Origin of the sequence: Winogradskyella sp., assembly GCF_028282165.1 — a bacterium.
Lineage (GTDB): Bacteria > Bacteroidota > Bacteroidia > Flavobacteriales > Flavobacteriaceae > Winogradskyella.
Map to the genome: position 1 here is coordinate 1 of NZ_JANQIM010000040.1, position 41,865 is coordinate 41,865.

A 41,865-nucleotide genomic window follows, 5' to 3' on the forward strand; every position below is an offset into this window, starting at 1 on the left:
ATAAATAATAGTTTTTATTTCAATCTTATTCTTTATATCAAGGTTTCTTCGTAAGTACAACAAAGACCATTTAAATTTTAGATTCCATGATATTATAAATCAATATGTCATAAAGTTATAATTGACTTAAAATTAAAAGTATGAGAATATTATTTGCCGTTTTCCTTTGCTTTACAATGACTTTTTGTTTTGCCCAAAAAAAGGAAGTTGAGATAACATACAAAAAAACGATTTTGATAGATTTTGATAGGGAAACAAAACCTACAAACAACTTTAGTAAGAATGAGGCTTTGAAATTATTAAAAAAGCTTAATCTAGAATTTAAAAACAAAACATTTAAACTTTGGTTTAATGATACTATATCTTGCTTTAAGGAACTAAAGCGAATGGATTTAGAAAATAAAACTGATATAATTTCTATATTGAATAATGTTGGAGGTTTGACCGAAGGTGTTTTCTTTACACATAAAAACTCAAAACAACTAATACAGCAAAAGTCTTTTGATGCTAAAAAATATCTAATTTATAGCAATACCGATAGCCTTCAATGGAACATGACTAATGAGTCTAAACAAATTGATGGTTACACAGCATATAAAGCAACGACAATAAGGCAAAGAGTTACGCGCAGTGGCTTAAATAATGAAACCATAACAGCTTGGTACACTCCAGAAATACCAACCAGTTTTGGCCCTGCTGGTTTTAATAATTTACCAGGACTAATTTTACAGCTACAAATAGGCAAGTTATCGCTTTATGCAAGTAAAATAGAGTTCAATAAAGAAATTGACATTTTTAGTCTAGAACCAAAAAAAGGGAAAAAAATATCTAAAGAAGATTTTATTAAATTAGAATTAGAGCAAATAGAGAATTAAAAAATGTTTTGTATTGCACATTAAGTCTTTATTTGTCGATATAACTACCTTACTCTTACTAATAGGGTTTTCTTCCTTATCTATGGCCCAACAAATCAAAGTCTCGGGCAAGGTAACCGATAGCTTACAAACCCCACTTCCTTATGCCAATATTTTGGCCATACCACAAGCAGACGATTCAGAGATAAAGTTTGCCATTACAGAGAAAGACGGTAGCTATAGGCTTGGCTTGGTACGGCACCAAACCTATGAGCTAACGGTGAGCTTTTTGGGCTATAGAACGCAAAAGCTTACGATAAGCACTACAGACCAGGACCTCGTAAAGAACTTTGTACTGGAAGAAGACCCAGACCGGTTGGATGAGGTACATATAGAGTATATACCACCGATAACCGTAAAAAAGGATACCATTACCTATGATGTAAGTCGTTTTGCTACAGGAGAAGAGCGCAAGTTGCGCGAGGTACTGAAAAAACTACCCGGTGTCGAAGTCGATAGGGAGGGCAACGTTAATGTCAACGGCAAAAAGGTCACCAAAGTATTGGTAGAGAACAGGCCCTTTTTTACCGGCAATAGCAAGCTGGCCGTCAACAACATCCCGGCAGATGCCGTAGACAAAGTGGAAGTACTGGACAATTATAACGAGGTGGCCATGCTCAAGGACTTGCAGGATTCCGAGGATATGGCGATGAACATCAAGCTAAAGGAGGACAAAAAAAGGTTCGTATTTGGTGATATTGAAGTGGGCGGTGGTATCGAGGAACGTTATCTGTTGCACCCCAATTTATTCTACTACAGCCCCAAGACCAACGTCAATTTTATCGGTGACCTCAACAATCAAGGCATCAAGAGCTTTAGCTTTAGGGATTACCTCGAGTTTGAAGGCGGTTTCGGCAAGCTCTTAAATGGAGCGGGCAGTTATTTCGGTCTGTTCAATAGTGACTTTGCGCAATACCTCAACAACAGGGATTTTAGGGATAATACCAATCAATTTGGAGCGCTCAATATTAGGCAATCGGTTTCCAATAGTACGGATATCAGCGGTTATGTGATTGTGTCCAACGCCAAGACCGAGACCTTGAGCAATACCCTGAATGCTTATCAGAATATTGCAGAACCTTTTACCGAAGACAGAACGGTATCCAACAATCTAAATAACTTTTTCACCATCGGCAAACTCACCATAGATTATGACCCATCCTACAAGGAAGATTTTGCCTATAATGCTTTTGTGAAAACGACCAATAATGATAGTAATGGTTTAATTTCTACCATTAATCCGACACAGAACAATACGATTAGAACCTTAACCGATGTTGTATCATTAAATCTAAAGCAGAATATTAACTATAGCCGTAAACTCTCCAGGGCACATACGGTCACCTTGGAAACGATTTATAATTTTCAAAACGATAAACCCATTACGGAATGGTTGACTAACCAAGAGATCCTAGAGGGGCTGATTCCCCTAGAAAACGAGGAGGTATTCAACATCCTTCAGACTAAAAGGTCAAGATCACATAATTTCAGTACTATTCTCAAAGACTATTGGGTAATCAATAACTTTAATCATATTTACACCAGTGTTGGCCTCAATGCCTCTTTTAACGACTTTTTCAATAAAGATGTACAGATCTTGGATGATGGTGGTATCAATAATTTTGATACTGCAGGTTTTGGTAATGATTTCAAATATAGCTTTATTGATACTTATTTGGGTCTTGAATATAAATTTCAGATGGGGATAGCGACCTTTAAGCCTGCACTTTTTTACCATGGTTATCTGTGGCGTACCCAACAGTTCGAGGATACCCGGACCTTTTCAAAGCACCTGTTGCTGCCCCAATTTACCTCTAAGGTTGAGTTTAACAACAGCGAGAAACTCAACTTTCGGTACGGGCTCAACGCACGTTTCCCAGGTATTGACCAAGTGGCCAATAACTTTATGCTTTCTGGTTTCAACAGTGTGTTTCGTGGCAATGACCGACTGGAAAACCAATTGTACCATACGGCAAGCTTAAGTTATTATAAGTTTAGCTTGTTCAGGAACCTCAATTTCAGCATTAATACAAGCTTAAATAAACGTATTGAGAACATAAAGACGACAACCGAACTGAACGGTATAGAGTCCTTTAATACCACGATCATGTTCGATCAGCCCGAACATAACTGGAACTTGAGCGGGCGTATTTCAAAAAAAATAAGGAAGGTCAGGTATAATTTGAGTACCCGTTTTGGTTATAGCGATTATTTTCAGATACTAAATGATGACGTCAGCCTCAATATCTCGAAGTCCTTGTCTTCAACAATCGGATTGGAAACGTTCTTCAAGAATTTTCCAAATTTGGAATTTAACTATACCAAGGACTTTAGCACGTACAGGGCAAACAACAACGAGAACGATTTTGAGAACGATCGTTTTGAAGTGGTCTTGGCGTACGATTTTTTAAGTGATTTTATTTTTAAGGCCGACTATACCTTTGACAATTACAACAACAAAAACCAAGGTGTCGTCAATACTTTTGATACAGCCAATGCCTCATTGTATTACCAAAAAGAAGACAGTCCCTGGGGTTTTGAGGTATCCGCAAGCAACATTTTCGATATTCGGTTTAGGCAACAAAACTCATTTAACGCTTTTATAGTTAGTGACAGCAGAACTTTTGTTCTTCCTAGAATAATTATGTTTAAGGTTAGTCATAAGTTATAGTATCTTTGTTTTTAAATATCATTTTTGCCAATATTTATAAGATTCTTTTGTATTTTTCAGAAGCTAATTATTCCACTTTATGATAAATAAAAAAGTAGCAGGTGTTACTGAAGCTTTGCAAGGCGTAAAGGACAATATGACTTTTATGCTTGGCGGATTTGGGCTGTCTGGAATTCCTGAAAATGCCATTGCTGAGTTGGTAAGGCTAAATATAAAAGGACTAACCTGTATCTCTAATAATGCGGGTGTTGATGATTTTGGTTTGGGATTGTTATTACAACAAAAACAAATTAAGAAAATGATATCATCTTATGTTGGTGAAAATGATGAATTTGAGCGCCAAATGCTTTCAGGAGAATTGGAAGTAGAGCTGATTCCCCAAGGGACACTTGCCGAACGTGCGCGCGCAGCACAAGCTGGCTTTCCCGCATTTTATACACCAGCAGGTTATGGTACTGAAGTTGCTGAGGGTAAGGAAACAAGAGACTTTAACGGTAAAATGTATGTTTTAGAACACGCTTTTAAAGCTGATTTTGGATTTATAAAAGCATGGAAAGGTGATGCTGCTGGTAATTTAGTTTTTAAAGGAACGGCAAGAAATTTTAATCCTAATATGTGCGGTGCTGCAAATATTACTGTTGCTGAGGTAGAAGAATTGGTACCTGTAGGTGAATTGGATCCCAATCAGATTCATATTCCAGGGATTTTTGTACAACGGATTTTTAAAGGCGCACATTTCGAGAAACGTATTGAGCAGAGAACGGTGCGTTCTCGACATTAATTTGAAGATTTGAAAATGATTTAATTTGAAAATGAGAGATGATAAAGAGAACATCATTATCAAGCTGACTTTTGCTTTTTCACTTGAAATTATCAAATTTTCTGAACAAATTAGAGCAATGCATCGCTATGAAATGGCATCTCAAATATTTAGAAGTGGTACATCAATTGGTGCTAATTGTAAAAGAGGCTCAAAATGCTGAAAGCAAGGCTGACTTTATCCATAAGTTTAAAATAGCTGCTAAAGAAGCTGATGAACTAGAATATTGGTTATTGCTCTGCAAAGAATCAGAGTATTATCCAAATCCAAAACAAGAATTAATAATTGATTTGAAAACAATCATTAAGATTATCAGTAAAATTATTGCTTCATCAAAGAGATAATAATTTTCAAATTTTCAAATCGAAAAATTTTCATATTAATACAATGTTAGACAAAAACGGTATAGCAAAACGAATAGCAAAAGAAGTTAAAGATGGGTATTATGTCAATCTTGGGATTGGTATACCGACGTTAGTCGCCAATTTTGTGAGAGAGGATATTGAAGTAGAGTTTCAAAGTGAAAATGGGGTACTTGGAATGGGTCCTTTTCCTTTTGAAGGCGAGGAGGATGCAGACATTATTAATGCAGGCAAACAAACTATAACAACTTTACCAGGGGCTTCTTTTTTTGATTCGGCGATGAGTTTTTCGATGATAAGAGGCCAACATGTAGATTTAACGATACTTGGCGCTATGGAAGTGGCTGAAAATGGAGACATTGCCAATTGGAAAATTCCTGGAAAGATGGTTAAGGGTATGGGAGGTGCTATGGATTTAGTAGCCAGTGCCGAAAATATCATTGTTGCCATGATGCATACCAACAGAGCAGGTGCATCCAAACTTCTAAAAAGATGCTCTTTGCCTTTAACAGGGGTTGGCTGTGTGAAGAAAATAGTAACTAATATGGCTGTAATAGAAGTAACACCTCAAGGCTTTAAATTGTTAGAGCGTGCTCCAGGTGTTTCGATTGAAACTATTAAAAATGCAACACAAGGCCGTTTAATTATAGAAGGGGATATACCGGAAATGGAATTGTAATTGATCTATATCATTTAATAAAAATAAAATGCCACATTCATAATGTGGTTTTTTTGTAAGAAAAATTGTAGAATAAGATTACAAATGTTAAAAATAAATGTATTTCATCGATTTTTAATGTATTACAACAGACAAATTGAAATTTTATCTCATATTAGCAATCCCAAATCTAAAACTAAATTAACCCAGATTTACCATAAGCTTAATGTATTAATTTTTGCCCCAAATCTACCATAAATCTTAACTTATGAAAACCAAATCAAATCTACCAGAACCTACTTTAAACGAAAGTATATTTCTTTCAAACTTAAGGGATATGGCACGTGTAGTATCAGGTGTCTTAAAGTTGACCAAGAAAATATTCATGCTTTAACCACTGAGGTTAGCATGAATATTTTTTCAAACTATTTTATTTTAGAGTAAAACTTGCCTTAAGTGTAGTATCTGAGCTACCACCAACAAACACTTCAAAATCTCCTGGCTCTATTATATATTCTCCAGAGTTGTTATAAAATCCAAGTTCTTTGCTGGTTAGTTTAAATTCGATTGTTTTAGTTGCACCTTTCTTCAAACTTACAAGTTCGAAACCTTTCAATTCTTTTACGGGTCTCACTAAGCTGCCAACTAAGTCCCTAAGATATAGCTGAACAACTTCCTTTCCATTATAAGCGCCTATATTAGAAACGGTTACGGAAATATCGATTTCATCATTTATAGCATAGCTAGAGTTAGACATTGTGAGGTCTGAATACTTAAAGTTTGTATAACTTAACCCATGACCAAATGGGTACAGCGGTGAGTTCTCTTGATCTATATAATGCGACCAAAAAACATTACCCTCTCTGTTTGTTGCTCTTCCAGTATTTTTGTGATTGTAATAAATAGGTATTTGTCCTACATTTCTTGGAAAAGTCATAGGTAGTTTTCCACTTGGGTTATAATCGCCATATAATACTTGCGCTATGGCATTACCTGTTTGGGTCCCCAAATGCCAACCGACCAAGATACTCGGGATGTGCTCTGCGGCCCATTCTAAAGCTAGTGGCCGTCCATTTTGTAATACTAAAACAATGTTCTTGTTTACTTTGTAAACGGCTTCTAACAGTTCTTGTTGTAATCCAGGTAAATCGAGTTGAGTTCTACTTCTGGCCTCACCACTTTGAAAACCATGCTCCCCTAAAACCATTACTACCACATCAGCATCCTTGGCGGCATTCACGGCAGCAACCATCCCCGTTCTATCTGTGGTGTTGATTTTTACTTCTTTAGTAAATGCTGTTTCACCTAAAAATAGGTCAACTCCCTTTTTATAGATAAGCTCATTCCCTTTATAGGCATTCATACCTTCCAATATAGAGACTGCGGTATTATCATCTGAGGCAATTCGCCAACTCCCTAAAGGGCTATTTTTATCATTCGCCAAATGCCCAATGAGTGCAATTTTTTGACCTTCTTTTTTCAGTGGTAATAATTTATTATCGTTCTTAAGCAATACCACGGATTTTTTAGCCATATCCAAAACAGCTTCATGATGTGATTCTTGACCTATTAATTTCTTTTCATTCTCCTTATTGCAGTATTTGTAAGGGTCATCAAAAAGACCTAATTCAAATTTCACCCTTAAAATTCTACCAGCAGCTTCGTCTATAATGCGTTCATCAACAATACCTTCCTTTACCAGGTTTACAAGTTCTTTGATATAAACATAGCCTTCCATATCCATATCGGAGCCTGCAGTTGCGGCAATTTTTGCAGCTTCTCTTTTGTCTTTGGCACGTCCCCAATAAATAATTTCATTAATTGAAGCCCAATCTGACACTACAAAACCGTTGAAATTCCATTTTCCTTTTAGGATATCGCGTTGTAAGTATTCGCTACCACTTACAGGGTCACCGTTGAGGTCATTAAAGGAATTCATAAATGATCTTGCGCCAGCTTCTGCGGCAGCTTTAAATGGTGGCAGAACCATATTGTGAAGTTTGGAGACACTTATGTCTACTGTATTATATTCCCTTCCGGCTTCGGCAAATCCATAACCCGCAAAATGCTTAGCTGTGGCAGCAATAGTATTGGGTTGACTTAAATCATCGCCTTGAAAACCTTTAACTCTTGCCACTGCAATTTTGCTACCCAAATAAGGATCTTCACCAGCGCCTTCCATAACACGTCCCCATCGCGGATCTCTGGATATATCGACCATGGGAGCAAAAGTCCAATTAATTCCAGCAGCTGAGGCTTCAACAGCAGCTATTCTAGCCGAATTTTCTATAGCCTCTAAATCCCAACTCGCAGATTCTGCTAATGGTATTGGACTCAATGTTTTATAGCCATGAATCACATCAAATCCAATAATAAGAGGGATACCCAACCTTGTTTCTTCAACAGCTATTTGTTGCATTTTCATTACATTGTCATAGCCTCTAACACTAAGCATACCACCTACCCATCCTTTTCTAAGATGCTCGTACTTAGTTTTTGCATTTCCTTCTTCAGGCATGGGTCCGGTAACCTCCCAAAAACCATTATAGAGATTCATCTGACCTACTTTTTCTTCGAGGGTCATTAATGCTAGAAGTGAGTCGACTTTTTGGTCTAACATGTCATCCTTTTTATTTGTTTTTGAGTTGTCTTTTGAAGTGCAAGCAGATGCCGCTATAAGTATTAGGCATAAGCAACTTAAAATTATTCGATTATTTCTTGATATCATAATTTACAGGCCTTTAGGTATTGCATGGATTAGTTTCTTCGTATATTCTTTTTGTGGTGATTTATAGATATGGTCAGCATCGCCTATTTCTTCAATTTTGCCTTTATTCATCACCAGTAATTGATCGGCCATATATTTTACAACGGCCAGGTCGTGAGAAATGAATATGTATGTAAATCCGAATTGTGATTTCAAGTCATTTAATAGGTTTAAGACTTGAGCTTGAACAGATATGTCTAGAGCAGATACAGACTCATCACAAATTATTAGCTGAGGCTCGAGAGCGATAGTTCTGGCAATGCCAATACGTTGTCGTTGTCCTCCTGAAAACTCATGTGGATATTTATTGAAGGCAGATTCCTCTAAACCTACTTTTTTTAATAAATCTAAAACTTTTTCTTTTCGTTCTGTACTGGAGTTTCCGATACCATGAACTTTCATCGGTTCTACAATGGCATTACCTACTGTTAATCTAGGGTTGAGCGAGGCGAATGGGTCTTGAAAAATAATCTGAATATCCTTACGCATTTGACGTAATTCGCTCTTGTTTAATGCGGTAATGTCTTTACCTTTAAATTTTATGATTCCAGAAGTTGCCTTGTCTAACAGTAGTATGGCATTTCCAAGAGTAGATTTTCCACATCCAGATTCACCAACAAGACCAATGGTTTCGCTAGGGTAGATTTTAAAACTCACACCATCAACAGCTTTAAAAAGGATATTTTTAGAGAAAATCCCTGTTTTTTTTAGATATGTTTTTTCGATATCGATAACCTCAAGAAGCGGTTGCTTTGAATAGAGCTTTTTATGACGTATAATACGGTCTTCCTGAGATACAATGGACCTGTCAACTGTATTCTGCATAAAATCTTTGATGGTCGGAAGTTTTTTTAACCTGAATTCAGTAGAAGGTCTTGCACCAATCAATGCTTTGGTATAGTTGTGCTTAGGGTTATTAAAAATTGTAAACGTATTGCCCTGTTCTACAATTTCCCCTTTATACATTACTAAAACCCTATTTGCAAATTCTGAAACTAAAGACAAATCGTGAGAAATAAACAAGATACTCATTTTAGTTGCTTTTTGGATATCCTTTAACAATTCTAATATGTCTTTTTGTACAGTGACATCGAGCGCTGTCGTAGGTTCGTCAGCAATAAGAAGTTTTGGTTGGCAGGCAATAGCCATGGCAATCATAACACGTTGCTTTTGTCCACCAGAAATTTCATGTGGATAGGAGGCGAAGATTCTATTGGGATCAGGAAGTTTTACCCGATCGAAAAGCGAAAGAACTTCTGTTTTAATTTGGGATTTTGATAATTGGGAATGTTGCTTTAAAATTTCTTCTACCTGCTTTCCACATCGCATAGAAGGATTTAAAGAACTCATCGGCTCTTGAAAGATCATGGCTATTTCATTTCCTCTAATAGTTTTGAAATCCTTATTTGAAAGTTGTACCAAATCTCTACCTTCTAGTACAATAGAGCCAGAAGTAATTCTAGAAATATGCTTTGGAAGTAGACCCATTAGGGCTAAAGAGGATATAGATTTACCAGAACCCGATTCACCAACGATAGCTACAATTTCATTTTTATTAAGCATATATGATATATGCTTAATGATGTGATGTTCTTCGTTCCCATTTTTGAATGAAATTGAGAGGTTGTCAACTTTGAGTAGATAGGTGTCAAGCATACGTAAAAATAATTAAAATCGATGACCCAATCGAGAATAGGATTTTTTTTGTGTTGAAGCTGATAAACTTAAAAAAATATAATTAATTGATATACAGCAAATTAATCATTTTCGCTATTTTCAAAATGTGCATTTCATCGAATTTTTATGCATTTAATCTGTGTTTTGGATTATTTTATGATATATTAGCCCACAAATAAATTCATTGAAAGTCCCAAACAAATGAAAAAAATTACCTTAACCTTAACCGCTTTGTTGTTTGTGGTATCCCAATTTATGGTATCACAAAACCAACACTCAAGAATTACAATTACTAATCCAACCCCTCAAATACAATATCTTCTCGCACAGCGAGGGATAGATTTAAGATGTGGTGTTAATCACGATCATGAACATAACAATTTAACCTTGGATGTTTCTGACAAAGATCGTAATGTTTTAGACCAGCTTGGAATCTCTTACACAATTATAGTAGAAAACTTACAAGAGTTCCAAAGTCAAAGAGCCATAAATAATTTGCCAAGAGCGATTATGGAGGCACAGTTAGAAGATGCTCGAACAATAGCAGCAAAAAGTAATGAACTACAATTACGAGGGTCTGTATCTAGCCAAATCATAGATAATTATTTACAGTATGACGAGATTGATGAAAAAGATTGGGTGAAGCCCCTAAATTTTGAGCTAGGCTCAATGGGAGGTTGCTATACACTCTCAGAAATGGAGAGCGAATTAGATGATATGAGAACATACTCCCAGACGAATGGCCTGGATATCGTTTCGGTAAAGCAAGATGCTTCTCCAACTGGTCAAACTACTTGGGGAAATCCTGCAAGTTCAATTACTAACAATGGCCTTACTTATTCTGGCCAAGGAGGCACGCGCTGGGATCCAAAAACTATCTATTACGTAAGAATAACAGGTAATGAAAGTACTACCGCTGAAGGTACAAAACCACAAATGCTATTTACTTCTATGATTCATTCTAGAGAGCTTAGTGCCCTAATGAATAATATGTATTTTATGTGGTATATTATTGAAAACTATAATACCGATCCTGCCATCAAAGAATTGGTAGATAATAATGAGTTATACTTTGTACCGGTTGTTAACCCAGACGGTTTAAGATGGAACGAACACGTGAATCCTTCTGGTGGAGCAATGCAGCGAAAAAACTTGAGACCTAATACTGGTGGTACAGGAAATACTTCTGTTAATAGAGGTGTTGATCTTAATAGGAATTTTGATTATTTCTGGGGAAATGCAGGAATAGGATCTACAGATGACCCATTTAGCGATTCCTATAGAGGACCAAGTGCTGCATCTGAACCAGAAACCCAAATTATGGTGGATTTCATTTTAGCTAGAAATTTTAAGACTGGTATTTGGAACCACTCATTTGCCAATTCAATCCCTCATCCCTATGGCGGTAATCCAACTTTTGTATCTGGTAGGGAAGACGAAATGCACGAAATGCATGCAGATATGACAAAATATAATAGATACGTATCTGGCGCTACCATATTTTCGCCTGCTAATGGTATTGCAGATGATTGGATGCTAGGGGGAAGTATAGATAACAATGGTTCCGTAGGATCAGGACAAAACATATTAGCAACAACTCCAGAGCATGGTGGTGATTGGTTTTGGCCAACCCCATCAGATATTATTCCTATTGCAAAACGTTCTATGCGTATCTCTTTAATGGGTGCTTACCATGGAGGTAAGTATGCAAAATTTCATGATCTCACACAAAGTGATATATCAAGCTTATCGCCGACCTTAGATTTTGCTATAGAAAGAGTAGGACAGACCGCAAGCGATTTTACATTGACAGTTACACCAATATCAGCTAATGTTACCAATATTGTTTCGCCAGCAACGCAATCTGGTATGACGGTTTTAGAGCAACGCAATGTTACGGCTTCAATGACTCTAGACCCAAGCATACAGCCCAATGACGTTATTGAATATAAAATACAACTTTCTAATGATGTAGGTGTATTCTATGAGGTAAATATTGAAAAATACTACCAACCTACCGTTATCTTTTCACATAATCCTGATACCGATGGATTAACAGGTTGGAACAGTAGTGGATGGAATAACACAACTGTAGATGCATACTCTGGAAGCAATTCCCTGAGAACAGGAAACTATGGCAACAATACAACCGAAACATTAACCACTACTAATAGTTATGATTTATCAAGCTCTAGTGAAGTTTTAGTTCAATTCTATGCTAAATGGGACATTGAACGAAACTTTGATTTTGTTGAACTGCAAGCTTCAACTGATGGAAGTACGTGGGTAAATTTGAACGGAAAATATACGAAACCAGAATCATCGGCTAGTACTAACGATCACGCCGCAAAGGGTACATCTGATGAAGAATTCCAAGGCAATAATGCATCGGGTCATATTTATGATGGTGACCGTATGGATAAGTGGGTGATGGAAGAAATTGTCATTGACGCAATCAATAATGCTACTTTTTTTAATGCATCTACCGTCTTTTTTAGATTTAGATTGCGATCGGATTCTGGAAATGTATTCGAAAACTATTCGGCTAATCGAGAAGGGTTCTATTTAGACGACTTCAAAGTAATTAGCATACAAATCCCATGCGCAACAACGACCCCAACAAATTTAGCAGCAAATAATATAACGTCAGCAGAAGCAGATATCACTTGGGATAATATTCCTTCTGCGACATACGATTTAAGATATCGTGAAACAGGAACATCTACATGGACCGAAGTATCAGATTTAGCAACAAATAGCTATTCAATTTCTGGTCTTAGTGAAACTACAGAATATGAAGTTCAGGTAAGAACTAGATGCACATCATCTACTTCCGCTTACACGAGTTCTACTGTATTTACAACAGCTGTATTTGTTCCTTGTACAGGGACTGTAATTAGTTCATTTCCTTATTCTGAGACCTTTGATTCTGGTATTGGTGACTGGACACAAGACTCAGGAGATGATGGTGATTGGAGCCTTGATGCCAATGGTACTGACTCTAATGAAACCGGACCGTCAGATGATATCACAGGAAATGGGAACTATTTCTACACGGAAGCGTCAACAGCTGGATTAGGGTCTAATGCTACAGTTGTTTTAACTAGTCCTTGTTATGTGCTGTCAGATCCAGCCTTTGATAATTTTTCTTTTTACTACCATATGTATGGAACTAATGTTGGTTCATTAGACTTGGAAATTTCCTCAGACAACGGAACTAATTGGACTAATGTCTTTTCACAATCTGGAAATTTAGGGAATGCATGGAATGCACAAAACATCGATTTAACCAGCTATATTGGACAAACCGTAAAATTTAGATTTATAGGAACTACAGGGAATGGTTGGAGTAGTGATATAGCCATTGATCAAATTAGTATTGGCAGTATCCCTGCACATTGCGACTCACAAGCAACTGATACAAATTTATACTTAGGAATAGCTGGGGTACAATTAAATACTATTAACAACACCTCAACGGCACAGTTATATACAGATTATACATCAGTATCTACAACACTTTCTAAAAGTACTAATTACGATATTACCATAACACCAGATTACAATGTTGCCACTACTAACGCCGTAGGTTATGGTGTTTGGATAGATTTCAATAGGGATGGTGATTTTAATGACAGTGGTGAAGAGGTCTTTACACAATCACCAGTTACAGGTGGAGGTTCCGTAACAGGTAATTTTACAATTCCGAGTAGTGTAATAACAGGAAATACAAGGATGAGAGTATCACTAGAGTTTAATGCAGTGCCAAATCCTTGCGGTGATTTCACCTATGGAGAGGTAGAAGACTATACACTGTATATATTTAATGGTCTTGTATATCAAGGGGGTAGCTGGACACCGAGTAGCCCTAGTGTTTCTACGGGAGCTGAGGATGCCTTAATTTTGGATGGTATTTTTAATGCTACCAGTGACTTTAGTATAAATAATATTACGGTTAACTCTGGTTCTACTTTAAATTTAAACAAGGCCAACGCAATTACTGTAAATGGTGATATTACCAATAATGGTGAATTTGTCTTAGATTCGGATTCGAATGAATTCTCTAGTCTTATGGTAAATGGTACAGTAACAGGTAATATTAAATATAACAGATATGCAAATTCTAATGCTGGCGGTAATGATTTAATTGCACCTCCGGTAAGTGGGCAAACGTTTGTGGATTTCCTTTCTAACAATACCAATGTATTCGCAAATGCAACTCAGACCTTATACTTATTTGGACCTTTTGAGAAGCCTACTAACGATTACATGTTGTTCGCAAATACTGAAGTAGCTACCTTAGAAGCCGGTACAGGATATAGAGTAGCATCTACAGACAATGGGACTTTCACATTTACTGGAGCCGTAAGTACAGGAAACGTTGATATTCCAATTTCAAAAGTAGGCTCTAATTATGAGAAATGGAACCTTATAGGTAATCCTTATACTACCTATATTTCATTGGCAGATTTCTTGGCTGCAAATATTACTGAATTGGATTTTTTCAGTGCAGCAGTATACGGATATGATGCTGATAATTCTAATGGAAGCAATTGGACGATTTGGAATTTGGCCTATTCTGATGCTAATCCTGGAACTTTAATAGCACCAGGACAGGGATTCTTTGTGTCCTCAAAAGATGGCGGTGCTAATATTTCGTTTACACCTTCAATGAGAGCTATTGGATCATCAGATGACTTCATTGCTGGAAGAAATTCTAGTACTATTGGTCATGCTATTTTAAGGATGACTACATCATCAAATACATTTGAAACAGAAGTCTATTTTAATGATAATGCAACACTAGGGTTAGACGTAGGATATGACGCTGAGCATTTTGGTGGAGCACCTTCTGACTTTTCGATATATTCGGAATTGGTAGAGAATAATCAAGGGCTAGACATGGCAATTCAAGCTATAAGTACTAACGAGATTGATGCTTCTACAGTGATTCCTTTAGGAGTCAATGCAGCACAGGGACAACAGATAGTCATTAGTTTAGAGAGCACCAATGTTACCCAAGACATCTACTTAGAGGATACAGAAACTAATTTATTAACACACTTAAATACTTCTGACTATAGTTTTACTCCAAGTATAGATTTAGCGGATATAGGAAGATTTTATTTAAGATTTGGACAACAATCATTGTCTACTGATGTTTCAGAACTTGATAGACTTCAGATATACAGCGATACCGATTTAGAGCAAATTGTTATACAAGGCTTATTGAGTGAAGCAACACAAATGACATTGTTCGATATTCAAGGAAGAGAGATATTGAGGAAAGAACTCGTACTAAACAACATGCTTAATACAGTTAATACATCTAGTTTTATGGAAGGCGTTTATTTAGTTCAACTGAGCAATGAAACGTATTCAATCACTAAGAAGCTGATTATTAGGTAAATAATATTAAAATATATCATAAAAGTCCAGAAATTTTCTGGACTTTTTTGTTTTTTACCCCATAAGTAAATGCATTCTTACTTTCCATTACGGTTTTTCCGCAATTTTTCGATTTACAGGATGATAGTTATCAACATTAAAGTTTTGAGCTAAAAAATTAACTAATTTCAGAGAAGGAAAGCTATTAATTAATCTATAACCTCAACCTTATGAAAATTAAAGCACTGTTGCTCATCGCAATGATGACATCGGCCATGCTATGGTCTCAAAGTAAGGTACTTTGGCAAAAACAAATCTCGAATGCCAGTACCATCTCAAAACAAAACCATCTATCCTTAAAAGCGTTTCAAACCTTTAGTTTGGATGTAAATGCACTTAGGCAAGCCTTAAATGGTGTTGCCCAACGAAATGATTTTTCATCATCGTCTAGTACTATTTTATCGTTTCCAAATTCTGAAGGGAAACTACAGCGATTCTCTATTAAAGAGGCATCTGTTATGCATCCTGATTTACAAGCAAGATTCCCTAACATTAGATCTTATGTAGGTCAAGGCGTAGATGATGCCTCTACTATTATTAGATTCAGCCTATCTCCTTATGGTTTTAGTGGGATGATTCTATCTACAAATGGTAATGATACATTTATAGAACAAACTGCGAGAAGTTCAAACCAGTACATAGCCTTTAACAGAAAAAACAGAATCAATTATCATAACGATTTTGAATGTGAAGTATCAGAACAAATGAACAGAAGGGTGTCTTCAAATCTTATGATGAAAAATGCTGATGATTCTATTCTCAAAACCTATAGACTTGCGGTATCTGCGACAGGCGAATATACGCAGTACCATGGCGGTACAGTAGCACAGGCTCTGGCAGCTATTAATACTACAATGACCAGAGTCAATGGTATTTTTGAAGTAGATTTTAATGTAAACATGGTATTAATAGCCAATACGGATAGTGTTATCTATACAAATACCGCAACCGATCCATATGGCAATACAACTAGTGGATATAACTCGCAATTACAAAATACATTGACCTCGGTAATAGGCGAGGCCAACTACGACATAGGACATTTATTTGCTAACCTTCAAAATAATGGTAATGCTGGGTGTATAGGATGTGTATGTGTTGATGGACAAAAAGGTAGTGGATGGACCTCATTAACTATACCTGAAGGTGATCCTTTTGATGTAGACTATGTAGCCCATGAAATGGGGCACCAATTTGGCGGTAATCACACATTTACTTTTAGTAATGAAGGCACTGGTGCACAAATGGAACCCGGTAGTGGCTCTACAATTATGGGCTATGCTGGAATTACGGGCGCTACCGATGTACAACAAAACAGTGACCCTTATTTCCATGCTGTTTCAATACAACAGATAACGAATTATGTTAAAACGACGTCTTGTCAAACCAATACAAATACAGGTAATGCGACACCAATAGTAAATGCTGGTCCTAACTATACAATTCCTAGAGGTACTCCATTTGTATTAGATGGTTCTGCTACCGATGCAGATGCAGGTGATGTATTGACGTATTGTTGGGAACAATTTAATGTTGGATCTCCATCAACAACAAACCCAAGTGTGAATAACACTTCTGGAGCCGCATTTAGATCATTTAATCCTACTACCGATACAAAACGTTACTTTCCAAGATTAGAAACCATTAAATCAGGTGCAACATCATGGCAATGGGAAGCGGTCCCTAATGTGTCAAGAACACTCAACTTTAGACTCACTGTTAGGGATAATGTTGCAGGTGGCGGAGCAAATAATAGCGATGATGTAGTCATTACCGTAAATGGTACAGCCGGTCCATTTATAGTAAACTCTCCTAATACCAATGTGACTTGGAATGCAGGAACAACACAAAACGTAAATTGGGATGTTGCAGGTACCACAGGGAATGGTGTCAATGCGGCTACTGTTGATATTTTATTGTCTACTGATGGTGGCGATACTTATCCTGTAATCATAGCTTCTGGAGTAACAAATGACGGCTCTCATGATATTATTGTACCTGATAATCAAGGAAATCAGAATAGAATTATGGTTAGAGGCTCTAACCATATTTTCTTTGATATTTCTAATACTAATTTTACTATTGGCCCACCAGTAGTTTGTAATGCGGACGTGCCTACAGGTTTGGCAGCTTCAAATTTAGCTGAAACTACAGCCACCTTAAGTTGGGATGCAGTGCCTGGGGCAACATACGATTTAAGGTATAGAGAAACAGGAACTTCAACTTGGACTACTATTGAAGTCACAGGGACTTTTTCTAACTTAACTGGTTTGACAGCTCTAACACAATACGAAGCTCAAGTAAGAAGTAAATGTTCTGGAGGATCAAACTCAGCCTACAGCAGCTCGGTAACTTTTACAACAACAGATGTACAGCTCAATTATTGTAATTCAGCAAGCACCAATGTAAATGATGAATTTATTAGTAGAGTACAATTAAATACGATTGATAATAGTTCTGGGGCACAGTTTTATTCAGACTTTACAAGTATTTCCACGACCCTTACTAAAGGGACTCAATATACCATCTCCATTACACCAACTTGGACTGGAACTTTATATAATGAAGGTTATGGTGTTTGGATAGATTATAATAGAGATGGTGATTTTACCGATGCAGGAGAAGAAGTATTTACCTTAGCACCTAGCCAGGTCACACCAGCGAGCGGAAGTTTTACAATTCCTGCTGGAGCTGTGGAGAACTCAACTAGAATGCGTGTGACTATGCGTTACAATCAAATACCTGGGCCTTGTGACAGTTTTACATATGGCGAAGTAGAAGATTATACGGTGATCATTCAAGGAAGCGGACCAGATACTGAAGCACCAGTAATTACTTTAAATGGCGCATCAACCATAGATTTGGACTTGGGAGATACTTATACAGAACTTGGAGCCACGGCGACTGATAATGTTGATGGAGATTTAACGTCGAGCATTGTTGTGGGTGGTGATGTGGTAAATACCAGTGTGGTGGGATCGTACCAAGTCACCTATAATGTAAATGATGCCGCAGGAAATGCTGCGACCGAAGTTATTAGGACAGTTAATGTTAATGCAGATACAACACCTCCTGTTATTACCTTAATTGGAGATTCAACCATTAACTTAAATGTTGGTGACACCTATAATGAATTAGGGGCAACAGCTACAGATAACCTAGATGGTGATATTAGCGCAAGCATTGTAATTACTGGAGCAGTCAATACCGCTTCTGCAGGTACGTATTTCGTTAATTATAATGTTAGTGATAGTTCGGGTAATGCAGCAGCACAGGTCACAAGAACTGTTAATGTGCAAGCAGACACGACGCCACCAGTCATTAATTTAATTGGCGCATCAACGATTAATCTAACTGTTGGGGATACGTACACCGAACAAGGTGCCACAGCAACCGATAATCTAGATGGTGATATTACGGGCAATATTGTTATTGGAGGTGCTGTCGATACCAATACGGCAGGAGTCTACCAGGTTACTTATAACGTCAGTGATGCAGCAGGAAATGCCGCAACAGAAGTCATTAGAACTGTTAACGTTTCAGAACCATCTTCTGGTTGTTCGGGTGGTATTAATACGTTCCCGTATGCCGAAGGTTTTGAGGGTTCTATAGGTGCATGGACGCAATCCTCTGCCGATGATATTGATTGGACTGTGAATTCTGGAGGTACGCTATCTAATAATACCGGACCATCCTCGGCACTAGAAGGTTCAAGTTATATTTATGTAGAGGCTTCAGGTAATGGAACAGGCTATCCCGACAAAAGAGCGATTATTACATCGCCTTGTTTTGACCTCTCCGTGCTTACGGAAGCCACCTTTAAATTTAGCTACCATCAGTTTGGTGCAACCGATATGGGAACTATAGATTTAGAAATTACAGATGATGAAGGTGCCAACTGGACGTCTATTTGGAACAGCTCAGGAAACCTTGGTAATGCATGGCAAGGTGCAGTAATTGATTTGAATGCCTATTTGGGCAAAGGAATTCAACTGCGTTTTAATCGTGTAACCGGAAGCACTTGGCAGGCAGATATTGCTATTGATGATGTGTCATTGGCTGGTCCTCCAGCTCCACCAACCTGTGATGATGGCATTCAAAATGGTGATGAAACTGGAGTTGATTGTGGCGGCTCTTTCTGTGCACCATGTACTACATCTAATGTTGTTCTTAATGAAGGCTTTTTTGAAACAGGATTAGACAGATGGATTGATGGTGGTAGTGATTGCGCTAGAGTGCAATCTGCAAATTCATTTGAAGGTAACTTCTCCGTACGAATAAGAGATAATTCAGGAGTAGCTTCGTCAATGACCTTGAATAATATTGATGTTACACCTTATAGTTCGGTCGAAGTTGATTTTTATTTCTATGTATTTAGTATGGAAAATGGTGAGGATTTCTGGTTGCGATTCTTTGATGGCTCGGCTTGGAATACCGTTCAAACCTGGACCAGAGGGGTTGATATCAATAACAACACATTCTACAATGCGACGGTAAACATTAATCCAGCGCAATATAATTTTGTCACTAATTCTGGATTTAGATTCCAATGTGATGCTTCGGGAAATCAGGATCAAATCTTTATAGATCAAGTGACTATTACAGGTATTTCTAGTGGTTCGCGTGGATCTAAAGATAAACTGGAAATTGTTGGTTATCTGGATTCTCCTGAGGTTTCTGAATTTGACATTCATTTGTATCCAAATCCTGTTAAAGGAAATATTCTTAATGTCGAGGTTTCTAGTCTAGACGTGTTTAACTATAGAATTGTTAATATTCAAGGACAAACTGTAGCAAGAGGAACTTCTGACGGTAAAGTAGATGTCTCTAAACTCGAAGGTGGTATGTACTTTATAGAAGTGAATGATGGAGACGAGATTGTCACTAAAAAGTTTGTTAAGAACTAATTAAATAATTAACTCCTTTAGAAAAACCCAGAAGCTAAACTTCTGGGTTTTTTTATATGTGCTTAATTTCATTGTCATGGAGCAATGTATCACCTCTTAGTCTTAATAATACCTGCGCTACGGCAATGGTATCTTTTTCGCAATAGTTAATAATACGATCTATATCATTTTCTTGATAATATACACTATAGACTTCACTGCCATCAATATCATCCTTTGGGGAAGGAATGCCTAAAACCTTAGTTAGCAATTTTAGGGATGTATAGGTTTTATAATCACCAAACTTCCATAATTCTAAAGTATCAAGATGAGGAACTTCCCAAGGCTTCTTACCAAATAGATTGAGTTTATAAGGTAATTCTATGTTATGAATAATCATCCGTCTTGCGATATAAGGAAAATCAAACTCCTTACCATTATGGGCACAAAGCAAATGTTTGTTTTGACTAAAGTGTGATATCACCAGGTTCTTAAAGTCTTTTAAGATTTTTGATTCATCACCATGAAACGAAGTGACTCTATAGGTTCTCACATCGCCCAGAATATTAAAATAGCCCACAGAAATGCAGATGATTTTGCCAAATTCAGCCCAAATGCCAGCTCTATCGTAAAATGCTTCGGCTGTAAATTCATCCTTACGTTGGTATTTAGACTTAGCTTCCCAAAGGCTTTGTTTTTCAGGATCTAAATCAGAGAATTCTTTCGTTTCGGGAACAGTTTCAATATCTAAGAATAGTATATTTTCTAGGTTAAGTTTGGAGATCATATGGGGTTAATCTTTTTCAAATTTATAAATTCTGTGGCCTTCTTCTGATCAAAACCTTTTCATTGTTTACCTAACATCTTATAAGCCTCCTCAATATACAACGTAATATCACTTGTAAATTTTCCTATACCTGCGTCTGGTGATTTTTGATGCCCCAACCTTACGATGATAACATTGTCTTCTGGCTGAATAATGACATACTGCCCTAAGTGGCCACGCATCATTTTAAAGTTCTTTCCGTTGACATCTTTCATCCACCAGCCATAGCCATATTCTGGACTTTCAGGGAAACGAGGTGTAATGGATTTTGCGACATAGGCAGAATCTATAATCTGTTTGCCATTCCATTTTCCGTGGTTTTTAAATAGTTTTCCAAAGCGTGCAAAGTCTTTGGCGCTACCCGCAATACAGCAGTAGGCCTTTACCAAATCGTGGCCATCGCTATCCACCTGCCAAAGCACATCGTTTTCGCTTCCTAGAGGTTTCCAAAAGCTTTCTTCTAGGTACTTGTATAATTTTTTACCAGTGGCTTTTTCTATGACCATCGCCAACATCTGCGTATCACCGCTGGCATATTTAAAGTCTTGCCCTGGCTCATTTACTACTTTTAGGCCATTGGAGACCTTTGCTAAATTGTCATCAAAATAAGCACGAGTGGTAATAGAAAATGGTGAATAATAGCGTTCATCCCAATTGGTGCCAGATGCCATACTACTTAAGTCACCAACGGTTGTTTTAGAGGCTTTACCTTCACAAAAGGCTGGAAGAAAATCGCAAATGGGCTGGTCTAAACTTTTAATGTAGCCATCCTGTATGGCTTTAAACATCATTCCAGAGACATAGCTCTTCGCCATGGAGAAGGAATTGGACTTAGAATTCTCCTCAAAACCATCGTAGTATTCTTCAAACCAAATACTATCATTTTTAATGATCACATAAGCGATAGTTCCCCAATCTTTATTGGCTTTTTGTAAGTCCTCAGTTGGCCTTACGGTATTATAGGCTTTATGATTTGGCCAAGGTTGCGGGTTATCACTTGCTTCTATGGTTCGATTGTCAAAGTGTTTGTAATCTTCTAGATATGCTGTTGTATGGCCTTTCATGTAAGTGACCCTAACTGCTTTTAAAAGGTAATCGGTGTCTGTGATATATAAAACTAAAACAAGTAGTCCTAATAAGATAATAAGATATTTAAATAGCTTTTTCAAAAATTTCATTGAGATGGTGTATTGGTTTTTTTACGTTTTTTGAGCTTTTCTTTATAAAAACGCTTTTCTGCGATATAAAGTGTCTTGTTAAAAGTAGCAATTATATGCTGATCTTTATCGATGAGATTTATTGTCTTAATTAAATCCGTTTCCTTATGTTCTTCGATGTTTAGTTTTATGCTTTCTATCTCATTTTTGGTAAAATGAAATTCGCCATAAATAGTAGATTTGGCGGGTTTTTTATAACGTGCTTCTACGGCCTTGTCCCAAACTACATAATCATCACCAAGTATATAAATCAGTTGGGTCATATATATGGGGTCTGTTGCCGCTAACATACTGCCACCGAATATAGTACCTACATAGTTTCGGTTTTTCCAGTTAAGCTTTAGACGAATCTTTACATAATGTAAATCTTCGCTAACCTCAATCAATTTAGCTGTAGTTCTGCGATACATGGGTGACCAATTTAAGCCATATTTGTAAATTGTAGATACTTTAAAGAAGCGCTTTAAAAATTCTGCACCAGATCTATACATTAAAAAAGTGTTTGTTGTTTGTATTCACTTTCATGATTGAGTAACCATTGTTTTCTGTGCAATCCGCCAGCATATCCTGTTAAGCTACCATCGCTTCCAATAACTCTATGGCAAGGGACAATAATCCAAAGTGGGTTTTTTCCATTGGCACTTGCCACAGCTCTGATAGCCTTAATATCACCCAATTGTTTTGACAAATCTAGATAGGATATGGTTTTACCGTAAGGAATGCGTTGGAGTTGATTCCATACTTTTTTTTGAAACGAAGTCCCTTCAGGATTTAAGTTGAGGTCAAACGTTTTGATTTGGTTATTAAAGTAAGCCTTTAGTTGCGTGGCACAATCCAAAAGGGTTTCTGGGATCACCTCGGATAATTCTTCTTTAGGGTTTAATATAGATACTGATGCAATACCATTATCATCACCAACAATTTTAGCATGCCCTAAAGGAGTTTCTATATAGCAGGTATCCATTAGTTTTCGAGATTATCGTTTTCTATCAATCCAAGACGTTTGGCTCTAGCTTCCCAACTTTTTCTGGCGAGCAATTGTAAATCAGAGACATTATCACTTTCATCCATAATCTCTAATCCGAGGAGTGTTTCAATAACATCTTCCATAGTGACCAATCCACTGACGGAGCCGTATTCATCAACTACCAAAGCCATATGGTTTCTGCTCTCTACCAGTTCTTCAAAAAGGGTAGGAATGGGTAAACTTCTATTAACAATGATAATGCTTCGCTTAATTTCTGATAATAACTTAGACTTGTTATCTAGAGCCATCTCTTTAAAAACCTCATCTTTTAATACTAACCCTGTAATATTATCGGGATCGTCTGTATACACGGGAATACGCGAAAAACGAATATTTTGGTTAGCCTCAAAAAAGTCTTCAATAGTAGTATTCTCGTTTTCGGTTTTCATCACCGTACGAGGTGTCATAACATCTTTTGCCTGTACTTCTTTGAAGCTAAGAAGGTTTTTGATGACCTTGCTTTCGTTTTCCTGAAACACACCTTCTTCTTGAGCGATGTCGGTCATAGCTTGGAAATCTTCACGACTTAGAACACTTCCATGGTGACCTTTACCACCAATAAGTTTAGTGGTTAATTGCAATAGCCATAAAATTCCTGTCCATTTTAAGGGGAAGATTAAAATGTTAAGCGCCTTGGCGGTGAAATTAGCGAGTTGTTTCCAGTAAGTAGCACCAATGGTTTTTGGAATGATTTCTGAAGCGACTAGTATGAGTATCGTCATAACGGTAGATACCAAGCCTACCATAACGTCTTCGGTGAATTCTATACCTAAGATACTTCGTTTTGTGCTTCCATATAAATCAGCATAAGCTGATTTTGCTTGTACACCCACCAAAATGGCACCAACCGTATGTGCAATGGTGTTAAGTGTAAGGATGGCGATTAGCGGTCGGTCCACATCTTTTTTTAAATCCTCTAGATCATTGGCATATGCTTTACCCTCACTCTTTTTTACATTGAGAAATGTAGGTGTAATACTAAGTAAGACGGCCTCTAAAATGGAACATAAAAATGAGAAAAAGATGGAGATTATAGCGTAAAAAATGAGTAAGCCCATTAAAGTCTTTAAATTTAGTTAATGCTAAGTTACAAAATCAATATTACTATTCTCCAATATATTTATACACAGCTTGCTGCCACTTTGGCTCAGTAATTTTTTGAAGAAGGATGAGATCGATTTGTTCTTTTAAGGGACTTTCATCCTTGAGTGCGATACCCATATTATTACGAACCAAATAAGCTTCAGATAACATAAGGGCTTCGTTATGATGAATTCTATTGTGGTATTTTAAAACTGGAAGATTAGAGACCACAGCATCAGCCTTGCCAGAAAGTACAGCCTCAATAGCATTATTTAATGTAGTTTGCGGTATATATTCAATAAGCTCACGTTTTAGAAATTCGGCACCAGAAGAGTTCGCCACAGCCGTAACTCGAACATTTCTTAAATCTTGAATAGAATTGATATTGCTCTTCGTCTTAGAATGGAATAGTTGCGCACTAGCATTAGCCGTGAAGAGTGAAAAAAAGATAATACTTGTAAAAATCCAAATAATGCCAAGAATCTTACCTGCTTTACTTCTAGGGACTTTATCGCCATAACCTACAGTCGTCATGGTGACTGCTGACCACCATAGCCCATCAGCTATGGTTTCTATGTTTCGCTCAGTATGTTCGCCTTTAGCATAATGCTTTTCAATTAAAAATACTATAATTGCCGAAACCAAAAGCATAAGTAATAGTAGGATAATTAATTCTAGGAGATTGATAAAAATAGGCATCCACTTTTGTAGGGCGGATTCTGAGATATGACTTTTAGAGACGGCAATACCAGTGCCAGATGGATTAACAGGTTGTGTAAAATCAACAAGCTTTTCGCGTTGTGGTGTTATAGATATAGCACCCAAACCTACATCAAAGGTTTTGTTGTTTAAGCCAGTTAACAAGGTATTCATATCAGTGACATGATACTCGTAGTGTAGATCTAAGTCTTTGGCTATATCTTCCCAAAGCTCCACCATAAGACCTTCTACTTCACCAGAGTTGCTCTTAATACCAAAAGGTGGAGAATCATATACCGCTACTTGCAGTGTATCTTGCGAGAATGAAAGCCAAGGGATTATAAGAAACAAGAGGTATTTCATAATCCCTAAATTATAAAATACAAGGTTAATTTAGTATTAAGAATGAGTCGAGGTTTTGCTACGCTTTTAACAACCCTTCGACCATGCTCAGCATAAATTTTCATTGATGAAAGTTACTGTAAATTCCGTCTTAGAATTTTGAAGCCATTATCTAAAACGTCTTTTGGTATTCCAAATTATACGATTTCGTTCTTTGGTCTCTTTCCATGATTTAGTTATTGCTTAGAGTTCTCATTGTTTTTTGATTTTGGTACTGAAGCATTACTCCGGCAAGCTCAGTGTGACAGTTCAGCACGTGTTGATGATGGTACAAATTTAGAATGAAAACTCTAATCAAAAAAAAGAATAGATGGGGTTAACCTAAGGCATAATACAAATGCCTGTCGTAATTTTATGAGAACTTTTACATTTAACTAATAAAAAAACGATAAATTATAAGTGAAAAATTCAATATTTTAAATTGTTATCTAAGTATTATTTACGACTACTTTTTTTGTTCTTTTTTTGTTTGGGAAACTTTATGTATTCCCAAATTATTAATAGGCTAACTGAACCAGTACTTTCTAAAAACAGCTTAGCTGAGAAAATTTATTTACAAATAGATAATACCTTATATCAAACAGGAGAAACTATTTGGTTTAAGGCCATAGTATCTAGATCCTATGATCATAGCTGGTCTGACATCAGTAAAATTCTCCATGTAGAGTTGATTGATATTAATGATAAGGTTATTGATCATCAATTATTAAAATTAAATGATGGTTTGGCCAATGGCTCGTTTGTCCTTGAAAAAAGCTACGAGCCTGGTGAATACAAGATTAGGGCCTATACAAATTGGAACAGAAACTTCGAACAGGACTTTATTTTTCTCCAGTTTATAGATGTAGTCAATTTAGAAAAAGATACACTTAACGAAAAACCAATTATCAATCTAGTGATTGGCACAGGAGAATATAAGTCTTTACAGGCAGATATTAATCCAAGGTTAGTCAATCGTGATTTTAAGGGCAAACTAAAACTCTATATAGACACGGTGAAAGGTCTCGATTCTTTGATACTGGAGGAAACTAAAAATGACATTTATAAATTAGATTACCAGCTTCCTAAAGACGCTATCCGGGTAGAATTGAGGTTTAATGCACTTGCTAAGCAGAGTATTTACAAAAAAGAAGAGGTTTTTTATAAAGAAACCATAATTATAGATAAAGACTACCTTGACATCCAATTTTTTCCAGAAGGTGGTCATCTCGTCGATAGACTTCTTAGTACAGTGGCTTTTAAAGCCATTGACTATAATGGATTGGGTCAAAAGGTTATAGGAAAAATTAAAGATAATTCGGGTGACGATATAACTACATTTAGCAGTAATGATTTAGGTATGGGAACGTTTAAGCTTTTATCTAGATTAGACACCTCTTATTATGCGGAAATTAATAAAGGGCAAATTAGCTATAGGTACCAACTGCCTAGAGTGAGACCTAATGGTAGCGTTATAACGCTGGCTAACTTGCGAGACAAGTTGCGATTGTCTATTGTGTCGAATAATCAGACGTCCAAGTTCTTAACCCTAAAAACATCATCTAGAGGCGTAGAATACCAGAACTTTAGTTTTGGACTAAAAGATACGATAATAACTTCAATACCAAAGACTTCATTGCCCGAAGGCATAGTGAAAATCAGTTTACTGAACGACAAAAACCAAAAAATATGTGAGCGTTTAGTTTTTAATAATAGACCAGAACAGAGGTTGAAGATGAACATGGTCTCGGACAAAGTATTGTATTCTCAGCGCGAAGAGGTGCGCATTACCCTTAAAGTAGACAGTGCGCAAACCAATGAGCCTATGAGCCTTTCGGTTTTAGTATTAGATAAAAACCGAACAGAAACTTCCAGAGGCTACAAACCCAATATTTTGACCTATTTATTGCTGAATTCAGAACTTAAAGGGTTTATTGAAAACCCAAACTATTACTTTGATGAATCAAACAGAAGTAGATATATCGATTTAGATGCTTTATTGTTAACCCAAGGTTGGCGAAATTATAACTATCAAAAAGAAAAACCATTAACGACTTTTGAATACAACCCAGAAATTCATCTTTCATTATCTGGGACTATTGGCGAATATTTTAATCCAAATAAGCGACCTAAGACCACTTTAGATCTTAATCTGATGATAAAGGATAAGATCCCTAGAGTTTATAGTCTAGAAATTCCTGAAAGTGGTAAATTTCGTTTCCAAGTAGATGATATTTATAAGTCCAATATAGACTTCTTCATGCAAGTAGTTAATCATAAAGGAACACCTCAAGATTTTAAAATCAATCTTGATAAAAAATGGCGCCCAGAAATACAAAAACAAAGCCAAACACCATTTTCGATACCAAGTTCTATAAAAACCAATTTTGGTGATCAAATGGAGGTGGTTAATGAAATTAAAGAAAGGTATGAGACTGCATTTAACACCATTGCTTTAGGAGAGGTCAACATTAAAGGCTATAAACTAACTCTTGCACGAGAAGCATTTGTGAAGAGACACGGAGAACCTACAAAAATATTGAAAGGAAGCGATTTAAATAAAAATCCACCAAAATGGAACTGGGGACTTTTAAGCGTTATCAGAGCCAGATTTCCAAATGAGGTTATTATTAAAACTGTTTCAATTCCTCATGACCCATGGCTAATACCGGTTGTGAGAGGTGCAGAATGGCCTAATGGCTTTACTTATGTATTAGTAGACAATATACCAGTAGCTTTGAAAGACTATGGAATGATAGAGACTATTCCGGTAGATGAGGTTGTGGATATTGATATATTAGAATCACCAAGAAATGGAAATAAGTATTGTTCAGAGGTTTTAAGAGTGACACAGTGTCCTACCTATACAGCCTTAATAAACATTTATACAAAATCTGGCAAAGGTATTTATGGAATGGTTAAGCCCAAAGGCTATAAGGTAGATAAGCTACAGGGGTTTTCTGAGGCGATTGAGTTTTATGCACCAAATTATGAAACACTTTCTAATCAGGATTGGGTAATACCAGACAATAGAAGCGTGATTCATTGGTCGCCAAATATTGAATTGAATGCTGAAAGCGAGTATCTTTTGGAATTCTATAACGATGATTACATTGGGGAAGTTTCAGTAATTGTTGAAGCTATTTCTAAAGACGGAAAAATAGGGTATATAGAAAAGACCTATACGATTAAAGAAGCCGAACGCTAAGAAACAAGACGTTTCAATTACCTGCGTACCATACAATACTTTGGAAGGCAAGACGCTCAAGGTGACAAGTTTTCGATTACATTCAACAGGGATTAAGCATTTATAATTCTTACCACGTCTTTGGCGAAGTATGATGCGATAATATCAGCACCAGCACGTTTAATAGAGGTAATTTGCTCTAGCATTACGGTATCGTGATCTAGCCAGCCTTTTTCAGCAGCAGCTTTAAGCATGGCGTATTCGCCAGAAACCTGATACACGGCAATAGGGATTTCAAAACTGTTTCTAATATCACGTACAATGTCCAAATAGCTTAATCCTGGTTTTACCATTACGATATCGGCACCTTCGGTAATGTCCATTTCAGTTTCCCTAATGGCTTCATCTCTATTGGCAAAGTCCATTTGGTAAGTCTTTTTGTCTTTTGGCACATTAACCATATCCACAGGTGCAGAATCAAGCGCATCTCTAAACGGCCCATAAAAAGCTGAGGCATATTTTGCAGAGTAGCTCATAATTCCAACATCTAAAAAGTTAGATTGGTCTAGGCCTTCCCTAATACCAAGGATGCGACCATCCATCATATCGCTTGGCGCAACAAAATCAACACCAGCTTCAGCATGCGAAATACTCATTTCGGCCAAGACTTCTACAGTGGCATCATTAACGATTTTTCCGCCTTCAACAATACCATCGTGACCATAAGACGAAAATGGATCTAAGGCCACATCTGTCATCACTAACATGTCTGGACAAACCGCTTTAACGGTTTTTATGGCGCGTTGCATTAAACCATCTGGGTTTAAGGCTTCAGTACCTTTGTTGTCTTTTAGAGCATCATCTACCTTCACGAATAGCAAGACAGATTTTAAGCCTAAATTCCAAAGCGATTTCACTTCCTCTTTAAGTAAGTCTAGACTATAGCGATAGTAATTGGGCATTGAGGCAATTTCTTCTTTTACCCCTTTACCTTCAACGATAAATAGTGGGACTAGAAAGTCATTTGGTGTAATAATAGTTTCTCTTACTAAACCTCTAATAGCCTCGTTGGTTCTTAGTCTTCTATTTCTTCTAATTGGAAACATGTTCTATATAATTTGATTTGTCGTATCGAGCCTGCCTGTTCGGCAGACAGATGTTCTGACAGTTAACGTTTGGATATATCAAGAACCGTAAAACGACTTCTCGATACAATTTTGCTTTGCAAAATTACTCGAAGTGACGGTTATACCCAATTCTTAGGATCTTTTAATACGATTAATAAGCGTTCTTCTTCACTTCCTTTTTCAGGATGATGATCGTATACCCATTGTACATGAGGCGGCAGGCTCATTAAAATGCTTTCTATGCGTCCGTTGGTTTTTAAGCCAAATAAAGTGCCTTTGTCGTGCACCAAATTAAACTCAACATAGCGACCACGACGTATTTCCTGCCAATCACGCTGTGCTTTAGTATAGCTTATGTCTTTCCGTTTTTCAACAATAGGCACATAAGCTTCTAAAAAACTATCGCCAACTTCAGTTACAAAATCGTACCAATTCTGCATGCTCATATCTTCGGTCTTTTTGCAATAATCGAAGAATAAACCGCCTACACCTCGTGCTTCATTTCGATGTGAATTGTAAAAATAGTCATCACATCTGGCCTTGTATTTTGGATAAAATTCAGGATTGTGATGATCACATGTTGTTTTACAAACGCGATGAAAGTGCTCGGCATCTTCATTAAACAAATAATAAGGGGTTAAATCTTGTCCACCACCAAACCATTGGTTCACGATATTGCCTTTTTGGTCATACATTTCAAAATAACGCCAATTGGCATGTACCGTTGGTACCATAGGATTTTTGGGGTGTAAAACCAAACTCAGCCCACAGGCAAAGAAATCCACATCTTTAACACCGAAGTAGTTTTGCATACTTTCGGGCAGTTTACCATGTACGCCAGAAATATTGACACCTCCTTTTTCAAAAACGTTGCCATTCTCGATAACACGCGTTCTACCACCACCACCTTCTGAGCGTTCCCAGATATCTTCATGAAATTTCGCCTTACCATCTATGGCCTCTAATTTTGAAGTAATCGTGTCTTGTAGTTCGTGTATATAATTGAAAAATTTATCTTTCAAAATTTAAGATTTATAAAGTTCATATAGTTCCATATCCAAGGCCGATTCACCAGGTGGTGTAAATGCCTTGTTAAGGGTTTTTTGCCAACTAAAACCATTGTTTGTAGCCACTTTTATACTCCCTGTATTGTCTTTATGGACAATAATCTGTAGAGTTTCAAGGCCTAATTCATTAAAGGCATGGGCTGATAAAGCCTTAATGGCACTAGATATTAGACCTTTCCCTTCAAATGTGTAACCAATACAATAGGCAAATTCGCCTTGCTTTTTATTCCAGTCTAACGATTTAATATAAATGAGACCAGCTAGGTCTCTAGTTTTTGAATGTTTTAAAGTGAACAAAAATTCTTCTCTGCGATTAAACTGTTTTACTTTCCTTTCCACAAACAGTTGCGACAATGTAGGCGTTAGGGTTTGCTCTAAAGTTTTTGGGAAATAACGCTTAAAACGGTCTTCGTTAGAGATCATGAGATTGTAGATTTTCCAGGCGTCACCACCATGAATCGGATTAATTTCAAAACCGTTAAACGTCGCAATCATTAGTTAAGATCTATCTTGTCGAAAGGTTCAAAACCAATTTCCTCGTCATCATCGAACAATAAGTCAACAGCAATGACCGAGGCTGAGGTCACACTTAAGGGAAGCACCAAAATAACACCAATAACCGGAACTAATAATAAGAGTAAAAATCCGATGCCATTTCCTATAGCCAAACCGCGGTGTTGTCTAATAAAAGCTACACTTTCCTTATATTTAAAATGACGTTCTAAGGTATAATCCATATTGGCAAACCCAGCATAATAGGCTTGTACTAAAAATAATAAGGCTGTTGAAAAAATATTAACAACTGGGATGAATTTTAATAAGAGTATAGGAATAGTATAGAGCAGTTCTCTTAATAGATTTCTCAGGCCTATTCGAATACCACGGACAAGCTGTTTAGAAAAATTAGTTTTCACATAGTTTTTAGCAGGTTTGCCCGTAAAATAAGCTTCAATTTTTTCGGAAACTGGACTCATAAATGGCGATGAGAGCGCCATGATAATATGTTTGTACATAATAAGCCCAATAGCAAAAATGATAATACCAGAAATAAATGTAGAAATCGCTGTAAAGGTCACTTTGCCAAATTCCCATGTCCAAATTTGAGCTATCCATTCGCCAAGATTATCCGATAGGCCATAGGCCGAAACAAATATCAATACAAATACAACAAAGCTTATGATTACAGGAATGACAAAGTACTTCCATAATTTCAATTTTGAAATTAAACCGTAAGCACCAGAGTACACCTGAAGTCCTCTAAATATATTTTGTATCATTTTTCAGTTTTTTGGTTAATAGTATTAAGCTACTAAACAAGACGTATGAAATCAATATCTGTTACGCAAAAGATACTATAACGGTTAAGGTTTATACTCTTTTACCGCATCAATAAACGCTTTGGCATTATCCAATGGAATGTTAGGTAAAATGCCATGACCTAAATTTACGATGTATTTGTCTTTTCCAAAAGCATTAATCATCTCGTGTACCATCTTTTTAATTTCAGAAGGAGGTGAGAACAGTCGTGATGGATCAAAATTACCTTGAAGTGTCATGTTTCCGCCAGTTAAATAGCGTGCATTTTGTGGCGAGCAGGTCCAGTCGATACCTAAAGCTGAAGCATTGGACTTTGCCATCTCGCCAAGGGCAAACCAACAGCCTTTTCCAAAGGCGATAACAGGTGCATCATCTTTTAAGGCGTCAATGATTTGATTAATGTATTGCCATGAAAACTCTTGATAATCCATAGGTGAAAGCATACCTCCCCAAGAATCAAAAATCTGTACGGCATTACAACCAGCATTCACCTTTGCTTTGAGATAAGCTATAGTAGTATCCGTTATTTTTTGAAGTAATCCATGCGCAGCAACAGGTTGTGTAAAACAAAACTCCTTGACTTTATCAAAGTTTTTACTGCCTTGTCCTTGTACACAATAACACAAAATAGTCCAAGGAGAACCTGCAAAACCAATCAACGGAATTTCATTGTTGAGTAATTCCTTTGTCGCCTTTATGGCTTGCATCACATAGTCTAATTCTACATGCACATCTGGAATAATAACATTATCCACGTCCTTTTGAGAGCGTACAGGATTTGGCAAATACGGTCCAAAATTAGGTTTCATTTCCACCTCTATATTCATAGCTTGTGGAATCACCAAAATATCTGAAAATAAAATAGCAGCATCCATACCGTAACGACGGATCGGCTGTACGGTGATTTCACTGGCCAATTCTGGAGTACGACAACGCGTAAAAAAATCGTATTTGGCCTTTATTTCCATAAATTCTGGCAAATACCGACCGGCTTGACGCATCATCCACACAGGCGGACGCTCTACCGTTTCTCCCTTTAATGCTCTTAAGTATAAATCGTTTTTTATCATGGTAGGTATTAGCTGTTGGCTATTGGCCTTTAGCTATGTTTTATTTTATCGATTAAACTATTAGTCATGGTTCTGTCATTCCTGCGCAGGCAGGAATCTTTTTTTGCTGTCATTGCGAGTCAAGCTGAAAGCTTGATGTGGCAATCTGTAGGGATTACCGCGTCACTTTCGTTCCTCGTAATAACAATTATACATAATACGCATTCACCAATTCAATAACACTCTCAACAGTCGGCACTTTAGCAACCCTTACATCTTCAAAATATAACTTAGCCGCTTTAGCAGTAGTTTCACCAATGCAAAAGGCAATACCATGTGCTTTGTTCAGCTTTAAAAAACTCTCCACAGTAGATGGACTGTAGAACATTACACCATCTAAATTACCTTCAACCTTGTCAGCATCAAATTTGGTTTGGTAGGCTTCTACTTCATTAACCCTAATATTATTTTCGTTTAGAATATTTGGTAAATCGTCCAAGCGCAAGTCACTGCAGAAATACGTCACTTCTTTGCCATCTAAGTGTTCAACCAAATAGAGGGCTAATTTTTTAGCATTGGCTTCGGTATGTGTTACAGCACCTATGCGGTTTTCTACCATGCGTTTGGTGCGTCGTCCTACGCAATAAATATTTTTGAATTGTAATTCTGGCGCAGAGAAATTAGTAAGAAGTGCTTCAACAGCATTTTTGCTCGTAATAATGACATTTTCAATTTCATTTCTAATAATACTTTTTGAAAGCCGATTCAGGCTAATTTTTATAGTATCGTTGCTTTCGGGAACCACATCATTATGAAACAACAAAAGCTGGTCGTCCGTCAACTTTTTGGTAGAATAAATAGTAGTCGTCTTATCGCTACGTTGCAATTGATCGATTAAAGTTTTTCCGCCTCTACTGATGACATAATGAGCACAAAATTCTGCTAAATCATTATGTTTGCCCAAAGGAACAACTTTAGCAACTTCAACTTTTTTGGTCCCATCTTTACTTAACAGAATGCCTTTAAAATGAACTTCGTCATTTTTAATTAGGGCTAAGGCCCCAATCGGTGCAGTACAACCGCCTTCGAGTAGATTTAAGAATTTCCGCTCAGTTGCCGTGCAGATTTCGGTTTCTTCATGATTGATCTGTGCACAAATAGCCCTTGTTTCTTCATCGGTTTCCAACGCTGTTATCATAATGGCGCCTTGTGCGGGCGCAGGAATCATCCAATGGAGATTGATGGCATTCTCTGGTCTGATATTTAGTCTTCCTATGCCAGCAGCAGCAAAGATGGCCGCATTCCAATCTGTATGGTCTTCCAATTTTTGCAGTCTAGAGTTTACGTTACCGCGTAAACCAACGACCGTGTGCGTTGGATAACGGTTTAGCCATTGCGCACGACGTCTTAAACTACCAGTAGCGACAATGGCATCCCTGGCAGACAGAAATTCTTCGTTATTTTTAAATACGAGGGTATCGTTAACATTGCCGCGTTTTAAAACCGCGGCTTGCACTATACCTTTTGGTAGTAGAGTGGGTACATCCTTAAGCGAATGAACTGCGATATCAATCTCTTCATTAAGCATGGCAATGTCTAGGGTTTTTGTAAATATACCTGTGATACCAAGCTCGTATAAGGGTTTGTCTAATACAAGGTCTCCGGTTGATTTTACAGGAACTAAGACGGTTTTATGGCCTAAATGTTCTAATTGAGACTGAACGGTTTTTGCTTGCCACATAGCCAACTGGCTATCGCGTGTGCCAATGCGAATAATTTTAGGCATTATCTATTGTTTCTAACTGGAATATTTTTTTGATAAGCGCTATGCTTTCGTCAGAAGAATTGTCCGCTCTAAGGTGATGTGCGAATTGATTGGTGATTTTTTGAATGATGTTATTAGTAATCAATTCGGCCTGATCTTCATTAAAATCAGCCATCTTTTTGCGCTGTGTATTTAATTCAGAGGTTTTAAAACCGTTTAATTTATGCTTAATAGCCTGAATTGTAGGTACAAATTTTAGTGTATCTAACCAGGCATTAAACTCAGACATAATCTCATCGATAATGGCTTCAGCATCTGGGATAAACGCTTTACGTTTTTCTAGGGTGTCATCCGTAATTTTTGCCAAATCGTCTAAATGTACCAAAGTAACGTTAGAAAGTTGGGTAATATTTTTATTAACGTTTTTAGGGATGGATAGGTCTAAAACCAAAAGCGGTTTATCTGTAGTAATGAGCGATTTATAAACCGTAGGGTTTAATGCTCCTGTAGCGACAATAAGAATATCTGAGCTATTGATTTCGGCTTTAAGATCGGCATAATCTTTAACCAATAGATTAAACTTTCCAGCGACTTCCTCGGCTTTGGTTTTTGTTCTATTAATGAGTGTAATATGCGAATTCTGTGTATGTTTCACTAAGTTTTCGCAGGTGTTTCTTCCTATTTTACCAGTACCAAAAAGCAAAATATTTTTTTCTGAAATATTTTGAACGTTGTTCATAATGTATTGTACTGAAGCAAAGGATACAGAAGTTGCTCCCGAAGATAATTCGGTTTCATTTTTTATGCGTTTGCTAGCCTGAATCACTGAGTTCACCAAACGTTCCGTAAAGGAATTGAGCAAGTTAACTTTTTTGGATCTACGAGCAGCAAATTTCAGCTGGCTGATAATTTCGAAATCACCAAGAATCTGACTATCTAAACCAGAACCTACGCGAAACATATGATGGATGGCACTTTTACCCTTATGGATATAAGCCACCTCCTGAAATTCTTCAACAGTACCTTTAGTGTTTTCGCAAAGCAAGTGAATAAGCTGATAAGGATGCTCGGCAAAGCCATAAAGCTCCGTACGATTACATGTAGAAATTACCATTAAGCTATCGATCCCATTTTCTTTGGCCTGAAGCAGTAAGTTTTGCTTTTCTGCATCTCCCAAACTAAAATGACCACGTACTTCGGCATCGGCTTTTTGATAGCTGAGGCCTATAGCATAAAAATATGTGCTTTTATGATGTTGCATTCGCTCGTTTACCTGACTCGGGAATTAACAACGCAAATGTAATTTTGTTGTTAACAAAAAAATAACGCTAGAAGAACTTTAAGTATCGTTTCTGGTTTTTTGATGTAATATTTTAATAAAACATGATTTTTGTCATATTTTTGCAGTAAAACCAAGGGTTTTTTAATCTATAGTTTAGAATGAATCTAAATAAACAGAAAATGAATTCTGAAAATACTGCTCCAAAAAGTGTCGCCAGAGGAACTTTTGATGAAACTTTTATTGAAGATGGGTTTTTTATATTGACTCATAAAAATGAGAATGATACCGTTCAGATCCTTGAGCGTGACATAGATAGCACCTACATACAATTTCATTTTTGCACCAAGGGTTCGGCAGATTTTGTATTTAACCAAGGCCATTACACCTTGAATATTAAAGAGGAAACCTCTTTGTTACTCTACAACCCGCAACGCGATTTGCCGATTCACCTAGTATTACAACCCCATTCTTGGTTGGTATCCCTAGTCATTTCAATAAAGACATTTCACGGTTTATTTTCACAAGACGCCAATTACGTTACCTTTCTGTCCGAAGAGAACAAAAACAAAAAATATTACACCGACGGCAAGATTAATCCATCTATGGCAGTAGTTTTAAATCAATTGATTAGTTTTAACCTTAATGCGTCCATAAAGCCCTTGTATTTTAAAGGGAAAGTATATGAATTATTGAGTTTGTATTTTAATAGAAATGAGGATGCAGACATAGAACAATGCCCTTTTTTAGTTGATGAGGTAAATGTGGCCAAGCTCAAAAAAGCGAAAGATATCATCATAGCCCATATGGCCGAACCACCAAGCCTAAAAGATTTGGCCCAACAGGTAGACCTAAGTCTAAAAAAACTTAAGGAAGGATTTAAGCAAATTTATGGTGATACCGTTTATGGATTTTTGTTTGACTACAAAATGGAAGTCGCACGCAAACTTTTAGAGTCTGGAGATTATAACGTTAACGAAGTAGGTCTTAAAGTTGGTTATAGTACAGCAAGCCATTTTATAGCGGCCTTTAAAAAGAAGTTTGGGACCACACCTAAGAAGTATATTCTCAGTAATAACTAATTTAAGCTTTAACCCTACATTATCTATATTAAGGGAAAATGATGTTTTTCTGAAGCAAGGTTTTGAGCTTTAGTATTTAATAACCATTAAGTTATTGTTAATGAAATAATTACATTTTAATGTAATGAGCTTGGTGTGTTATAAAATTATTAATTCTGACTTTTCTTGAATATTTATTTAGAATTTTCTTACATTTGAGCCACTCCGATCATACAAAATACGTCATTTGACATGATTGCGCTTTATTAGGCCGCTCTACAACTATCCCCTAGTAGGCCAATTATGGCAATCGTGCTAATGACCAATGGAAATTTTTAGAATTTCTACAGACGACTTTATTGTCATCTACTATATGTTTAACATTAATAATTTATACCATGACACACCGATTAATCCAATTTTGTTATGCTTTCATTTTATGTTTGCCATTCAACATCCTTGCCCAGGAACTACCTGAGATTGTTCCGCCCTCACCAGAGGCGGCATCTTTTGCTAAGTTTTCCGAAATCCCTATTTCCCATTACACGGGTGTACCGAATATATCGGTGCCTATTAGCTCGTACAGGGTTGGCGAGAAGAGCTTTCCCGTAGAGATCAGCTATCATGCTAGAGGGATCAGGGTCGATGAGATCGCCTCCCGTGTAGGCCTAGGCTGGGCGCTGAATGCTGGTGGGCAGATTACAAGACAGGTACGGCACAAAGCCGATGACGGCTTTACGGGATATGGAAATGTGGCCAATACGCATGCCCTTGTTTTTGCCAACGGGGATAATCCCAATCTCGCTTCCGACCTCGCGACCCGTTTTTTAGACCCCTCAGATTATGATTTCGACAAGATACCCGACCTCTTTACACTTCAGGGCGGTGGGCTGTCAACGAAGTTTATCTTTAATTATGCCGATGGCAAGCCCCTGGTACAAAAATACGATGATATCATCGTAGAGCACAGGGAGCGTACAGGCCCTAATGCCTATGGAATTGCCGGTTTTATCGTTACGGACAAGGACGGGTATAAATACTATTACGGTATCGATAGTTTTGAAGATGTCAACGGTCCGGTAGTGGCGGATGTCGATTGGGTACAGAAGAAGTACACGTTCAAGGCGGATCAGTCCTATATTTTAATCAATCCCGAAGACGCCGTCTCATTTTCAACCGAATGGACAATATACCCTTATTTTAATACATGGCATTTAACCGAAGTGATAAGTCCCAATGGTGACAGGGCACGGTTTATCTACAACAAAGAGACCAATTATCTGTACCGACGCACGGGGGATAAATACATTGGAGATTTAGATCCCGAGGACCAGCTGCAAAACTATACCGATGTGGTTAGGATTGAGCAGTACCAATTGGAAGAAATCCAATATAACTTTGATGCCAACGGCGATTACACCAAGATTGTTTTTGAAGCCAATGATCAAAGGTCGGATTTACATACCATCGTCCACAATGACGGAGGGGTCTCGAGTGGAGACACTTGGCCGTCAGAAGGCAAGGAACTGGACGCCATTAAGATCTATGAGCAAAGCCATACCTATGATGATAATGGTGAGACCGTAACGGATTATGTGCTCAACAAGACCTTTAACCTTAGCCATCACTACGAGGAAAGCGATGATCATATTGGCCCTAGGTATAACTTTCTTCCGATTCTGGGCATAACCATGAACCCCTCGGCACGCAACAGGTTGGTCTTGGATGCCGTTACGGAAGTCGGTAAGGACGGAACAACAAAACCTCCCTATACATTTACCTATGACCCTACAAAGTTACCCAACAGGCATTCTAATTCGCAAGACTATTGGGGCTATTACAACGGAGCGGATAATGGGAGTTTTTTAGTCGGTTATGGCCTTGATAGACGTGTGAATACCGTGCTCTCCCAAGCAGGGATGCTAAAGCAAATTACCTACCCAACAGGAGGCAGTACACGCTTTACCTATGAGCACAACCGGGGTTTTAAAGGAAGCGAGTATGATGATGCATGGTTACCAGGCTATCAGGGTATATCCTTGCCAAGGATTAACCCTGGCTCAGAAAAAACTATAGGTTTGTCCTCAATGATAGCTTATGCCCAAAATCGTTATCATCCCACGGGTGGAATTGATGGTGGTGGTTTTTATGCCACTGAGGCGATAACCGTAAACACACCTTCAGAATTTAGGCTAGGCAATACTTACATTCTACCATTTTGGGGTGTAGAGTATGACGATGATATGCAAGAGCCAGAGCCGGTGAATCAAATGGAGGCCTGTATTGGTCTTGGCGGTCCATACGAAACGTGTAAATTTAGGGTGCTACTGAGAAGGGTAATGGGCGACGAAGGAGAAGAAGAGCCCGTTCCGGGAATACCAACAATAATGTTTTGGACCGACAGCCCACCGACACCTGTAGGGGCTGGAAAATACCGTTTAGAGGTACATCCCCCGAGCAATTGGGTCCCTGATGCTACAGTAGGAGATCCTGATTTTGAATCCTTTCACGTATCGTTGAGTTGGGACGATCAAGTAGCAGATGAAGATACAGTTTTATATGCTGCGGGCAAGCGCATAAAACAAATTGAGTACTTGGACGAGAACAATAACATCATCTCCAAAAAGACCTACAACTACAATGATTCGGGTGCCATTTTAGGGATTTCCGATTTTTCGTATAATGTCATTTTAAATTTGGGGGCGGGAGCAGAGGAGATCTCTTTTGAACCTTATCACCTGTACAATACCTATCAGGGCAACACCATAGGATATCAGTTAGTCGATGAATACTATGGGGATAAGGATAATAATTATGGAAAACGACGTTATCAGTTCCTTGTCCCTAGGGATACAGGGGATTTTATTGCCAACCCGTTATCACCTCCTACAGATAACGAATGGTTACGGGGCTTACCACGGCGAATTATAGATTATAAGGGTCATGGAGATGGCAGCTATACCAAGGTAAAGCAAATCGATAACGAGTATCTCGTGGCCAATGATCACCATATCAATGTTTTGCCTTCATCCTTCCAAACACCTAATGGTGTCATCAATCCTATTTTAACACCAGAGACCCAATTTTATAGTTATGACCCTGTTGATCCCGAAATAGATCCAACGGAAGGATTTCCCCACAATTCCTCCGATCTTCCAGATATTTTCTATGAAAAGACACGTACCAACTTTAGGTTGCCTTTTGTTTTTCGCTATACACAGGCCTATATCCATCATAGTGATATATTACCGAGAGATAAAATCAAGATCTTCCATTTCACTGGAGGTACCTTGGACACCTACAAAACTACGGAGACCCTGTTCGGCGACAACGGACTGCCAACACTGATTACGACCACCACCAATGGGTTTAATTACGATAACCACTACCAGCCTACTACAGTGACTACGGTAACAAGTGATGGTGAACCTGTAATACAGACCATGACCTATGCTCAGGATCTATTGAGCGCGACCTATCTTGAATCGCTCGAGATGGACCCTGAAAACCCCAATCCACAGACTGTAGAAGATCATTTGGATGTTCAACATCGTATTACACTTATAGAGACAAAGACCTATAAGGATAGGGATAATGATGCTTTGGCAGAGTTTAATGAACTAACCAGTACATCAAAGACCGTTTACGATTGGGTTGCAGAGAATACCATCCTAGCGCCAGAACTTGTTCAAACAAGTAAGGGTGGCAATGCCCTTGAAGACCGCATAGAATTCAAAAAGTATAATGCTAAGGGTAAAATTTTAGAAGTGAGCAAAACCGAAGGTACAAGCATCATTTATGTTTGGGGCTATAAGGACACACAGCCCATCGCCAAGATAGAAAATGCGAGTTATGATAATCTGACCCCAGCACAACAGTCAGCTATCGATGCCGTTAAATTGGCTTCAGACAATGATATAGACGAAGCCACAGAAGCCACCTTAAGGACGGCTTTGGAAAATCTTAGGCAAGCCTTTCCATACGCTATGGTAAGCACCTACACCTACGATTCGCTCGTTGGGGTAACCAGTACCACCGACCCAAGGGGCTACACCAGCTATTACGAGTACGATGACTTTAATAGGCTGAAATTGGTTAAAGATCAAGACGGCAATATCCTGAACCAAAACGAGTACAACTACGGCACCCAAAACTAAAAACAGACACAACAATGAAAAATTCAATATATACAGTTATAATGCTTTTGGTGTCTAACTTGGTTTTGGCACAGACCACAACGGAGAACTACGTTAAGAATACTACACCTCAGGTCGAGGTACAGGACGAAACGGCACTGAACAACCTTAGTCCCGACGACAAGATAGAGACCATTACCTATTTCGACGGTCTGGGCAGGCCCATACAGCGCATCGCCAAACAGGCAGGCGGACAACGGCAGGATATCATCACACCGGTAGTGTACGACGAGTTCGGCAGACAGTTAAGGGAATACCTGCCCTATGCCCGAAACAGCAGTTCCCTAAACTTTGAAACTGCTCTATTACCCGATCCTATTACCAACGAGATTACGGTACTGGACCAGTTCTATGCCGATAGGTTTGTAGACGACCGTATTT

26 protein-coding genes and 1 pseudogene are annotated in these 41,865 nt (G+C 37.6%); 12 read left to right on the top strand and 15 right to left on the bottom strand.

The genetic code is table 11. The annotated features are described in order from the left end of the window. Positions 1 to 140 precede the first annotated feature (140 nt). The 6 genes and pseudogenes from Q0972_RS15575 to Q0972_RS15600 all read left to right on the top strand — a co-directional run bounded on the left by Q0972_RS15575 (position 141) and on the right by Q0972_RS15600 (position 5,819). Positions 141 to 875, top strand: a complete 735-nt coding sequence (locus Q0972_RS15575; RefSeq protein WP_299367435.1) for a GLPGLI family protein — start codon at positions 141 to 143, stop codon at positions 873 to 875. Between the two features lie 82 nt (positions 876 to 957). After that, on the top strand, positions 958 to 3,585 hold the full coding sequence (locus tag Q0972_RS15580; RefSeq protein WP_299367438.1) for a carboxypeptidase-like regulatory domain-containing protein: 2,628 nt from the start codon (positions 958 to 960) through the stop codon (positions 3,583 to 3,585). A 79-nt stretch (positions 3,586 to 3,664) separates the two neighbouring features. Then, positions 3,665 to 4,366, top strand: coding sequence for a CoA transferase subunit A (locus Q0972_RS15585; protein WP_299367441.1), 702 nt, complete (start codon positions 3,665 to 3,667; stop codon positions 4,364 to 4,366). A gap of 31 nt (positions 4,367 to 4,397) precedes the next feature. Next, positions 4,398 to 4,749, top strand: a pseudogene (locus tag Q0972_RS15590) (four helix bundle protein). Between the two features lie 43 nt (positions 4,750 to 4,792). Further along, the gene (locus Q0972_RS15595) at positions 4,793 to 5,446 is read left to right on the top strand and encodes a 3-oxoacid CoA-transferase subunit B (RefSeq protein WP_299367444.1); all 654 of its coding nucleotides are present in this window, start codon (positions 4,793 to 4,795) and stop codon (positions 5,444 to 5,446) included. A gap of 247 nt (positions 5,447 to 5,693) precedes the next feature. Next, positions 5,694 to 5,819 carry a hypothetical protein gene (locus Q0972_RS15600; protein ID WP_299367447.1) on the top strand — a complete coding sequence of 42 codons (126 nt, stop codon included), beginning with the start codon at positions 5,694 to 5,696 and terminating at the stop codon, positions 5,817 to 5,819. A gap of 36 nt (positions 5,820 to 5,855) precedes the next feature. Here Q0972_RS15600 and bglX read toward each other — a convergent pair whose 3' ends face one another. Beyond that, complete coding sequence (bglX, locus tag Q0972_RS15605) at positions 5,856 to 8,153, bottom strand: beta-glucosidase BglX (protein WP_299367450.1); 2,298 nt, start codon at positions 8,151 to 8,153, stop codon at positions 5,856 to 5,858. A gap of 3 nt (positions 8,154 to 8,156) precedes the next feature. After that, positions 8,157 to 9,848: an ABC transporter ATP-binding protein gene (locus tag Q0972_RS15610; protein WP_299367452.1), complete on the bottom strand. Its 1,692-nt coding sequence runs from the start codon at positions 9,846 to 9,848 to the stop codon at positions 8,157 to 8,159. A 222-nt stretch (positions 9,849 to 10,070) separates the two neighbouring features. On the opposite strand from Q0972_RS15610, the gene Q0972_RS15615 reads away from it, so the two are divergent. Then, entirely contained in the window at positions 10,071 to 15,278 is a 5,208-nt protein-coding gene (locus Q0972_RS15615) for a M14 family zinc carboxypeptidase (RefSeq protein ID WP_299367455.1), read from the top strand. Positions 15,279 to 15,487: 209 nt separating this feature from the next. Beyond that, positions 15,488 to 20,224 carry an immunoglobulin-like domain-containing protein gene (locus tag Q0972_RS15620; protein ID WP_299367458.1) on the top strand — a complete coding sequence of 1,579 codons (4,737 nt, stop codon included), beginning with the start codon at positions 15,488 to 15,490 and terminating at the stop codon, positions 20,222 to 20,224. Between the two features lie 52 nt (positions 20,225 to 20,276). On the opposite strand, the gene Q0972_RS15625 is transcribed toward Q0972_RS15620, so the two are convergent. Genes Q0972_RS15625 through Q0972_RS15650 form a run of 6 tightly spaced genes read right to left on the bottom strand, consistent with a single transcriptional unit; the run spans position 20,277 to position 25,418 of the window. Beyond that, positions 20,277 to 20,990 carry a 3'-5' exonuclease gene (locus tag Q0972_RS15625; protein ID WP_299367461.1) on the bottom strand — a complete coding sequence of 238 codons (714 nt, stop codon included), beginning with the start codon at positions 20,988 to 20,990 and terminating at the stop codon, positions 20,277 to 20,279. A gap of 59 nt (positions 20,991 to 21,049) precedes the next feature. Beyond that, positions 21,050 to 22,207: a serine hydrolase gene (locus Q0972_RS15630; protein ID WP_299367464.1), complete on the bottom strand. Its 1,158-nt coding sequence runs from the start codon at positions 22,205 to 22,207 to the stop codon at positions 21,050 to 21,052. After that, positions 22,204 to 22,737, bottom strand: a complete 534-nt coding sequence (locus Q0972_RS15635) for a DUF4442 domain-containing protein (RefSeq protein ID WP_299367467.1) — start codon at positions 22,735 to 22,737, stop codon at positions 22,204 to 22,206. Before Q0972_RS15635 ends, Q0972_RS15630 begins: the two co-directional genes overlap by 4 nt. Then, positions 22,737 to 23,210, bottom strand: a complete 474-nt coding sequence (locus Q0972_RS15640) for a methylated-DNA--[protein]-cysteine S-methyltransferase (RefSeq protein WP_299367471.1) — start codon at positions 23,208 to 23,210, stop codon at positions 22,737 to 22,739. The genes Q0972_RS15635 and Q0972_RS15640 overlap by 1 nt, the downstream gene beginning before the upstream one ends. After that, positions 23,210 to 24,331 carry a CNNM domain-containing protein gene (locus tag Q0972_RS15645; protein ID WP_299367474.1) on the bottom strand — a complete coding sequence of 374 codons (1,122 nt, stop codon included), beginning with the start codon at positions 24,329 to 24,331 and terminating at the stop codon, positions 23,210 to 23,212. The genes Q0972_RS15640 and Q0972_RS15645 overlap by 1 nt, the downstream gene beginning before the upstream one ends. Positions 24,332 to 24,377: 46 nt before the next feature. After that, positions 24,378 to 25,418 carry a transporter substrate-binding domain-containing protein gene (locus tag Q0972_RS15650; RefSeq protein WP_299367477.1) on the bottom strand — a complete coding sequence of 347 codons (1,041 nt, stop codon included), beginning with the start codon at positions 25,416 to 25,418 and terminating at the stop codon, positions 24,378 to 24,380. 520 nt (positions 25,419 to 25,938) lie between these two features. Between Q0972_RS15650 and Q0972_RS15655 the strand changes: the two genes are divergently transcribed. Then, positions 25,939 to 28,644 (top strand): MG2 domain-containing protein, encoded by a 2,706-nt coding sequence (locus Q0972_RS15655; protein WP_299367480.1) that lies wholly within the window; start codon positions 25,939 to 25,941, stop codon positions 28,642 to 28,644. Positions 28,645 to 28,736: 92 nt separating this feature from the next. Here the strand turns inward: Q0972_RS15655 and hemB are convergent, their stop codons facing one another. The 7 genes from hemB to hemA all read right to left on the bottom strand — a co-directional run bounded on the left by hemB (position 28,737) and on the right by hemA (position 36,209). Further along, the gene (hemB, locus tag Q0972_RS15660; RefSeq protein ID WP_299367483.1) at positions 28,737 to 29,729 is read right to left on the bottom strand and encodes a porphobilinogen synthase; all 993 of its coding nucleotides are present in this window, start codon (positions 29,727 to 29,729) and stop codon (positions 28,737 to 28,739) included. A 140-nt stretch (positions 29,730 to 29,869) separates the two neighbouring features. Next, entirely contained in the window at positions 29,870 to 30,772 is a 903-nt protein-coding gene (gene hemF, locus Q0972_RS15665) for an oxygen-dependent coproporphyrinogen oxidase (protein WP_299367486.1), read from the bottom strand. A 3-nt stretch (positions 30,773 to 30,775) separates the two neighbouring features. Further along, positions 30,776 to 31,312 carry a GNAT family N-acetyltransferase gene (locus Q0972_RS15670; RefSeq protein WP_299367489.1) on the bottom strand — a complete coding sequence of 179 codons (537 nt, stop codon included), beginning with the start codon at positions 31,310 to 31,312 and terminating at the stop codon, positions 30,776 to 30,778. Continuing rightward, a complete protein-coding gene (locus tag Q0972_RS15675) occupies positions 31,312 to 32,094 on the bottom strand; it encodes an EI24 domain-containing protein (RefSeq protein WP_299367492.1) in 783 nt (260 codons plus the stop codon). Before Q0972_RS15675 ends, Q0972_RS15670 begins: the two co-directional genes overlap by 1 nt. 84 nt (positions 32,095 to 32,178) lie before the next feature. Continuing rightward, positions 32,179 to 33,204, bottom strand: coding sequence for a uroporphyrinogen decarboxylase (gene hemE / locus Q0972_RS15680; protein ID WP_299367495.1), 1,026 nt, complete (start codon positions 33,202 to 33,204; stop codon positions 32,179 to 32,181). Between the two features lie 187 nt (positions 33,205 to 33,391). Next, positions 33,392 to 34,969 (bottom strand): hydroxymethylbilane synthase, encoded by a 1,578-nt coding sequence (gene hemC, locus Q0972_RS15685; protein ID WP_299367498.1) that lies wholly within the window; start codon positions 34,967 to 34,969, stop codon positions 33,392 to 33,394. After that, a complete protein-coding gene (gene hemA / locus Q0972_RS15690) occupies positions 34,962 to 36,209 on the bottom strand; it encodes a glutamyl-tRNA reductase (RefSeq protein WP_299367501.1) in 1,248 nt (415 codons plus the stop codon). Before hemA ends, hemC begins: the two co-directional genes overlap by 8 nt. Before the next feature lie 200 nt (positions 36,210 to 36,409). Here hemA and Q0972_RS15695 point away from each other — a divergent pair, with 200 nt between their 5' ends. The 3 genes from Q0972_RS15695 to Q0972_RS15705 form a co-directional block, all read left to right on the top strand. Next, a complete protein-coding gene (locus Q0972_RS15695; protein ID WP_299367504.1) occupies positions 36,410 to 37,309 on the top strand; it encodes a helix-turn-helix transcriptional regulator in 900 nt (299 codons plus the stop codon). Between the two features lie 377 nt (positions 37,310 to 37,686). Then, positions 37,687 to 41,445 carry a hypothetical protein gene (locus Q0972_RS15700; RefSeq protein WP_299367507.1) on the top strand — a complete coding sequence of 1,253 codons (3,759 nt, stop codon included), beginning with the start codon at positions 37,687 to 37,689 and terminating at the stop codon, positions 41,443 to 41,445. Positions 41,446 to 41,459: 14 nt separating this feature from the next. After that, a partial coding sequence (locus Q0972_RS15705) for a DUF6443 domain-containing protein (protein WP_299367510.1) occupies positions 41,460 to 41,865 on the top strand: 406 nt, incomplete at its 3' end.

Bases quoted from the DNA above. Each gene is read 5' to 3' on its own strand.
- Q0972_RS15575 (WP_299367435.1), top strand. From the start codon at position 141: ATGAGAATATTATTTGCCGTTTTCCTTTGCTTTACAATGACTTTTTGT.
- Q0972_RS15580 (WP_299367438.1), top strand. From the start codon at position 958: ATGGCCCAACAAATCAAAGTCTCGGGCAAGGTAACCGATAGCTTACAA.
- Q0972_RS15585 (WP_299367441.1), top strand. From the start codon at position 3,665: ATGATAAATAAAAAAGTAGCAGGTGTTACTGAAGCTTTGCAAGGCGTA.
- Q0972_RS15595 (WP_299367444.1), top strand. From the start codon at position 4,793: ATGTTAGACAAAAACGGTATAGCAAAACGAATAGCAAAAGAAGTTAAA.
- Q0972_RS15600 (WP_299367447.1), top strand. From the start codon at position 5,694: ATGAAAACCAAATCAAATCTACCAGAACCTACTTTAAACGAAAGTATA.
- bglX (WP_299367450.1), bottom strand. From the start codon at position 8,153: ATGATATCAAGAAATAATCGAATAATTTTAAGTTGCTTATGCCTAATA.
- Q0972_RS15610 (WP_299367452.1), bottom strand. From the start codon at position 9,848: ATGCTTGACACCTATCTACTCAAAGTTGACAACCTCTCAATTTCATTC.
- Q0972_RS15615 (WP_299367455.1), top strand. From the start codon at position 10,071: ATGAAAAAAATTACCTTAACCTTAACCGCTTTGTTGTTTGTGGTATCC.
- Q0972_RS15620 (WP_299367458.1), top strand. From the start codon at position 15,488: ATGAAAATTAAAGCACTGTTGCTCATCGCAATGATGACATCGGCCATG.
- Q0972_RS15625 (WP_299367461.1), bottom strand. From the start codon at position 20,990: ATGATCTCCAAACTTAACCTAGAAAATATACTATTCTTAGATATTGAA.
- Q0972_RS15630 (WP_299367464.1), bottom strand. From the start codon at position 22,207: ATGAAATTTTTGAAAAAGCTATTTAAATATCTTATTATCTTATTAGGA.
- Q0972_RS15635 (WP_299367467.1), bottom strand. From the start codon at position 22,737: ATGTATAGATCTGGTGCAGAATTTTTAAAGCGCTTCTTTAAAGTATCT.
- Q0972_RS15640 (WP_299367471.1), bottom strand. From the start codon at position 23,210: ATGGATACCTGCTATATAGAAACTCCTTTAGGGCATGCTAAAATTGTT.
- Q0972_RS15645 (WP_299367474.1), bottom strand. From the start codon at position 24,331: ATGGGCTTACTCATTTTTTACGCTATAATCTCCATCTTTTTCTCATTT.
- Q0972_RS15650 (WP_299367477.1), bottom strand. From the start codon at position 25,418: ATGAAATACCTCTTGTTTCTTATAATCCCTTGGCTTTCATTCTCGCAA.
- Q0972_RS15655 (WP_299367480.1), top strand. From the start codon at position 25,939: ATGTATTCCCAAATTATTAATAGGCTAACTGAACCAGTACTTTCTAAA.
- hemB (WP_299367483.1), bottom strand. From the start codon at position 29,729: ATGTTTCCAATTAGAAGAAATAGAAGACTAAGAACCAACGAGGCTATT.
- Q0972_RS15670 (WP_299367489.1), bottom strand. From the start codon at position 31,312: ATGATTGCGACGTTTAACGGTTTTGAAATTAATCCGATTCATGGTGGT.
- Q0972_RS15675 (WP_299367492.1), bottom strand. From the start codon at position 32,094: ATGATACAAAATATATTTAGAGGACTTCAGGTGTACTCTGGTGCTTAC.
- hemE (WP_299367495.1), bottom strand. From the start codon at position 33,204: ATGATAAAAAACGATTTATACTTAAGAGCATTAAAGGGAGAAACGGTA.
- hemC (WP_299367498.1), bottom strand. From the start codon at position 34,969: ATGCCTAAAATTATTCGCATTGGCACACGCGATAGCCAGTTGGCTATG.
- hemA (WP_299367501.1), bottom strand. From the start codon at position 36,209: ATGCAACATCATAAAAGCACATATTTTTATGCTATAGGCCTCAGCTAT.
- Q0972_RS15695 (WP_299367504.1), top strand. From the start codon at position 36,410: ATGAATTCTGAAAATACTGCTCCAAAAAGTGTCGCCAGAGGAACTTTT.
- Q0972_RS15700 (WP_299367507.1), top strand. From the start codon at position 37,687: ATGACACACCGATTAATCCAATTTTGTTATGCTTTCATTTTATGTTTG.